Genomic DNA, 53,711 nt, shown 5'->3' on the forward strand with positions numbered 1-53,711 from the left:
ACTCTATCAGACCGTTTCCGGTTCCGATTTCCTCGGTGCTTTCCAGGTTTCCGCTTCCGCGTTTCCCTTTCCGGCGGTTCCGACTTTATCAGAAGTTCTGAGTCGGATTTTCCGGCCCCTCGGGAGTGGCCCCCGTACACGCGAAGTGTCCGGGTTCCCCCTCAGGCGGAGCCGTAAACGTACTGGAGCGGGCCGCCCCGATGCAAATCGAGGCGGCCCGCTCCAGGTTCACGCGTACGAGGGGTCGTACGACGGTCAGACCTCCACGACGACCGGGAGGATCATCGGCCTGCGTCGATAGTTGTCCGAGACCCACTTGCCCAGCGTGCGGCGGACCAGTTGCTGCAGCTGGTGGGGTTCCACCACGCCGTCCTGGGCCGAGCGCTCCAGGACTTCGGTGATCCTCGGGACCACGTCCACGAAGGCGGAGTCCTCGATGCCGGAGCCGCGGGCCTGGATGTGCGGGCCGCCCGTGATCTTGCCGGTGGACGAGTCCACGACGACGAAGACCGAGATGATGCCCTCGTCGCCCAGGATCCTGCGGTCCTTCAGCGCGGGTTCGCCGACATCGCCGACCGAGAGGCCGTCGACGTAGACGTAACCCGCCTGGACCTTGCCCGCGATCTTGGCCTTGCCCTCGATGAGGTCGACGACCACGCCGTCCTCGGCGATGACGATCCGGTCGTGCGGGACGCCGGTCAGGGCGCCCAGTTCGGCGTTGGCCCGTAGGTGGCGCCATTCGCCGTGGACCGGCATCAGGTTCTTCGGCTTGCAGATGTTGTAGAAGTACAGCAGCTCGCCGGCCGAGGCGTGTCCGGAGACGTGGACCTTGGCGTTGCCCTTGTGGATGACGTTGGCGCCCCAGCGGGTGAGGCCGTTGATCACTCGGTAGACGGCGTTCTCGTTGCCCGGGATGAGCGACGACGCCAGGATCACCGTGTCGCCGGCGACGATGCGGATCTGGTGGTCGCGGTTGGCCATGCGGGACAGGGCGGCCATCGGTTCGCCCTGCGAGCCCGTGCAGACCAGGACTACCTCGCTGTCCGGGAGGTCGTCGAGCGTCTTGACGTCGACCACCAGTCCCGGCGGGACCTTGAGATACCCGAGGTCCCGCGCGATGCCCATGTTCCGGACCATCGAGCGGCCGACGAAGGCGACCCGGCGACCGTATTCGTGTGCCGTGTCCAGGATCTGCTGGATGCGGTGCACGTGGCTGGCGAAGCTCGCCACGATGATGCGCTTGCGGGCGCCCGCGAAGACCTGCCGCAGGACGTTCGAGATGTCACGCTCGGGCGGGACGAATCCCGGGACCTCGGCGTTCGTGGAGTCGGCGAGGAGCAGGTCGATGCCCTCCTCGCTCAGCCGTGCGAACGCGTGTAGATCTGTCAGACGACCGTCCAGCGGCAGCTGGTCCATCTTGAAGTCGCCGGTGTGGACGACCATGCCCGCGGGCGTGCGGATGGCGACCGCGAGGGCGTCCGGGATCGAGTGGTTGACCGCGACGAACTCGCAGTCGAACGGGCCGATGCGCTCGCGGTGCCCCTCGGCGACCTCGAGCGTGTACGGCCGGATGCGGTGCTCCTGGAGCTTGGCCTCGATGAGGGCGAGGGTCAGCTTGGAGCCGATCAGCGGGATGTCCGCCTTCTCGCGAAGGAGGAACGGGACTCCGCCGATGTGGTCCTCGTGGCCGTGCGTGAGGACGATGCCGTCGATGTCGTCGAGGCGGTCCCTGATGGACGTGAAGTCCGGCAGGATCAGGTCGATTCCGGGTTGCTCCTCCTCGGGGAAGAGCACACCGCAGTCGACGATGAGGAGACGGCCGCCGTATTCGAAGACCGTCATGTTCCGGCCGATTTCCCCGAGGCCGCCGAGTGGGGTGACCCTCAGGCCGCCCTCGGGGAGCTTGGGCGGCGGAGCGAGTTCAGGATGCGGATGACTCAAAAGACTCTCCTACCCATGCGCGCCACGTACCTGTGGGCACGTGGCGCGCATGACGTTCGTGCAATTGCTGTTGTCTGTGTGGGGTGCGGGCGCCGAAGCCCCGCGTATTCAGTTGTGAAGTCCGTTGTCAGAGCTGTACCCCGCCGGCGGCAAGATCGATCTTGAGCTGGGCGATCTCCTCGGGCGAGCATTCGACCATGGGGGGGCGCAGCGGTCCGGCGGGCAGTCCCTGGAGGGTGAGCGCGGCCTTGGTGGTCATGACGCCCTGGGTGCGGAACATGCCGGTGTAGACGGGAAGCAGCTTCTGGTGGATCTCGGTGGCCTTCTGGACGTCACCGGCGATGTACGCCTCCACCAGGGTGCGCAGTTCGGGTGTGACCACATGGCCGACGACCGAGACGAAGCCGACCGCGCCCACGGAGAGCAGCGGCAGGTTCAGCATGTCGTCGCCCGAGTACCAGGCCAGGCCGGTCCGGGCGATGGACCAGCTGGCGCGGCCGAGGTCGCCCTTGGCGTCCTTGTTGGCGACGATCCTGGGGTGCTCGGCGAGTCTGACCAGGGTCTCGGTGCCGATCGGGACGCCGCTGCGGCCGGGGATGTCGTAGAGCATGACCGGCAGTTCGGTGGCGTCGGCGATCGTCTTGAAGTGACGGTACAGGCCCTCCTGCGGGGGCTTGTTGTAGTACGGCGTGACGACGAGCAGGCCGTGTGCGCCGGTGCGTTCGGCCGTGCGGGCGAGTTCGACGCTGTGGTGGGTGTCGTTGGTGCCGACGCCGGCTACGACGTGGGCGCGGTCGCCGACCGCTTCCAGGACGGCTCGTACGAGATCCGTTTTCTCCGCGTCGCTGGTGGTCGGGGACTCACCGGTGGTGCCGTTGATGATCAGGCCGTCGTTGCCTGCGTCCACCAGGTGGGTAGCGAGCCGCTGCGCGCCGTCGAGGTCGAGTGCGCCGTCCGCCGTGAAGGGCGTGACCATGGCGGTGAGGACCCGCCCGAAGGGGGTCTGCGGAGTGGAGGTCGGAGCCATGGGTAACACGCTACTCGCTGCTCAAGGCGGGGTCTGCCCTCGGGGCAGGCGACAAGTCATGACAAATGTGGAGCCCGGCACTGCCTGCTCGGGGGTTCAAGCAGTGCCGGGTCCGTTTGATCAGGCTAGATGAACTTCTCTAAATGCCGCAATACGGACACTTCGCGCAGCCCATCCGTACATGTGTGCCCGAACGGCAAACAGAGGTGCGCTACGGGGCGACACGACCGTTGGCGTTGAACGCCGCGTAGGTGAGCGGCATGAGCTTCGCCCAGTGCTCCTCCATCTTCTCGCCGACCATCTCGATCTCCCGCTGCGGGAAGGACGGCACCTTCGCCAGCTCGTGCTGGGTGCGCAGACCGAGGAAGTGCATCAGCGAGCGCGCGTTGCACGTGGCGTACATCGAGGAGAAGAGGCCTACGGGGAGGACCGCACGGGCGACCTCGCGGGCCACGCCGGCGGCGAGCATCTCCTGGTAGTGCTCGTACGCCTGGACGTAGGAGTCCTGCATCGAGCGCTCCACGATCGCCTGCTGCGTCTCGGTACCCGATACGAACTCGTACTTGCCCGGGCGTCCCTGCTGGACCAGCTTGCGGTCCTCTCCGGGGACGTAGAAGACCGGTTGAAGTTCCCTGTAGCGGCCTGATTCCTCGTTGTACGAATTGTGGACGACGACGCCGTTGGCCAGGAAGTTGTGCCAGGGGCCTTCCACCGTGAGGTCGTACGTCATCTCCTCGCCGTCGTCCTCGATGGAGATCACCGGATCGGGCAGGGCCACCGCGATCTCGCCGCCGCGGCGTGCGAGCTTCTGTTCCTCCGCGCTCTTGGCCGCATGGCAGGGCTCGCAGGCAGGCGCAAGGTTCCGCTCGTCGAGTGCTCGGGTCAGATCCTCGGCCACAGGAACGACGTGATCGAGCGCAAGCTGCTCACGCGCGAATGTCTCGCCGCAGACGTAGCACGTGTCGGTCTCCCCGATGAGGCGGTTGCGCTGCATCGAGGTCCAGACACCCACGCCACGCCTGAGGCTCGGCGGAACCAGCCTTTCCGAGGGGCGCGGTGCCGTCCCCGCGGTCATCACGGCATCCCCCACCGTCAGTTCACCGGCTTTCCGCCAGCCGTCCGGGGTGAGCACCGCATGATCGACCGTGGAGCGGAGCACCTTGCCACCAGCGGTGGTGATCTTGATCAGCGGCTTGACGCCCGACTGGATGACGTCGAGGATCTGGGCCCGCTGGGCCGTCAGAGTCTCCTCGTCGTAGCAACGGACGTGGTTGCGCCGGATCGATTCGAGTGTGCGCAGTCGGGTCGACGGGTGCTGCTCGCGGAATTCCGCGACGGCCGCGTCGGCCGCCTCCCGGTTGTCGTAGAGCCCCAGGTAGTGGTTGGTCTCCCCGCGCCGGACCTGTGCCGTCCACTTCTGCGCACGGGAGTGCCAGGTGACACCGCCCGCCGAGTGCGGCAAGCGGTCCTCGACTCCCAGGTGCCACAGCTTGTACAGGTCCTCGATCGAACGGCGCCGGAGATTCCCCGCTTCGCTTTCCAGCGTGATCTCGGTGTCGCCGGAGACACACCAGCCCACCCGGTGCCGCATGAACTCGCGGAAGACGAGGATCGGGGCGCTGATGAAGAAGGTCATCGAGTTGTGCTCGAAAGGGCTGCCGTGCCGGTCGCGCATCAGGTAGTTGATCAGGCCCTTGGAGCGCTCGGGATCCTTGCCCATCTCGTCCAGGGACTGCTCGCCGATCGTCGAGACGCGGGCGGCGAAGAGCACGTCGGCGTCGGACGCGGTGTGCTTGACCAGCTCGACGGTGACATCGCTGCGGAAACTGGGCTTGAGGTCGTCGGCGGGGGTGTCGGTCACGGCGCGGAGGGTCCTTCCATCACGTCTCTCGGGCGGCGCCCACTCTACGGCCCGGCACTGACAACGGGGCGTTCGGTGCCGTGCCGCGACATTCATTGGCGAACTTCTGCGAATTCGGTGAAACAGGGCACCAAGGGGGGCGTTCGCTCGTCTGTCTTGGTGAGAGCCACCCGTTCGATCCCGATTCGATCCCCGAAGGGAGATGCACCACCGATGTTCCGTCGGCGCGAACCCGTCCCGTTCGCCTTCATCGCCGAGTCCGACCGGTTCCGCAGCAATGTCACCCCGCCGCCCCGTGAGCACGCGTCCGCCGCTCAGATAGCCGGGCGCTGGCTGCTGGGCCTCACCATCGTCGCCGGAATCGTGGGCTCCCTGGTCCTAGGGATGCCGGCACTGTCCCAGAACAACCTCTCGACACAGAACCAGCAGTCGCAGGCCGCCGACAACCGCTGATCGGACACGCACTGGGTCTTGACTCGTCCGGACCCCCAATGGTGGTGAGCGGGAACACGGCCGGATAACCTCACCGGGCACAGCCCACGCATGGATTCAGTGAGGACACCAGCCGTGCCCCTGCCCTTCCTTACGGCCGACCGCGCATTCGAGGCCGCGGACGAGCTCGCGCTGCCGTTCGACGACCGCGACCACTGGCGGCGCCCCTACCGGCCCGGACCGTGGCGGGTGGCGGTGGCGGCGCTCGTGCTGCTGCTCGCGTCGTACGTGCTGTTCGCCGCGGTCATCATCGCGTTGACCGCCTCACCCTCCGAGGCCGGGGTGATCCTCGGTATCGCCGCGGTCGTCATCCTCTGTGCCCTGCGGCTGCTGCGCATGGGCGTGTGGGTGAGCGCGCGCGGGCTGCGCCGGGTGGGGTTCCTCTTCACTCGTACGGTGCCGTGGGACGAGGTCGTCGCGGTGCGGACGGTGCAGCAGCCGGTGCGCTGGCTCGGGCTGCCGCGCACGGTGCAGGGGCAGGCGCTGGTCCTCGTACGGAAGGGTCGTACGCCCCAGGACGTGCCCTCGTTGCTGACCACGCACGACATCGACTTCGTGGCGCGCGCCTCCGCCTTCGACCGGGCCGCGGACTCCATCGAGGTGTGGTCCGACGAGTACCGGCGGAGCTGACCTGCCCGACAGCAGCCGTACGCCGAAGGGGCCGGTCCGCAGTCAGTGCGGGGCGGCCCCTTCGGCGTACGGGTGTTCAGGCCTGGACGGGCCTGCCGTCGTGCAGGGCGATCGCGCGTTGCATCGCCTTGCGGGCGCGGGGGGTGTCGCGGGCGTCGTGGTAGGCGACCGCGAGGCGGAACCAGCTGCGCCAGTCGTCGGGGGCGTCCTCCGTCTCGGCCTTGCGCCTGGCGAAGACCTCGTCGGCGGAGTCGCGGTCGATACGGCCGCCCGGGGTGCGCCTCAACTCGTCGACGGGCAGGCCGCCTTCGGCGTCGAGTTCGGCGGCGAGGCGGTTGGCGCTGCGGACGAACTGGGTGTTCTTCCAGAGGAACCACACGCCGATCACCGGCAGGATCAGGACCGCGATCCCGAAGGTGACCGTGATGACCGTGCCCGACTGTATGAGCATGACGCCGCGGCTGCCGACCAGGACGAAGTAGAAGACCAGGACGGCGGCCGTGACGGCGTAGGTGAGTTTGGCGCGCATGTCGTGAGCCTCAGCCCAGGTCCAGGAAGTGTTCCAGGCCGAAGGTGAGGCCCGGGGTGGTCACCACGCGGCGGGCGCCGAGGAGGATGCCCGGCATGAAGCTGCTGTGGTGCAGGGAGTCGTGCCGGACGGTCAGGGTCTCGCCCTCGCCGCCCAGGAGGACCTCCTGGTGGGCCAGGAGACCGCGCAGGCGGACGGAGTGGACGGGGATCCCGTCGACGTCCGCACCCCGCGCGCCGTCCAGGGCCGTCTCCGTCGCGTCCGGTGCCGCGGCCGTGCCCGCCTTCGCGCGCGCCTCGGCGATGAGCTGGGCCGTGCGCGTGGCCGTACCGCTCGGGGCGTCGACCTTCTTCGGGTGGTGCAGTTCGATGACCTCGACCGACTCGAAGTAGGGCGCGGCGATCTGCGCGAACTTCATGGTCAGGACGGCCCCGATGGAGAAGTTGGGCGCGATGAGCACGCCCGTCTCCGGGGAGGCCTCCAGCCAGCCGTTCAGCTGCGCGAGGCGCTCGTCGGTCCAGCCGGTGGTGCCGACGACCGCGTGGATGCCGTGTCGTACGCAGAAGTCGAGGTTGTCCATCACCGAGGCGGGGGTGGTCAGTTCGACCGCCACCTGGGCGCCGGAAGCCGTGAGCGCCTCCAGGGTGTCGCCCCGGCCCAGGGCGGCCACCAGTTCCATGTCCTCGGCGGCCTCGACGGCTCGTACCGCCTCGGCGCCGATCCGGCCCTTGGCACCGAGGACCGCCACGCGCAGCTTGCTCATCGTTCTTGCTTCCTTACGACGGGTGTTAGGCGACGGCGTCGTGCAGTCGGGCCGCCTGCTTGTCCTTGAGCGGGCCGATGACCGCCAGAGAGGGCCGCTGCCCCAGGATCTCGCGGGCGACCTCGCGGACCTCGTCCGGGGTGACCGACGCGATCCTGGCGAGCAGGTCGTCGACGGACATCTGCTCGCCCCAGCACAGCTCGCTCTTGCCGATGCGGTTCATGAGCGCGCCCGTGTCCTCCAGGCCCAGGACGGTGGAGCCCTGGAGCTGGCCGACGGCGCGGCCGATCTCGTCGTCGGACAGGCCGTTCGCGGCGACCTGGTCGAGTTCGTCGCGGCAGATCTTCAGCACGTCGTGGACCTGCGAGGGCCGGCAGCCGGCGTAGACGCCGAAGAGTCCGCAGTCGGCGAAGCCGGAGGTGTACGAGTACACGCTGTAGGCCAGGCCGCGCTTCTCCCTGACCTCCTGGAAGAGGCGGGACGACATGCCACCGCCGAGGGCCGTGTTGAGGACCCCCAGGGCCCAGCGGCGCTCATCCGTGCGGGCCAGGCCGGGCATGCCCAGGACGACGTGCGCCTGCTCGGTCTTGCGGCCGACCAGTTCGACGCGGCCCGTGGTGCGCAGGGCGCGGCGGCCGTCACGCGGGGCGATGGGCGCGGCCTGGGCGTTCTTGAAGGCACCGGCCTTCTCGAAGGCGGCACGGACCTGTCGTACGACCTTGTCGTGGTCGATGTTGCCCGCCGCCGCGACCACGAGGTGGGTCGGGTCGTAGTGCTTCTTGTAGAAGCGGCGGATGCGGTCCGCGGTGAGGGCGTTGACGGTGTCGACCGTGCCGAGGACCGGGCGGCCGAGGGGGTTGTCGCCGAACATCGTGCGCGCGAACAGGTCGTGCACGCAGTCGCCCGGGTCGTCCTCCGTCATGGCGATCTCTTCGAGGATGGCGCCGCGCTCTACGTTGACGTCCTCCTCGCGGATGAGCGAGCCGGTCAGCATGTCGCAGACGACGTCGATGGCGAGCGGCAGGTCGGTGTCGAGCACGCGCGCGTAGTAGCACGTGTACTCCTTCGCCGTGAACGCGTTCATCTCGCCGCCGACCGCGTCGATCGCGGAGGAGATGTCCAGTGCGCTGCGCTTGTGCGTGCCCTTGAAGAGGAGGTGCTCCAGGTAGTGCGTGGCGCCGTTCAGGGACGGTGTCTCGTCGCGGGAGCCCACGTGTGCCCAGATGCCGAAGGTCGCGGAGCGGACCGAGGGCAGCGTCTCCGTGACGATGCGCAGGCCGCCCGGGAGGGTGGTCTTACGGACCGTGCCGATGCCGTTGGTGCCCTGGATGAGGGTTTGGGTACGGGCGACGGCCCGCGCCTCCGAGGAGGTGCGGGCCGTCGTCGTGGAGCTGGTCGACGTCACTTGTCGTCGTCGTCCTTCTTGTCGTCGCCGCTCTCTTCACCCTCGATGACGGGGATGAGGGAGAGCTTGCCGCGGGAGTCGATCTCGGCGATCTCGACCTGGACCTTCTGGCCCACGCCGACCACGTCCTCGACGTTCTCCACGCGCTTGCCGCCGGCGAGCTTGCGGATCTGCGAGATGTGCAGCAGACCGTCCTTGCCCGGCAGCAGCGACACGAACGCGCCGAAGGTGGTGGTCTTGACGACCGTACCCAGGTAGCGCTCGCCGACCTCCGGCATGGTCGGGTTGGCGATGCCGTTGATCGTGGCGCGGGCGGCCTCGGCCTGCGAGCCGACCTGGGCACCGATGTAGATGGTGCCGTCGTCCTCGATCGTGATCTCGGCGCCGGTGTCCTCCTGGATCTGGTTGATCATCTTGCCCTTCGGGCCGATGACCTCGCCGATCTTGTCCACGGGGATCTTGACGGTGATGATCCGCGGGGCGTTCGGGGACATCTCGTCCGGCGTGTCGATCGCTTCCATCATCACGTCGAGGATGTGGAGGCGGGCGTCACGGGCCTGCTTGAGGGCGGCGGCCAGGACGGAGGCGGGGATGCCGTCCAGCTTGGTGTCGAGCTGGAGGGCGGTGACGAACTCCTTGGTGCCGGCGACCTTGAAGTCCATGTCGCCGAAGGCGTCCTCCGCACCGAGGATGTCGGTGAGGGCGACGTAGTGCGTCTCGCCGTTGATCTCCTGGGAGATCAGGCCCATGGCGATACCGGCGACGGGGGCCTTGAGGGGCACACCGGCGTTCAGCAGCGACATCGTGGAGGCGCAGACCGAGCCCATGGACGTCGAGCCGTTCGACCCGAGGGCCTCGGAGACCTGACGGATCGCGTAGGGGAACTCCTCGCGCGTCGGGAGGACCGGGACCAGGGCGCGCTCGGCGAGCGCTCCGTGGCCGATCTCGCGGCGCTTGGGGGAGCCGACGCGGCCGGTCTCGCCGACGGAGTACGGCGGGAAGTTGTAGTTGTGCATGTAGCGCTTGCGGGTCACCGGGGAGAGGGTGTCCAGCTGCTGCTCCATACGGAGCATGTTGAGGGTGGTGACGCCCAGGATCTGGGTCTCGCCACGCTCGAACAGCGCGGAACCGTGCACGCGCGGGATGGCCTCGACCTCGGCGGCGAGGGTACGGATGTCCGTCACCCCACGGCCGTCGATGCGCTTCTTCTCCTTGATGACGCGCTCACGGACCAGGGACTTGGTCAGCGAGCGGTACGCGGCGGAGATCTCCTTCTCGCGGCCCTCGAACTCCGGGAGGAGCTTCTCGGCGGCGAGACCCTTGACGCGGTCCAGCTCGGCCTCGCGGTCCTGCTTGCCGGCGATGGTCAGCGCGGCGGCGAGCTCCGGGCGGACGGCGGCGGTGAGGGCCTCCAGGACGTCGTCCTGGTAGTCGAGGAAGATCGGGAACTCGCCGGTCGGCTTGGCGGCCTTCGCGGCGAGGTCGGACTGGGCCTTGCAGAGCACCTTGATGAAGGGCTTCGCGGCGTCCAGACCGGAGGCGACGACCTCCTCGGTCGGCGCCTCGGCGCCGCCCGCGACCAGCTGGATGGTCTTCTCGGTGGCCTCGGCCTCGACCATCATGATCGCGACGTCGCCGTCCTCCAGGACGCGACCGGCGACGACCATGTCGAAGACGGCGTCCTCGAGCTCGGTGTGCGTCGGAAACGCGACCCACTGGCCGTTGATCAGCGCGACGCGGACGCCGCCGACCGGGCCGGAGAAGGGCAGACCGGCCAGCTGCGTGGACGCGGAGGCGGCGTTGATCGCCACGACGTCGTACAGGTGGTCGGGGTTGAGGGCCATGATCGTGGCGACGACCTGGATCTCGTTGCGCAGGCCCTTCTTGAAGGACGGGCGCAGCGGGCGGTCGATCAGGCGGCAGGTGAGGATGGCGTCCTCGGAGGGACGGCCCTCACGGCGGAAGAAGCTGCCGGGGATCTTGCCGGCGGCGTACATCCGCTCCTCGACGTCCACCGTGAGGGGGAAGAAGTCGAGCTGGTCCTTGGGGTTCTTGGAGGCGGTGGTGGCCGACAGCACCATGGTGTCGTCGTCCAGGTACGCCACGGCGGAGCCGGCGGCCTGCTTGGCCAGGCGGCCCGTCTCGAAGCGGATGGTGCGGGTGCCGAAAGTACCGTTGTCAATGACGGCCTCGGCGTAGTGGGTCTCGTTCTCCACTAGCGTTTTCTCCGTTACTTGTCGTCTTTCGTCCCTCCCCGCCCGTGTGGCGGGGGGACGGTGGCGGAGAAGCGCTGTCTGGTGCGGGCCGGTCTTCGATCGAAGCACCCGGGGCTTCCTGCCCGGGGGCCACTACCGAGGACCGGCGGCTGCGAGGCGCGCTTCTCCTCGTTCGTTTCGTACGTTGTTCGTACGTTGTCGAGCTGTCGTGCGTTGTCGTGCTGTGTCGTGCGTATTGCGTTGTGCTACCACACTACAAAGCGGCAGTGACACTCCGCACGTTTCCGCACATACGGCAAAGGGAGCGGCTCCCGATCGTTTCGGGACCCGCTCCCCTCACGGCGTCTTACTTGGCGCCCGCCGCACCGCGGCGGATGCCCAGGCGGTCCACCAGCGCACGGAAGCGCTGGATGTCCTTCTTGGCCAGGTACTGGAGCAGCCGGCGGCGCTGACCGACCAGGATCAGCAGACCACGACGGGAGTGGTGGTCGTGCTTGTGGGTCTTGAGGTGCTCGGTCAGGTCCGAGATACGGCGCGAGAGCATGGCGACCTGGACCTCGGGGGAGCCGGTGTCGCCCTCCTTCTGACCGAACTCACTGATGAGCTGCTTCTTCGTAGCGGCGTCGAGCGACACGCGTACTCCTCGTAGTCTGAGATGTGCCACCGAGTGCCCCTGGTCCACTTCTCAGGGGAGCTTCCGTAACTCGGGAGGCGGGATCCGCTGGGCGCTGCCTCCAGAGCGTGAGCTCCGGGGGTGCGTACACAAACGGCCGCTACACAGCGTACCAGCCTGGGGGGACGCGTCTGTCCAGGTCCGCGAAGGTCCACGAAGGGTCCCGACCGGCACGGATACGGCCACTAGGGTGATCTACATCCACATGTGGATCGTGGATCACGTCGGTTCGTCGGGAAGGGGTCGCTTCGCCATGGCGGAGACGGAGCAGGAGATCAAGGCACGCAAGGAGCGGGAGCGGGACGAGCTGTACGCCCTCGACATCTCGGGTGTGGAGTGGCGCAGCGCGCCGGGCACGGAGGAGCACGAGGAACGCGTCGAGATCGCCGACCTGCCCGACGGGGCGGTGGCCATGCGCTCGTCGCTCGACCCGGACACCGTGTTGCGGTACACGGAGGCGGAGTGGACGGCCTTCGTGCTGGGCGCCCGGGACGGCGAGTTCGATCTGGAGCCGGCTCCGGAGGAGCAGCCGTAGGCGTAGGCGCGGAAAAGGGGCGGCACGCGTGTGTGCCGCCCCTTTCGCATGCCTGCGGCTCTCAGCTGGTCATCGCCCGTGCCTGCGCGTACACGTCGAAGACGGCCAGGGACAGCGGGATCAGGGTGAGAAGAACGAAGCTCTCGGCGATCTCCAGGAAACGGCCCCAGAAGGGGGTGACTCCGCGCTTCGGGGTGATCAGGCCGATCGCGGCGACCAGGGCGGTGGACGCGGCGACGGCCGCGGAGAGCCAGACGCTGCGGATGTCGAGGGAGTTCGGGTCGCCGTGGAACGCGTCGGTCATGTAGGTGTGCGGCGGGTTCAGCGCGAGGCCGAGGCCCAGGAAGACGAGGGCTGCCAGGCCCGCGGCGAGGGTGGCGCCGACCTGGGCGGTGTAGCGGAACAGATGGGCGCGCATCAGCATGGCGACGCCGGTGGCGAGGGCGAGGAGCTGTGCCCACACGTTGCTGGAGAAGCCGAGGACGATCGACGCGCCCACGGAGACGAGGGCGCAGCCGCCGACCAGGCCGACGAGGAGTTCGTGGCCGCGCCGGGCGCGGGCGGCGACGCGCTCGGCGTCGACGGGCTCCTGGGCCACGGGTTCCCCGTCGCCGTAGCCGCGGTTGGGGCGGGGCGGTTCGAAGCCGATGGGCAGGCGGGCGAAGCGCATGGACAGGCCCGGCAGGAAAGCGAGCGCGCACACCGAGAGCGGGGCGCAGACAGCGGCCGTCTCGATGGGCTTCAGGTGGGCGAGCATCTCGACGAACGTCGTCAACAGGCCGATCGCCGAGGCGAAGACGAACGCCACGAAGGGGCCGTCGCCGCCGGGCGACACCAGGGTGAGGACGACGGCGGCGACGAGGACGGCCGCGCAGGCGAGCAGGAACTGGAGTCGCCCGATGCCTTCTCCTTCGGAGAAGGGCAGGAGTCCGGAGCCCGCCACGGCGATGTTCGGCAGTGCGCCCAGTCCGAGGGCTACCGCCGAGCCCCGGTCGTCGTACACGCGCGCGCGGACGCAGGCGATGGTGACGAGGAGGATGCCGGCGAGGGCGGCGACGACGCCCTGGAGGCTGTGCATGTCGTGGTGGATCTGGGAGCTCCAGGCCACGAACGCGAGCAGCGCGGGCAGGACGCCGGCCGCGACGAGACCGGCGGCGCGCGTCAACTCGCCGTTCCACAGGGCGCGGTCACGGGTGACGGCGGCGGCGACCGCTTCGGAGACGTCGTCGTAGACGGCGGGCGGCAGGGAGTCGGCGAAGGGGCGCAGGGTGAGCAGTTCGCCGTCGAGGATGCGCTGCGCGGCGAAGGAGCGGGCGCCGTCGAGGACGGTGCCGTCGCGGCGCACGAGGTGGTAGCCCACGGGGGCGCCCTCGGCGAGGCTCTGCTGGGACAGCCGCAGGATCTCCGGGTACAGGTCGGCGACCGGCACGTCGTCGGGCAGGGCCACGTCGATCCGGCTGTCGGGCGCCACGATGGTGACGCGGCAGAAGCCGAAGCCCATGCCCGCCGCGGAAGGGGTTCCGCTGCCCGTTCCACCGGTCGCGCCGGCCGGCGCGGAGGCCGTGATGCTCACCTGCTGTTCCCCCTCGTCAGTGACGGACGGTCCGCGAAGCTGCCGCGCGCATCCGCCGTAAAGATGCTGTGTAGGTCGTGCCGTGCCACCCGTCCCGTCGGCCAACGGCGCCGTCGCGCCCGGGATTCGACGGGATTCGCCTGCTGCGAACACTGCGGTTTCGCCCGGTTCTCCCGGAACGATTCGCAACTGCTCACACGTCTCACGGGCACCCTACCGCCCGCCGTTGTCAGTGGTTGTCAGTAGGATCGCGCAGTGCGGATCGGCGTCCGCCCGACACGGGGCGGCGGACGAAACAACTCGGTCCGGCAAGGGAATTGGTGCGTAGTGAGCCAGATCGTCGTCAAGCGTCCGCCGAGGTCGCTGCCGAAGGAAGTGCCCACGGACGAGGTCCTGCTGCAGGCTCCGCCGGAGCTTCCGCGCGGCCAGCAGGAGGGCGCGCTGATGCAGCTCCTGCCCATGCTCGGCATGGGCGGGTCGGTGGTGTTCTTCTTCAACCCCAGCGCCCAGCCCTTCATGAAGATCATGGGCATGGTGATGATCGCGTCGACGCTCGCCATGGGCGTCTCGATGCTGGTCCGCTACCGCCGCGGCAACCAGGGGCAGATGGCGGACATGCGCCGCGACTATCTCCGCTATCTGTCACAGACCCGGCGTACGGCCCTGGAGACCGCGCGGTCCCAGCGCGACGCCCAGTACTACCTGCACCCTTCGCCGGAGCAACTGTGGGCGCTGGTCGCCGAGGGCAGCCGGGTGTGGGAACGCCGCACGAACGACGAGGACTTCGGGCAGGTGCGGGTGGGCCTCGGCCCCCAGGGTCTGGCCACTCCCCTGGTCCCGCCGGAGACCGCGCCGGTCGACCAGCTGGAGCCGCTGACCGCGGGCGCCATGCAGCGCTTCCTCGCCACGCACGGCACCCTTGAGGACCTGCCGATGGCGGTCTCGCTGCGCGCCTTCTACCACGTGACGATCAGTGGCGAACCGGCCACCGTGCGCGGCACCGCCCGCGCGGTCGCCGCCTCGCTCGCCTCGCTGCACTCCCCCGAGGACCTGGTCCTCGCCGTGGCCACCGGGCGCGAGTCGGTGCCCGAGTGGGAGTGGACCAAGTGGCTGCCGCACGCGCAGGCACAGGGCCTGGCGGACGGCGCCGGCAGCATGCGGCTGATCGCGACCGACCCGATGGAGCTGGAGGAGATGCTGGCCGACCGCCTCCAGGGCCGGCCGCGTTTCCACCCCGCGGGAGCGCCGGTGCCCGAACAGCCGCACCTGGTGGTCGTGTTGGACGGCGTGTCCTTGCCGCCGACCTCGTTCCTCGCGAGCCCCGAGGGCCTCCAGGGGGTGACGATCGTCGAGGTCGTGCCCGGCGACCTCAACAGCGGACGCGGCGACCTCTCGATCGTCGTACGCCCGAAGGAACTCCGCCTGGAGTCGGGCCACGGCATGGTCTACGAGGGCACGCCGGACGCGCTGTCGTACGAGGCCGCCGAGGCGCTGGCCCGTCAACTGGCGCCGCTGCGCATGGTGTCGGGCGGTGACGACGACGAACCGCTGCTCGCCAACCTGGAGTTCACGGATCTGCTGAACCTGGGGGACGCGGCCTCCGTCGACCCGAAGCGCACCTGGCGACCGCGCTCGACGGCGGAGCGGCTGCGGGTGCCGATCGGGCTCGGTGAGGACGGCCGGCCCGTGATGCTCGACCTCAAGGAGGCGGCGCAGGAGGGCATGGGCCCGCACGGGCTGTGTGTCGGCGCCACCGGTTCCGGCAAGTCGGAGCTGCTGCGCACGCTGGTCCTCGGCCTCGCGGTGACCCACTCCTCCGAGACGCTGAACTTCGTCCTCGCGGACTTCAAGGGCGGTGCGACCTTCGCCGGTATGGCGCAGATGCCGCACGTGGCGGCCGTGATCACCAACCTGGCCGACGACCTGACCCTCGTCGACCGTATGGGTGACTCGATCCGCGGCGAGTTGAACCGCCGCCAGGAGATGCTCCGCGACGCGGGCAACTACGCCAACATCCACGACTACGAGAAGGCACGCGCGGCGGGCGCGCCCCTGCAACCGGTTCCCTCTTTGGTGTTGGTGATCGACGAGTTCAGCGAACTCCTCACCGCCAAGCCGGACTTCATCGAGATGTTCGTGCAGATCGGCCGCATCGGCCGTTCGCTGGGCGTGCATCTGCTGCTGGCCTCGCAGCGCCTGGAGGAGGGCCGGCTGCGCGGCCTGGAGACCTATCTGTCGTACCGGATCGGTCTGCGCACGTTCTCGGCGGCCGAGTCGCGGGCCGCGCTCGGGGTCCCGGACGCGTACGAACTGCCGAACGTGCCGGGTTCCGGCTTCCTGAAGTACGGCACCGACGAGATGGTGCGCTTCAAGGCGGCGTACGTCTCCGGGGTGTACCGCACGAGTTCGCAGCAGGCCGCCGCGCTCGGCGGACCGCTCCCGGTCGATCGCAGGCCCGTGCTGTTCACGGCGGCGCAGGTGCCGGTGCGGTACGCGCCCGTGCCGCGCCAGCGTCAGGGCGACGCGGCCGAGGAGAAGGACGACGCGCTCGCCGACACCGTGCTCGACGTGATCGTGCGGCGCCTGGAGGCGCAGGGGCCGGCCGCCCACCAGGTGTGGCTGCCCCCGCTGGACAGCCCGCCGTCGCTCGACTCGCTGCTGCCCGGGCTCGCGGCGGTACCGGGGCGCGGGATGACGCAGCCCGGCTACGAGGGCGCGGGCCGGCTCGTCGTCCCGGTCGGCCTCGTCGACAAGCCGTACGAGCAGCGGCGCGACCCGCTGTGGACCGACTTCGGCGGCGCGGCCGGCCATATGCAGATCCTCGGCGGTCCGCAGTCCGGCAAGTCGACACTGCTGCGCTCGCTCATCGCGTCGTTCGCGCTCACCCACACCCCGCACGAAGTGCAGTTCTACGCACTGGACTTCGGCGGTGGCGGCCTGTCCGCCGTGGCCGGCCTGCCACACGTCGGCGGGGTGGCCTCCCGCCTCGACCCCGAGAAGGTCCGTCGTACGGCGGCCGAGGTCTACGGCGTGATGACCCGCCGCGAGGAGTACTTCCGTACGGCGGGCATCTCCTCGATCGCGGAGTTCCGCACCCGCCGCGCACGAGGCGACATCTCGGTGGCCGACCAGCCCTGGGGCGACGTCTTCCTCGTCATCGACGGCTGGGGCAACTTCCGTACGGACTATGAGGCGTTGGAACCCATCGTGCTGGACATCGCGGCACGCGGCCTCGGTTACGGCATCCACGTGATCCTCACCGCTTCGCGCTCCATGGAGGTCCGCGCGAACATGAAGGACCACCTGATGAACCGTCTTGAGCTGCGGCTCGGCGACCCGATGGACTCGGAGTTCGACCGCAAGGTCGCGGCCAACGTGCCCACGGGTGTGCCCGGTCGGGGTCAGACCCCGCAGAAGCAGCACTTCATGGCGGCGGTCCCGCGCGTCGACGGCCTGTCCTCCGACACGGACCTCGCGGACGCGACGACGGCTCTCACGGCCGAGGTCGCCCGCCACTGGCAGGAGCCGGGAGCACCCGAAGTACGCCTGCTCCCACGGGAGTTCGCGGCGGCGCAGCTTCCTCCGGGCGACCGTTTCCCGAACCGCGGTATCTCCTTCGCCCTCGACGAGGACAACCTGGAGCCGGTGTTCGTCGACTTCGACCAGGACCCGTTCTTCCTCGTCTTCGGCGAGAGCGAGTCCGGCAAGTCGAACCTGCTCAAGCTCCTCATCAAGCGCCTCAGCGAGCGCTACGACGGCAACGCCTGCAAGATGTTCGTGGTCGACAACCGGCGTTCCCTGCTGGGTGTTACCCCGCCCTCGCACCTGGCCGAGTACATCCCGATGTCGAACCAGATGCAGTACCACATGGACGCGCTGGCCGACCTGATGCAGCGCCGGACACCGACGTCGGACGTCACGCCGCAGCAACTCCGTGACCGGAGTTGGTGGCGTGGCCCGCAGGTGTTCGTGATCATCGATGACTACGACCTGGTGTCCACGTCGAGCGGCAACCCGCTGTCGGGTCTCACGGAGCTGCTTCCGTTCGCCCGGGATGTGGGTGTGCGGTTCATCATCGCCCGGTCGACGGCGGGGGCGGGGCGTGCGGGGTACGAGTCGTTCATGCAGCGTATGAAGGAACTCGGCGCCCAGGGTGTGGTGTTGGCGGGAGATCCGGCCGAGGGCGACCTGCTGGGCGGGATGCGCCCGCGGCCGATGCCTGCGGGGCGGGGTGTGTTCGTGTCGCGGAAGCGGGGGAAGCCGTTGGTTCAGGTGGGGTTGGTGGACTCGGAACTCTGAGAGGTCGGCTCGTCACTGGCTCAGGCTCACGTCGGGTGCTGCGTGTCAGAAGATCGACCGCAGGCGGTCGTGAGCCAGCCAGGCTGTTCACCGCGCATCGCAGCCAATAGACAGGCGTAAGAGCCGTGGCCAGATCTGTGGCTCTCTTGAAATCTGTGTTCAGTGGGTTGGTAGGTTCGCGGAGCGTCTCCCCTTACTAGCAGGGTTTACGCAGACAAACGGGAGGTATCCACGCATGGCGTGGGACGAGTGGGAGCAGCTCAAGACCCAGGCGGCGGAGCGGCACTCGGCGAAAATGGAGCTCAACCAGTTGCCGGCGGACCGGGGCGGCAGCGGGAGCGGGGACAGTCCGCAAGGTGATCTGCGGGTGAGTCAGAAGGACTTGACCGCGGTCGGTGACGCCGCATACCAGCTGCACCAGGACTTCGCCCACTTCAGCACCTACGCCCGTATCGCCTCCCTCACCGCGGCCGGCGGTCTCAAGAAGCAGGGCTTCGCGCTCGGCGCCGCGCTCGACCACGTCGCCGAACGCTGGGCGGACCAGACCCGGTCCCTGCTCGACGCCACTGCCCACATCTCGAATCACCTCGACTACACCAAGGGCGCACACGCCAGGGACGAGGTCTACATCGCCGACTCCATCAGCAGCATCTCCACCCTCGACGACGGCTTCGACCACCGGAACGGGCAGAGCTGATGGACCTCGACACACTCCGGTACGGCAACTTCCAGCAACTCGGTGAGGCCATCACCGACTGGCAGCAGATGACGAAGAAACTCGCCGATCTCAAGAAGGATGCCGAGAACAACCTCAAGGCCAAGGCTGACAAAGCGGATTGGGCCGGTCTCAACGCCACCGTCACCCGTCAGTTCGTGGACAAGACCGCCACCGAGTTCGGCGACGCGCACACGCAGGCAGACTCGATCTCGAAGATCCTGAGTGACACGCACGGTGAACTCGTCAACTACCGGACCCAGTTGAACAGTGCGATCGACCGCTGCGCCAAGAAGCACCTGACGGTGGTGGACACCGGCGACGGCACCTTCGTGGTCACCCAGAACACCCGCCCCGACTGGGCATCCGACCCCAGCGGCAAGACGGACACCACCAGCCAGCAGGACATCGACGCACTCCGCACCGAGATCGCGCACATTCTGAGCAAGGCCACCGAGAGCGACAACAGCGCCGCCAAGGTTCTCCAACTCCTCGTCGACCAGGCCGAGTACGGCTTCTCCGACGCCGCGTACGCGGACCGCGACTCCGCCGCCAAGGCCGTAGAAGCCGCCGACAAAATGGCCAAAATGGCCAAGGATCCGAAGAAGATGTCGCTCGACGACATCACCAAGTTCAATCTGCACCTGGAGAACTACCACAATGACGCTCTTTTCTCAGAGCAGTTCGCGAAGCGGCTAGGCGCGAAGGGAACTCTTCAGTTCTGGGCGGACATGGCGGAACTTCATGCCGGTGCCAGGGGTACAGAACTCGCACGCATGGAGACCCTTCAAAAGAACTTGGGACTCACCTTGGCCACGGCATCGTTCTCAGACTCCGACGACATGCAAAATTGGAAGAAGGAAGTCCTCAAAGAAAGGAACACCAACTTCGTAACCGACCCTTCAAACCCGATGAAGAGTCCGGTCGGAGCTCTCGGCTCCCAGGTTCTTAGCAGCCTGCTGCGACAAGGGCATTTCGACACCAAATTCCTTGACGACTACCGTAGCGAACTTTTCAAGGCCGATAAGGGAGCAGGGGAGTCTGGCACCAACAACCTATGGACCAAGGGTTACGACCAGATCGACCTGGAATTCGGGAAGGGAAACGGTCGCGATCCTCTGGAAGGGCTTTTCGATGCCCTATCACACAATCCGGAGGCAGCAACCCACGCCTTCGACTCCAAGTCGGAGCTCGACCACATGTTCGGCACCACGAAGTACACGGATCGAGGAACTTCACTGGGGCACGCCCTGGAGGCTGCGGTGACCGGAGTACCGGCTGGGGACCCAACGCAGCAGGCTGCACCGCACAGCACAGCACAGGTCAAGATCATGGCGAACATCATGCAAGCCGTGGCTGACCCGGACGGCGGTGCAGGCCTTGTGGGCAAGCAGATGGGTGCGAGCTTCGGACATATGGCGGCAGCCTATATGCCTGAAATCAGCCAAGCATTTGGAGGCCCGAACTCCGGAACGGTGTTCGTCACGAACAGTGACGCTCCCTCGGGCCTCAATCGCTGGGACACAACGCGGTTCCTTTCCGCAGTTTCCCAAGATGCCGCAGGCAGGGCTGCAATTCGCTACGGCGAGGGCATCTACACCGGCAGCCTCCTGGACGCACACCTCTCCGACCCATCTTTGTTCGACGGAAGCCGCGAACAAGTTCTTCATGACATCGGCCGAAACGCTGGGATCATTGAAGGCATCGTCGGACGTTCTGTCGCAGACGCAGATATCAGCAGTGATATCGGGTCCACGAAGGATGAAAACGACGCTATTGCACAGCAGGGCGAGTTCTTCAAATCAGCAATGTCCGCCGGTGTCGGAATCGGATCCGTCGCGCTCGTACCCGCGACCGGTGGCGGTGCGCTGGCCGGAGCCGCCGGTGGAGGCTTCTTCGGCGGTGTCGCCAGCATGGCCGTCGATCGAATGGTCAGCGGCAAGGAACTGGACATGGGCCAGGCGATGGACGAGGCCTTGTACCGGACGGGCCGGGATCTCAGCCAGACACAGGATTCCGTCAGCCAGCAGACGCAGTGGTCGGTCGATGATGCTCTGAAACGCCACCATGTCGATCTACCCAAACAGGGGACCGACGATCTTATCCGGAATTCCGTCAATGAGGGCTGGGAATCGAGCGATTCCATCCTGCATGATTTCAAGCAACGCCCTACCGGTTAAGGAAGAGGATATTGCCCCCCATGAAGAAGAGAGCAAGAGGAACCATCCTTGGCATCGCGGCCCTCGGCCTACTGGGCGGAGGCTGGTTCGGATACCAGCAGGTTTTCACGAAAGGCCTCGATCACCTCCCGAGTAAAGTATGCGATAACGCAGCAAAGCGGGATACAGTGATTCGCGTGCTTCCTGACACTCGGTCAGCAAAGGAGGGGGCGAAGCAAGAGAATCCTGGCAAGAATTTTTCTTTCTACTGCCATATTTACACCAGTGACGATTCAATCCTGTCCGGCGAAGTGCAGGTTCAGGATTCCTCGGCAAAAGCGTGGGCTGATTACTACCGGGGGTACGGCGGCGCAGATGAGGGGGAGGTGGAGCGTGTTTCCCTCAAAGACGTCCAGGCGCTGTCCAAGACGCATATGTCTAGCGTGTACACCCCTTGCGTCCCACGAGGCGTCAAGGCAGCCGAAGCTTCACAATCCTATGCCCTCGTCACCGAAGTGCGCGTGATCGGGAAGAGCCGGACCAACGGGCTGGCACTACGTCAGGCCCTGACTGACTTCGCCTATCAGATCACCCGGCGGGCCTACGAACTGGGCGAGTGTCAGCCGACTCGGACATTCGCCGGGGAGCTTCCGCACTACGGGGCCAACTGAGATACCACTGCGGAGATCATCCGGCGCGGTGATCGATGCATATGGCCCGATCAGACGCAGGGCCGTGGCGCCGTCGCGGGTTGCTTCGTCGGCGATACTTGTCCCCGCAATGGAATTCTCGGCCCTTACGGTCTCTTGTTGACCAACGGCGGGGTGGCCGCCTCCCGCGCGCCCACCCCGGTTTCCGCTGCGATCCTCGCCCTACTGGAAGTAGCTGGCGGCCTTCTTGTCGCCTTCCATATAGGTACCGCCCGACGTGTACACGACATGGCCGATGCCGGTCAGCGCCGTGTGGATGTCGTTAGCTTCCTTGTCCCACCTGTGGAGCTTCTCGTTGAAGGTGCCCTGCGCGTCACCCTCCCAGTACTGCTGGCTCTTCACGACCAGCGCGCGAAGCTCCTGAAGGTCCTGCTCCAGCTGCTTCGCCTCGTTGCCGATCTTGGTGGCCGCAAAGTCCAGCCCGTCATAAGTGACGGAAAGGCCGTCGGAGTTACGGCTCATGCGTGTGTACCTCGTCTCGTTGGTTTGGGGCTGGTGAGCGTCGTGGCGTACGTCGCGACGCGTGGCTCAGTAGGAACTCAGCGAGGACGAGGGCACGGTCGGCGCACCGTCCTGGAGGTCGATCTTGTTGACCGCCGCGCGAACCTCGTCTTCCTTGCTGTCCTTGATGTTGCGCGTCGCGGTCATCGCCTCGATGACGTCACCGAGAATGGTGCCGATCTTCTGCAGCGACTCGTTGATCTCGTACTGCTTCTTGTCGAACGCCGCACGCCCGATACCGTGCCACTGGCCTTCGAGCCCGTCGATCACACCCTGAAGCCCGTGTACGCGCTTGGCGATGCCGTCGTACTTGTCGAGCATCTGCTTCTGGATATCGACTACTGCGGCATCTTCGAGCTTCTGCTTGTTGGACATGGTCAGCTCACCCTTCTTGTGTTGACTGATTCGCGGTCTGCGTGGATATCCCGGTTACCTGGCTCGCCGTGCGCGCATTACGGCAACGCCCGCACCACCGATGACGAGAACTGCTGCGGCACCGCCGAGTGCGATCCAGAGCGTGTTGCTGTTGTTGGACGACTCCGCGCTTGATCCCGCTGCGGAAGTGCCGCCGGTAGAAGTCTTTTGCCGGGCCTGCGACGTGGCCGACGCGGACGGAGTCGAAGTGGCCGAGGAGGAAGTCGCCGACTTGGCCAGCAGGTTGCCGCCGTTCTCCTTCGCGAGCGGGTCGACGTTGGCGGCGCCCGCGTCGTACTTGGCGTTCTCCAGCACCTTGCGGGGACGAATAAACCCGTAACCGGCGTACTTGCTTGGGTCGTTCTCCGCCCATGTCCGGCTCGCCGTGTCGATCAGGGAGCGGGTGACCTGGTTGACCGTCCAGTTGGGGTGGGCGGACCAGATGAGGGCGGCGGAGGCTGCAGTGATCGCGGTCGCGGGACTCGTGCCGGCCTTGTCGCAGTAAGAGCGGAAAGTGGTATCGCACCATCCCGGAAATCCTTCACCGGGTGCCACGAGGTCAACGTAGTTTCCGTACGAAGAGAACTTCGTGACGGCGAACGACGAATTGACCGCCGCGATGCCGACTACATAGGGGTAACCAGCGGGATAGTCGATATTGCCAGTACCTTTCCCCGTACCCGCATTTCCCACTGCGGCGACCATCAACTTGCCTTTTGAAGCGGCATACTTGATCGCTTCCTCCTCCTGTGGGCTGACAAACCCTCCGAAGGACATGCTGATGATTTTTGCGTCGGTGTCGGCTGCGGCCCTGATCGCCTGCCACGACTTGGGGGTCTTCTTCATCTCCGCTGAACCGGTCTTCAGTCCGGCAAGGGCGACACGATAGGGGACGATCTTCGCCCCCGGCGCCAATCCCTGCAGGCCGCCGTCGGATCCGGTACCCGCGATCAACTCGGCCATGGTGGTCCCATGGCCGAGGTAGTCGACCGTCGAGTGGTACGCGACCGCCTTGGGAACCTCGTCGGCGAGGACCTGCCCCTTCAACGAGGGTGTATTCGGGTTTACTCCGCTGTCGATGACAGCAACCTTTACACCCTCCCCCGTGCTGACCTTCCACATCTCGTGAACCCGCATCTCGTCCAGGTACCACTGCTTCGACTGGGCGTCGGCAGCGCCGGCATTCGGCGCGAATCCCACGCTCACTACAGCCAGGGCGCCGAGGACCGCACCTACGGCACGTACTCGTCCGGCGCAGCGTGTCCTGATCAGCGCAGCCCTCCGGGCTGGACGGCTGTTCCCTGACTTCATGACGTTGACTGTCCTCGCTCGCGCTCAGTTGACGGCCGGCGGCACATCACGCCGCGGCTGGATGGGCAAGTGTGTCTCTTCGTCCTCAACAAGGTGGTCGGGGCATGAAGCTCCGTCCGCTCGTTCCTTGTCGCCGGGCTTCCCTTGGCTGCCCGGTCCGCGTACGAGTCCGGAGCCACCGCGCGTCATGCCATTGCGTTCGGCTCGGGCAACAGATTTACGCTCGGTGGGCACGGCCGTGACACTCTCGGACGCGCCCGTACCCCCACGCGCCCTTGATGAACTCGAGGCGGGCCTTGCAGCAGCATCGGGCGCCCCGAAAACTCCACGCTGCCCCGGCCGACCGGGCACGGACCTGGAGCCGGTCGTTTCCTCAGCTCCTATGACGTTGCCGCGGGGAATCCTGGACCCGCCCTTCGCCGAATTGCCTGTGCCGTTGGTGGGCCGTCCGCCCACCACACCATTCGAACGACCGGCGCCGGTGGCCGAACCACCATTGGCTCGCGGAGTCGCCGTACCACTCGCTCTCGGGGTACCGCCGGTGACACCGCGCCCCATCGGGGACGGTTTGGCTCCAGCGGCGGAACCCTTGGTCAGCGACCGGCCGGTCTCGACGGCGCGGCCCATCTGACTCGTGGGCCCGCGGCTTGCCGACCGCCCCGTGTTTGAGTTCCTCAGGTCTGATGAACCACTGCGCCCTTGCGCGGAGACCGGGTTCCTAAGGCCTCCGGAACCGCCCGTGCTCCTGCCCAGGGGTCCGTTGGGCATGGGGGTTCCGAAGCCGCTGTCGAAGGCGTTGCCCGTACCGCCCCCCGTGGCAGGGGCACCCATGCCCGGCGGATTGTGGACCGTCGTTGGCACAGTGGTGGCTGGCGGCAATGTGCCCACGCTGTCGATGTTCGTGCGCGTGGGAATGTCAGGAGGCGCGACGTGACTGGTCACGTTCTTGGCAGGCGGCCTGACATCGCTCACGACGTGCTTGTCTGAATCACCCGTGGTCGACAGGACCGTGTTGTGATGCCCTGCGACACTTACCGCATTTGTCCCTTGTGTGTGGTCCGGGCTGGACTTCGTCGAGGCGTCGGAGGGCAGCCTGACCTCGGGTTGCGGCACGCCCACATCCGGCATCGACGTGAACTCAGGCGCCGTGCTGTTCAGCGCCGCCAGCTCATCCTTGGACACCACGTAATACGACGACAGCCGATTCATCTGGTTGATCGCCTCTTGGCGATCCTTCTCCACACGTACGGCCGCCGTGTACTCGTCCTTGTTCGCGACCTTCTCGGCCGCCGTGAACGTCGCGGGATGTTTCCGCGCCACTTGCGTATCGCGAGCGGGCATCGCACTGCGCACGGACGCCAGCCCCATGGCGGCGGCGGTGATCTGGTCGCCCGCGCCCCCGGCGAAAGTGCTCAGGCTCTGCGTCTGGATGACGAGTTCACTGCCCCACTTACGGAACGCGTCGCCCGACTCCCCGGCCCATTGAACCTTGTCGATGTGACCGCTGAGCTCCTCGGCCGCCGCCTTGATCGCGTCACGCGCGTCCCACAGGGCCTTGCCGGAGGACTCCAGATCCTCCGGGTTCGTCCGCTCTACGAGGTCGATCATCTCGTTGAGCGGGCGGTTCTCGAAGTTCGTACGACGGTCCTTGGACGGCCCGTGGACGGAGTCGTGGACGGCCTGGCCCTCCGACGTGCTCTCGACCACCGCGCGCACAGGGCTGTAGACGAGGCCGGCTAGGAGCCCGCTCTCTCGCGGACGCTCCTCGACACCCCGAGCCAGGTCGGTGAACTGATTCTGGCCGGCGACCCTTCTCAGGTCCGCCTTGTGCTGATGGTCAGTCATCGTCACCCACTCATCCCGGAGTTGGCGGTGTTGGTGCGCTCGGGACCCGAGGCGGCGTTGATCCTCGCGATCTCGGTCTGAATCTCCCAGAACCGCCGACGCTGATCTTCTTCCACCCCGTCAAAGGTGCCTCTGGCGCCTTGCACGGCGATACAGATCGCCTCGATCTGCAGATGCAGCGTCTTGGACAGGGAGGTGAGCTTGTGGTGGACCGCGTGGTACTCGTCGTACAAGCCGTCCGCCTCATGGAAAGCGCCACGCCCACCCCTGTGGATCGACCCCGCGCTGACCGTCTGGGCACCCACCCGTTTCGGATTCCCTGCCGACGCCTCAAGATCGCGCAGAACCTTGTCCACCCTTTTCACGAAGTCGGTCAACGCTTCGCTACTCGCCTCCAGGTCCTTCGCCCTGGTGTCCGACACGCCCCCCACCATGTCTGCCGGAAGCACGACGCTCCTCCCCGTTTCCCCGTACGTCCATCGGCTGCGGTCAGGCGGAGCCGGTCTCGTCCACTCACCGTACGATCGCAAACCGAGCCGCACCTGACAACGCGTTTACCACTGTAGTCAACCTGTACATCGGGTCCAACCGGCCCCTGCGCCAACTCAGTTACGACACCGAGCCAGACGCCACGCTTCGCCCGGTTTACTGTCTTTGATCCCCCCGGCCACACAACCCCTGGTCGATACCCAGCCGCCGACCGACCAATCGTGGCTGTGGCCGGCTCTCGCGAAAGCTTCCCCTCCTCGCGATCTCCATCAAATTTCCACACGCGATCGACACGCTTCGCGAGCAACTCCCTTGAAGCGTCGACGCGTTGCATCCACCCTCCGATGCCTCAACGAACCCGCACCGACCCCCTCACCGTCGAGAAGACGAGAGCGGAGACCAGAGGGCTCGTCCGCCGCAGTCCGAGCCGCCCCGGATCGGACGAGCCTGCGACCCACGAACCGGAGCCTGAAACTTCGGCCGTCACGTTGACGCCAATCCGCTCCCTCGCACGCACTTCCATTGGGTGAAGCGCAATAAGCCGTAGAGCAAAGCGGAACGGAGTGATCTCTCGGGCGGCCCACAGAGCGACCTCGCCACAGGTCGAGCGGATCCAGTCATCCGCAGGGCGACAGCCAGCCCCTGCGCAACCAACCGCGCCATCTCCTTCAGAACTTCACGCATCGACAATCAAGTCATTGCGGACATGACCCGGACTTTGCCCGAACCTGGTTGCTAACTTGACCGCGCGGTGCCGTCGAGACGGCCACGTTCGCCGAGTGGAAACACCTCCGGCAAAGCACACGGGGCAAAACACGGGGAAGGGGTCCACCCATGGCGTGGGAAGAGTGGGAGCAGCTCAAGTCTCAAGCGGCCGAGCGGCAGCCGACCCACATGCGCCTCAATCAACTGGCACCGGACGGTGGGGGCGGAGGCTCCGGGGACCTCATCGTGCACCAGGACGACCTCGGTGCCGTAGGGCATGAGGCGCGCATCCTGTACGACGGCATCCGTGCCGGGGCCGACATCGGTGCCGCCGGGGCCGGCAAGGACGGCGCCGGCTCGACGACTCAGGCCGCAACGACCCTGAAGTCACGGGGTTTCGAGACGGGCAGCGCCCTGGAGACGACCGTCGAGGTGTGGACGTCCCAGGTCAAGTCCGTGCTGCAGGCCTGTGCTCACATCTCCGACCACCTGGACTACAGCAAGAAGCGTCATGCCGAGGACGACATCGAGATCGGCACCGTCCTTCGCGACAGCGACGGCTCGGCCGTATCGGTGTCGAAACTCAACGAGTACTTCAAGTAGGGGAACCAGCTGTGGCTCTCACCTTCACGGACCTCGTTGAGGTCGACCTCGACAAGCTCGGTACCGCGGTATCGGACTGGAAGAAGACCGTCGACAGCCTCAAGACGTCGGCGGAGAACGCCCACAAGGGAATGCAGGCGAAGTCGGACTCGGCGCAGTGGGCCGGCGTCAACGCGACGGTGACCCGTGATTTCATCGCGAAGACGGCGAAGGAGGTCTCGGATCTCCACGTCGAGGCCGACAGCATCTATCAGGTGCTCGCCGACGGGCATCCAGAGCTCGTCTCGCTCCAGAAGCAGGTCAAGGACGCCGCGGGGAAGGACGCGAGCGCTCTCGGTGTGCGCGTCAATGACATCGGGGACGGAAGGGTCGTCTGCATCTTCCCCCACGTCCGTGGCGACACGGATGAACGCACGCAGGAACAGCTCGACGCCAAACGGGAGTTGGAGAACCGGATCAACCGGCTCCTGTCCCATGCCGCGGAGATCGACGCCTCGGTCGCCCGGGCGCTCCACAAGAGCCACGGCGATGATGCCCACAACGCGGGCCACAGCACGTACGGATCCCTGAACGACGCCCAGGCCGAACGCGCGCTGGAACTCGCCCGCCTGGGCGACAAGATGAGCGACGCGGAACTCCAGGAGTTCAACCGGCTGATGCGCTTCAACGACCGGGAGAAGGACGGGGAGTTCGCGACCGAGTTCTACCAGGGGCTGGGTGGGCCGGAGAAGACACTTGAGTTCTACGCCGAGATGTCGATCGACGGGACGAGTTCCGACGCGGGCAAGGTCCGGCTGAACGCCATGAAGGAACTTCAGCAGAACATGGGGTTCGCGCTGGCCAACGCCACGGACCCGGACACGAAGCAGCATCTGCCCGGGAGTTGGGGATCCGACTTCCGCCGCCTGGGCACCCAGCAGATCGGCTGGGAGCAGGGCCAGTGGAACAAGCCGTACGGCTACCAGGTCCTCGGCGGTCTGCTGCGTTACGGCAACTACGACCCCCGGTTCCTCGACCCGATCGCCGAGCACGTCACCCAACTGCACAAGAAGGACCCGTACTTCTTCCTCAACAACAAGGCCCCCGGCCAGGAGGACGTCTACGGCTTCAATCCCTCGGGCAAGTTGGGGTCGGGCAACGACCCGCTCAACAGCGTGCTGGAGGCACTCGGGCACAGTCCGGAGGCCTCGGAGAAGTTCTTCACCGAGCCGCCGACCGCGTACAACGAGGACGGCACGGTGAAGGGCGGCAGCCCGGGGTTCGAGTCGTATCTCGACCTGTTCACCGACGAGGATTTCGACTGGACGGTCGATACCAACGATACGAACATCCTTGCCTACGAGGACAAGACGAAGAACGCGCTGACCTTCGGGCCCGAAGCGCTCGGGCACGCATTGGAGTCGGCGACGACCGGGCGACCGTACGACGATGATTCCGGTGACGCCGTCAAGCACACGGAAGCCCGGGCGCACCTGGTCAGTGAGATCGTCAACAAATTCGGTGAGAATCCGGAACTTCTTCGGCACAACGAGAACGGCGACCTGGACGACCAGGAATCGGGCCCCCTGTACGGAATGCGCGACAGCCTCGGAGACATCACCGCCGAGTACATGGGCGATTTCCAACGCGCCATGTACAAGGAAGATCCCAACAGTGATCTGTTCCCGACGTTCAGTGCCGCCGCCGGCCTGGACAGCGGTCACGCCGCTCGTTTCCTGAGCGCCGTGGGGGAGGACCCGGATGCCTATGCGGCGATCACGAGCGCACAGCAGGCGTACACCGCCGAGGTCGTGGACCACGTCGTCAACGGCGGCAGCGACTCGACGGCCTCGCTGGACGGACGCTTGGGCGATGTGGTCGCGCCCGGTTCGGCGATCGCGGGCATCATGAGCGACTCCAGGGCCAACGCGATCTACGAGTATCACGCGGCGTCGGACACGGAGTTCAACGAGGCAGCTGCCGACAAGCAGAAATGGGTGAACCGCATTCTGGGCATGGGAATCGAGAAGGTCGGTGAACGCATTCCCATTGCCGGCGCTCCTCTCGAATGGGCTTCCGAAGACATCCAGGAGTCCATCATGAAGAGCATCGAGAAGGACACGGCGAGCGAAGCGGAACAAGAGGCGGGGACGAAATACACCGCCGGTCGTGAAGCGGCCATCGATTCGGCCCAAGCCTCGCTCGACAACGCATTGGTGAACAATCAGCACATCAACTCCGCCACGGCCGACGATCTGAGGCGTGCCGTTCGCACGGCCGCAGGTGTCAGCCACTCGGACGGCGCTCAGTGGAACTCGGAGAGTGACGCGAAGTGAGGCACAAGACATACATCCTGCGGGGTGTCTCCACAGTCGTCGCCGCCGTCGCCGCGGCCGGCTGCTCGGCGGACAAGCCGAGCCGGGAGTTCACGGTGCCCAAAGCCCTGTGCGGGGTGTCCGTGCCGGTCGACGCGCTGTCCCAGCTGCTGCCCGCCTCCGGCAAGAAGCTCACCACTGAGGCGGAGGGGTCGACCGACGATGTGCTGCTCTGCACGGTCCACGTCGACGACGTCATGGTGCTGGCGTTGAGCAGGGAGCGCATCGTCGCCGGCGACTCGGCGCGGCACATCCTGTACACCCAACTCCGCATCACACAGCCGAAGTTCACGGAAGGCACCAGCATCGCGTATGCCGACCACGCTGCTGTGTCACTGCTCAAGTGCCGTGGAGCCGACGTGCAGAAGGAGGACATCAGCACTCTGATCAACGTCTTGAAGCCCGCACGGCCGAACGAGTCGGCAATGAAGAGCCTGATCACCGACTACACGGCGAAGGTCAAAAAACAGGGGCCCTGCAAGAAGCGGAGCTCCTTCTGAGCGGGTGTCGGGGCTGACAACCGGTGCCGCGCTTCTCCACCTCCGTCAACTCCCCGCCCCGCCAGCACCCGTCACCCGCCCCCTCCGCCGACGCGCATCCCGCACCGCCACAGCCGTTCCCCCCAGCCCCGCCACCACAACCAACCCGCCCACAACCACATACGTCCCCAGCCGCGTGTTCCGTTCGCCCGCCGTCTCCCCGAAGTGGAGCGGGGCGACCGACGGTGCCTCGCCCTTCGTGACGCCGCCCTCGGGCTTGGGGGTCTGCACGGGGTGTTGCGGGTCGACGTCCGTGAGGGCCTTGACCGGGTCGACGACGCCCCAGCCGACGAGGCGGTCGTGGCCGGCGATCGTGCGTTCCGCGGTCTGTTCGATCTGGGCGACGATCTGCTGGGCAGTCCACTTGGGGTACTTGGCCTTCAACAGGGCCGCCACGCCCGCGACATACGGCGCCGAGAAGCTCGTACCGTTGTCGGAGCAGTGGCCCTTGCCCGGGACCGTGGAGATCATGTCGACGCCGGGGGCGGCCACGCCGACGAACTCGCCGGACTGGGAGAAGGAGGCGCGTTCGTTGTTGCGGTCGGAGGCCGCTACGGCGAGGACGCCCTGGTACGAGGCCGGGTAGGTGATCTGGACGTTGCCGCCGAGGCCGTCGTTGCCGGCCGAGGCGACGACCACGACCTTCCTGGACAAGGCGTAGTTCACGGCCTGTTCGAGGGTGTCGGCGGGAGCCACGGCGTTCGCCGTGTCCTGGGAGATGTTTATGACGCCGGCGCCCTTGTCGACGGCGTGACGGATCGCCGTCGCCAGGGTCTCGGCCGTGCCGTCGCCCTCCGCGTCGTTCTGCTTGATCGGGATGATCGTCGCGTCGGGCGCCAGGCCCACGAAACCCGTGCCCTTGGCGGGGCGCGCCGCGATGATGCCCGCCACGCGCGTGCCGTGGCCGACCGTGTCGGTGGTGCCCCGGTTGTTGCCGCGGTCGATCTTCTCGCCCTTGGCGTTCTTGTCGGGCAGGAGGTTCTCCCCCGCCGACGCGTCGACCGCCTTCGTCAACTGCGGGTTCTTGACGTCCACCCCGGTGTCGATGACCGCCACCTTGACGCCCTTGCCGGTGGACTGGGCCCACAGTTCGTCCAGGTTGACGCGTTGCAGCGCCCAGGGGCGGCCCGCGTACAGCTTCGACGGGAACGTGCACTGGCCGTCGTCCGCCCACGCCGGGGTCACCAGGGACAACGACAGTGGTACGGCCAGCATCGCACTCGTCACCGTGAGCGTGACCGCCGCCGACCCCGCCGCCGCACGGGTACGGGTACGGGTACGGGCAGGCGTACGGGTCCTCAACATCCTTGTGATCAGCATGAGTTGGCGTCCTCCCCCGTCGCGCTACGAACCCTGCGGCTGCCGTGCCGCCGCCTCCGACAGGCGTGGGCCCGTCGGCAGGAACGTCGACCACTCGGCGGGGACGGGGGCGGGGGTGACCTTCTCGTAGCCGAGGCGGGTCTGGGCGATCTTGGCCTCGTTCAGTTCTTCCTTGCGCTGCTTGGCCGTCGTGCCGATGCCGCTGTCGTCGGTGGTGCTGTCGCTGTTGGACTGGAGGGCGTAGCGCAGGCCCGTGTCGGTGACCAGGAAGACCGGGCCCGCGTCGGCCTCGGTGCCCATGACCTGGCGGTAGAGCTGGCCCGAGCCGGCGGTGACGTAGGCGCTGGAGGAGCCGGTGGGGAGGGGGGCGGGGAAGTCCGTGCCCACCCAGGTGGAGAGTGTCGTCCTGTTGCCGCTGCCGACCGAACGCAGCACATTGCAGACCGTGTTGCGGCCGCTGGTGGCGCTGGTGCCGTCGTTGACCGTCTTCGGCATGTACATCGGCCAGTTCTTGTCGGCCTCGAAGGTCGTGCTGTCGGTGATCGCGCCCGGGCTGACCGCCTGCGCCTCGCCCGTCTGTCCGGCCGGGAGAAGGGCACGGCTGTTGAGCAGCAGCGTGGCGACGAACTCCGTGATGCGGGCCACCTTGCCGGGCAGCACCACGTAGTAGGTCAGTGACTGGCCCTCGTTGGCCTTGAGGACCTCGCCGACCTTGTCGTACTCCCGCACCGACGGATCGGTGAGCGCGTTCGCCTTCGTGCCCGGGGTGCCGTCGGTGATCTTCGGGATCTCGATCGCGTCGCCCTTGTGGAGGGTGTCGAGCCACTCCTGGGAGACGCGCTGCGGGGCCCGGCGCTGGGTGTCGAGGGCCTTGAGGAGTTCGGTGTCGGAGGAGTCGGCCAGCGGGTAGGCGGTGCCCTTGGCGTCGACGACGTATTGGGTCTTGCCGTCCGGGGCGACGACGTACATGAGGTCGCCGCCGGTGAGCTTGCCGCTCCCCTCGGTCCTGGACCAGTCCTTCTCGGCCAGGACGAACGCGGCCTTCTGGATGGACCGGCCGCCGGCGGAGGGGGTCTCGCAGACCGCCCAGCGCTTCGCCGCCTCGGCCTCGTCGCGGGAGGGCAGGCGGTCGGGGGCGTAGGGGATGCCGATGGTGGCGCCGTGCGGGAGCCTGCCGCCGTCCAGGACGTCCTCGTCGACGGTGATGACGCTGTCGTTGCCGGGGTTCAGGAGGAGTTTGGCGGAGGCCATGTTGAGGACCGGGTGGAGTTGGGCCTCCTTGCCGGTCTTCAGCACGACGTACCGCGTGGTCGACTCGCTGGCCACGATGACGTGCGACTCGACGTCGGCCCAGCCCTGGGGAGCCGTCGGCTTGAACATGCCGATACCGCCGAACACCGCGAGGATCACCACGCCCACGACGAGGCCGGGCACCAGCGCGCTCAGCGGTTTCGGCGCCCCTTCGTCCGAGCCCGTCGGTGACGGCTGCAGGAAGGACGCGAGCGTACGGCGCTTCGCGAAGGTGTAGGCGTTGAGTTCGTCGCGCCGTGATGCCATCTGTGTCCGCTCTCTCCCCGTGCGGAGCCGTGGAGGACCTGTGGAGATACGTCCCCAGCCCCCGATTGCCTCTGATACCTCAGGTGTCAGACCCGCCCCCTACTATGCCTGTTGCGTGGGTGTGCTTGTGTCACGGGTAGGGTGCTCTGGCCTTGAGGGGACCGGAGCGCAGGGAAGTTCGGGAGAGTTCGGGGGGTTTGGAGTGATGGCTTCCGCAACGCGGAACCGGTCGCGATCGCAACCGGGATCCGGATCAGGTTCCATCGCGGGTTCTGGATCAGGTTCTGGAACAGGTTCCGGATCAGGTTCCGGATCGGGATCGGGATCGGGTTCCTTCACGCCGCATCTGAAGTCGCGCTCGGGGCGCGGGGGTTCGTTCACGACGCAGCGGCTGGTGCTGCTGGAGATCGCCGCCGCGCTCGTGGTGTGCGGCTGGCTCGTCGGCCCGATGGCGCTCGTGCCGGCGGTCGTGCTCGCCGCGCTCCTCACGGTCCTCGCTGTCGTACGACGCCGGGGGCGCTCCCTGCCGGAGTGGCTGGGCACGCTGCTGGCGCTGCGGTCCCGGGTCCGGCGGGCCGCGAGCACCCCGGTGCCGCCGGGGACCGACGCCGGTCTCGCGCCCGCCGTGGAGTGCGACCCGAACCTGCGGACGTACAGCTACCACCGCGGCGACGACCGCGACCGGCGGCCGGTCGGGATGGTCGGCGACGGCGACTTCCTCACCGCGGTCCTCCAAGTGGAGTCGGACGCGGGCGCGTTGCGTGCCGAGCGCGGGCGCAGACCGCTGCCCGTGGGGCTCGTCCGGGACACCCTCGACGTCGACGGGATCCGTCTCGAATCGGCGCAGATCGTGGTGCACACGCAGCCCGCGCCCGCGCTGCATCTGCCGCAGCAGTCGGTCGTGGTGAGCAACTACGCGCCGCTGCAGGCCCAGACGGGCTCCCCCGCGGTGCGCATCACCTGGATCGCGCTGAAGCTCGACCCCGAGCTGTGCCCCGAGGCGGTGGCCGCGCGCGGCGGCGGTCTGGTCGGCGCGCAGAAGTGCCTGGCGCGGTCGGCGGAGCATCTGTCCAGCCGACTGTCCGGCGCCGGTCTGCGGGCCACCGTGCTCTCGGAGGAGGAGCTGACGGCCGCGATCGCCACCTCCGCGTGCGCCAACCCGATGGTGACCGCGCAGGCCGGGCGGAGCGAGGCGCCGCAGCGGCGGACCGAGGAGTCCAGCCGCAGTTGGCGCTGCGACAACCGCCGGCACACCACGTACTGGGTGCGCCGCTGGCCCCAACTCGGCGATTCCGGGACCTCGTTGGCACAGCTGGTGGCGCGGCTGACGGCGGTGCCCGCGCTGGCCACGACCTTCAGTCTGACGCTGGCCCGCGGTGAGCGGCAGGACGTGGCGCTCACCGGACACCTGCGGATCACCGGCCGCAGCAACCAGGAACTGACCGACGCCCGGCGCGAGTTGGAGCAGGCGGCACGGCGGGAGCGCACCGGCCTCGCCCGCCTGGACCGTGAACAACTCCCCGGCGTCCTCGCCACGTTGCCCCTCGGAGGTGCCCGCTGATGACCATGACGCCCACAGAGCCTCGGGCCAATTCGGCCACTCCGACCGCTCCGACCGCTCCGACCGCTCCGACCGCTCCGGCCACCGGCATCGCCTCCCGCCTCCGCGCCGGCTTCGGCCTGCTCGGCCCCCGCCACCCCCGGCACGCGCTGCCCGTGGACCAGGTGGAGGCGCTCTCGCTGCCCATCGGGGACGACGGCGTGGTCGTGGGCATGGACCCCGAGGGCCGGCCGGCCGTGCTCGGGGTCAACCGCCCGACGCCGTACGACATCCTGCTGATCAGCGGCCTGTGGACGGCCCAGGTGCTGGCGCTGCGCGCGGCGGCCACCGGAGCGCGCGTCGCCGTCGAGACGGGACGCCCGCAGGCCTGGATGCAGATGGTGCACGCGATGGGCGGCGGACAGAACGGCCTCGCGGTGTACGACGTCGGCCGCGTCCCCCCGCAGGGCGCCTCCGCCGGTACGCCGGTGCTGGTGGTGCGGGACTGCGGGATGCGTCCGCCGCGCGGGCGGGTGACGTCGGCGCCCTGGCAGTCCGTGCTCACGCTGCTGCCGTATCTCAGCCCGGTCGCACCGCGGTTGATGCGTCAGGCGCGGCTGGTCGGTGTGCAGCGGGTCTCCCCGGACGAGGCGGCGGAGATCGGGCGCGTGATCGGCCTGCCGCGCGCCGACCTCGACACCCTGCCCACACTGCCCGACGGCGTCACGCTGTGGTGCACGGAGCGGGACCGGCAGTACGTGATGACACAGCCGACGGACGCGGAGGTCGGCCTGCTGGGCGTGGCCCGCCGCATGGACTGACCAGCCGGAGACAAGCGCCCCAAATATCCCATTCGGCCGATCCCCAAGGGGATTTGGGCCGCTATCGCCGGTCTCGGTTGTGTGGTGGTGCACGAAGGAGCGGGCGGGCCTGCCGAGTCCACGGTTTTCGTGATTAGGCTGGGACTGGGCACGTCACGAGTATCCGCGAGCGGGTGGTGCGTCGCCCAGGGGGCCCAGGGGGACAACCCGGCGCGGCGGATGTCGCGAGCGGTCGCCCCAGCACGGCACGAGGGTGCTCGACCACACCAGGAGGAATTGTGAGCAGCGATCGGGACGGGATCCGCGGGGGCTGGGCCACACCCGGCGATGACCAGCCCGACGACGAGTCCGCCATCGAGATGACGGGCGAGTTCACGATCGACTACGCACCGCCCGCCTGGTACACACAGAACTCGTCGGGCGCGTCCGCACAGGCCTCACCGACGCCGACGCCGACGCCGGCTCCGACTCCGACTCCGACTCCGACTCCGACTCCGGCGGGCGGTACGGCCACACCGCCGCCTCCGCCGCCCCCGATCGGCCTCCCGTTCTCGGTGCCGCCACCGCCCGAGAACGTCGGTTTCCCGTCCGGCTGGGCTCCCGCGCTCCACGACGAGGAGGACGACTACGAGGACGAGAACGGCGACCTCGTGAGCGGCGCGACCATGCGGATCTCCTCCGCCGCGCTCAAGCGGGAGATCGCGGAGCGGGACGCGGTACCGGCCGCGGCACCGGAGCCTGCGGACACCCCGGCCGCTCCGGGGCCGGCTCCGGCCGAGGACCTCGTAGAAGCCGAGGGTCTCGTAGAAGGTGCCGAAGGTGCGCAATCGGGCCCCGGGGAAACGGAGTTGGAGGGCGAGGCGGTCGACGAGGCGGTTCCGGCCGACGGTGGAGCACCGGAGGACGGTGACACCGAGGGCACCGACGCGGCCGAGGTGAGCACTCAGGACGAGGACGACGCGGAGCCCGCCGGCGACGAGAGCGGTGCCGAAGCGTCAGCGCCAGCCACTGACGCGGGCCCCGCCACCGACTCGGCCGACGCCCCGATGGCCGACCAGACCGGTACCCCGGACGACGAGCCGAACAACGCCGACGCCACGGCGCCCACGTCCGCACCCATTCCCGCACCCATTCCCGCACCCATTCCCGCACCCACTCCCGCTCTCACACCGGAGGCCGACTCCCCCCAGGGAGCCGCTCCGGCCGCGGATGCCGTCGTCGACGTACCGGACCTTCCGCCGGCCTGGTCCCGCCCGCCGAGCCCGCAGACCGGGGTCCCGCCGCTACCGCCCTCCTACCAGCCCGCCGCCCCGGCCCCGGCCGACCAGTGGCCCGCGCAGCCCCAGCCCCAAGCTCAGCCGCAGCCTGTGGCGGCGGAGGCCGCGGCACCTCAGCCGCCCGTGCCGCAGCAGCCCGCCGCACCCCCGGCCCAGCCGCCCTTCCCGCCCCAGCAGCAACCCGCGTTCCAGCCGCAGCCCCCGCAACCCGCCCCGGCCGCCTGGAACGCACCGCCCGTACCGAACCCCCAGGACGGCTACGGCTTCCCACCGGCACAGCAGGCCCAGCCCAGCCCCGCCGCGCCGAACCAACAGGACGGCTACGGCTTCCCCCCGCCCCAGCAGGGCCGGCCGGGAACTCCGCAGACCCAGCCCACCCCCAACGCGGCGAACCAGCAAGGCGGTTACGGCTTCCCGCCCGCGCCCGCGCAACAAGACCAGTCGGGCGTTCCGCAGACCCAGCCCGCCCCCAACACACCGAACCAGCAAGGCGGTTACGGCTTCCCGCCCGCGCCCGCACCACAAGAACAGCCCGGCGTTCCGCAAGGCGGGCCCGCCTCCGGGCCTTCCCACCCGCAGGACGGTTACGGCTTCCCGCCGCCGCCCGCCCAACAGGCCCAGCCCACTCCCGCACCTCCCCACCAGCAGGACGGCTACGGCTTCCCCCTGGCGACCCCGCACCAGGGACAGCGCGGCGGCCCCGGCACCCCCCAAGCGCAGCCCACCCCCGCATCACCCGACCCGCAGAGCGGCTACGGCTTCCCGCCCGCGCCCGAGCCGTACGGCCACCCCGGCATCCCCCCGCAGCCCCAGGCCCAGCCCCAACTCCAGCCCGACGGCACACACCCCGCGCAGCCTCACCCCCGACAACCGCACCCCCAGCCCCCGATCGACCCCCGCACCGGTGCCGCCTGGCCCCAGCCCATGCAGCACGACCAGCGGCAGCCGACCAACCCCGGTGCCGCGCCCCTGGGTTACACCGCTGCCGTGGAGCTGTCGTCGGACCGGCTGCTCAACAACAAGAAGCAGAAGGCGAAGAGCGGCCGGCCCGGTGCCGCGTCCTCGCGGTTCAAGCTCGGCGGGAAGAAGGAAGAGGCCGAGCGGCAGCGGAAGTTGGAGCTGATCCGGACGCCGGTGCTGTCCTGCTACCGGATCGCGGTCATCAGCCTCAAGGGCGGTGTCGGCAAGACCACGACCACGACCGCGCTCGGTTCCACGCTCGCCACCGAGCGTCAGGACAAGATCCTCGCGATCGACGCCAACCCGGACGCCGGCACCCTCGGCCGCCGGGTGCGCCGCGAGACCGGCGCCACCATCCGCGACCTGGTCCAGGCGATCCCGTACCTCAACTCGTACATGGACATCCGCCGGTTCACGTCCCAGGCGGCCTCCGGCCTGGAGATCATCGCCAACGACGTCGACCCGGCCGTCTCCACCACCTTCAACGACGAGGACTACCGGCGCGCGCTCGACGTCCTCGGCAAGCAGTACCCGATCATCCTCACCGACTCCGGTACCGGCCTGCTCTACAGCGCCATGCGCGGAGTGCTCGACCTCGCCGACCAGCTCATCATCATCTCGACGCCGTCGGTGGACGGTGCGAGCAGTGCGAGTACGACACTGGACTGGCTGTCGGCACACGGGTACGCGGACCTCGTCTCGCGCTCGCTCACCGTCATCTCGGGGGTGCGCGAGACCGGCAAGATGATCAAGGTGGAGGACATCGTCAGCCACTTCGAGACGCGCTGCCGGGGTGTCGTGGTCGTGCCGTTCGACGAGCATCTCGCCGCCGGTGCGGAGGTCGACCTCGACATGATGCGGCCGAAGGTCCGGGAGTCGTACTTCCACCTGGCGGCGCTGGTCGCCGAGGACTTCGTCCGCCACCAGCAGATGCACGGCCTGTGGACGAGCGACGGCAACCCCCCGCCGGTGGCGGCCCCGCCGATGCCGGGCCGGCAGGGATACCCGGGAGCGCAGGGTTATCCCGGTCAGCAGGGTTATCCGGGTCAGCCGCAGCCGTACCCCGGCCGGCCCGCTCCCGGCCCGTACCCCCCGCAGCAGCCGCAGCACCAACCGCCGCCGCAGCCGGGCCAGCAGCTGTACGGCCAGCAGCCCTACCCCCAGCACCCGGGTCAGCAGGCCCAGCCCTACCCGCAGCACCCCGGTTACGCCCAGCCGGACGGTGGTCAGGCTCCGCCTCCCCCGCCGTCCGCACCCCCGCAGCAGTAACCCACGCCGAACACGAAGGGCGGCCGGTGCCCACAAGCACCGGCCGCCCTTCGGCGTCGTAGAAAGGAGAGCGGTTACTCGGCGTCGCCCGTGTCCGCCGAGATCAGCTCCCGGCAGCGCTTCACGTCCTGGGCGATCTGCTCCAGCAGGCCGTCCAGCGAGTCGAACCTCGCCTGGCCGCGCACGAACGCGAGGAAGTCGACGGCGACATGCAGGCCGTACAGATCGAGGCCGACGCGGTCGATGGCGTACGCCTCCACCGTGCGCTCGGTGCCGTCGAACTGCGGGTTCGTGCCGACGGAGATCGCGGCCGGCATGGCCTCTCCCTCGACGTGAAGGTAACCGGCGTAGACGCCGTCCGCCGGGATCGCCGTGTGGGGCAGGGTCTCGACGTTGGCCGTCGGGAAGCCCATCTCGCGCCCGCGCTGGGCGCCCCGCACCACGACACCCTCCACCCGGTGCGGGCGGCCGAGAATCTCGCGGGCGCCCTCGACGTCGCCCTCGGCGACCAGCCGCCTGGTCAGTGTGGAGGAGAAGGGCTCGCCGCCGCCCGCCGCACCGCTCACGTAAAGATCCACCACCTCTACCTCGAAGTCGTATGTCCTGCCCTGCTCGATCAGGAAGGCCACATTGCCCGCGGCCTTGTGGCCGAAGCGGAAGTTGGGGCCCTCGACGACCGCTTTCGCGTGCAGCTTGTCCACCAGGACCTTGACCACGAAGTCGGCCGGGGACAGCTTCGAGAACTCCTTGGTGAACGGCAGGATGAGCGCCGCGTCCACCCCCAGCTCGGCCATCAACTCGGCACGGCGGTGGTGCGGGGCCAGCAGCGGGGGGTGGCTGCCGGGGCGCACGACCTCGCTGGGGTGCGGGTCGAAGGTGACGACGACCGAGGGAACGCCCAGCTCACGCGCGCGTTCCACGGCGTGCCGGATGATCAGCTGGTGCCCGCGGTGGACCCCGTCATAAGAACCGATGGTGACGACACTGCGCCCCCAGTCCTCAGGGATGTCCTCCAAGCCACGCCAGCGCTGCACTGTGACCGCTCCTCATCGAACCCGTGTCCGTATGTAGACCTGTGTCATTGACCTCTTACGCAGGTCTAAGGGTGCCATGCCGGGGGCTCCCGGCCCGCATCGGCATGGAGGCTGTGACCGGGCGCACGTACCGGGCCCGCTATGCGGGAACCCCCACCCCGGCCAGGTTCTCGATCATGCGCCGCGTACTGGGTCCGACCACCGCCGCCCAGTCCTCCGGGGTGTCCGCCAGCCAGCGGGCCATCAGGGCGGCGAAGCCGGGGACGTGACGGCCCAGGTCGACGAGGCCGCGGTCGAAGCGGGTAGCGCCGGCGGGGGTGCGGACGAGCAGCCGGCCGGTGCGGTGGACGAGGTCGCGGATCTGGTCGTCGTCGCGCCGCGCCGCCGCGTGCAGCAGTGCGTCCAGTACGGCGGGGGCGTGCTCGTGCGCGAGCAGGAACTCCAGGAGTTCGCGGCGCAGCGGGCGGGAGGCGGGGGTGCCGGGGGCGGCGAGGACGGCCGCGAGGGCGGTCCTGACCGGTTCGGAACCGCCGTCGAGGAGGCCGGTGACCAGGGGGTGGAGGACGGCGCGGGCGGTGGGGCCGTGGTCGAGGCGCCGGTCGACGTAGACACCGAGGTGCGCGGCCGTCTCCGGCCACCGTACGACGGTCTCGCGCACCAGGGCTGCGGCCCGGCGGGCGAGAGCGGGGGTCGTGACGTCGGCGAGGGTGCGGACCGCCTCGCCGGCGTGCGGTCCGTGCAGGCGGGCGCGGAAGGCTTCGAGGACCGGCTCGGGGTGGGTGGTCAGCGCGGCGGCCAGCGCGCTCGGCGGGAACTGCGGGTCGCCGGACGCGAAGTGCCGCAGTGCCTGCGGGAGATGGCGGGCGCGGGTGTGCGGGTCGCGGACGAGGAGGGCGAGCGCGCCGCCGTGCAGGGAGCGGTCGGCGGGGCGGGCGAGGAGGAACTGGGCGGCGTAGCGCAGGAGTTCGCGGTCGGCCTCGGTCCGTACGTGCGGGGCGGCCCGCAGCCCGTACGCCACCGCCGCCACCCGCCGGGCCGGCCGCTCGTCGTGCGCCCACCGGTCCACGGCCCGGCACACCGCCGACGGCTCCTCCTCGGCGAGTACGGCGAGGAGTTCGTCGGCCCGCCCGTGCGCACGGCCGACGAGCACCTCCGTCAGATCGTCCAACGCCCGCCGCCGATGCGTGTGCAGCAACGCCTGCGCGGCCGTCGCCACGGTCGCGTCCGGCATCGCGGGCAACGGCCGCTCGTCGTCGAACCACCGGGTCAGCAGCGGCTGTACGGCGGTGGGGTCGGCGGCGAGCAACTCGGCCGCCGTGTCCAGGAATCGGGACCCGGTCCCGCCCTGCGGAGCACCGGTCCCGCCCTGCGGAGCACCGTCGGCCGGCACCAGCCGTCGCAGCAGCTCGAACCGCTCGGCCTCCTGGATGTGCAGCGCGGCCCAGAACTCCGGCGCGAACTCCCTTGGCACGGCACCCTGTTGCTCCCGCCGCGCCACCAACTGGTCGGCCAGCAACCGCAACGCCCCGCTGTACAGCGTCGCGTCCGGCACCAGCAGGAGCACCCCGGCCAGCAGCCGCGCGGCCCACCAGGAGTGCGGGTCGGCGTCCAGGGCCCCCGCCAACTCCTCCAGCCGCACGGCCAGTTCACGGGTGCCGTGCTGCCGGGCGAGGAGCAGCAGGGCCTGTACGACGGGGCCGATGCGGTGGTGGGGCACCGGGAGCGGATGTCCTTCCCGTGGGGTCCTGGGCCGGTGCACCAGCGCCCGCAGGGCCTCGTCCAGGTCGAGGTGCATGCCCTGGATCCAGTCGGCCAACTCCTCGTGGGCGAAGCGGTATCCGGTGCCTGCCGGCACGAGGAGTCCCTCGGTGAGGACGGCGGACGCCCATCCGGTACCGCCGCCGAGCCGCGCCGGTGCGGGGCCCCACGGGAACACCGCCTCGAACGACTCCCGGTCCAACTCCCCCTGCCCCGGCCCGAGACTGCGCCGCGCGGCTTCGTGCACCTGCCCGGACACCTTGGCGGCGAGCCGCCGTACGGGGGTGCCGCGCAGGCCGTTCTCGGCGGCGAGGCGCACCGCGATCCGGAGGCACATGAGGTCGAGATAGGCCGCGAACACGTCGGCACGGTCGAGTCGGACACCCGGGGCGGCGGGCAGCGGCAGCGCGGCGAGCACCTCGGAGAGGAGGCGCAGGGTGAGGGGGTGCCGGGCGTCGGGGTCGGCGAGGGCGCTCTCCGGGACGGCGTAGGCCGCGCGGGCTCGGCGGGCTTCGTCGTGCCGCAGGTCGCCGAGGTGGACGCAGGCTGGGAGCACCGTCCTGGGGGCTGCGCCCCCAGACCCCCGCTTCGGTCCTGAAGGGGCCTCGTCCTCGAACGCCGGACGGGCTGGATTCAAGTCGCCCCCGTACAAAGACCCGGCCGGAAACTCGGCCCCCGCCCCTTCCCAGTACTCCGCCCGACACCCCACCACCAACCGCGCCCCGTTCCCCCGCAACCACTTCCCCGTCCCCCGGGTCCACTCGCCCAACCGGTGCGCCAGCACAGGCGGCATCTCCTCGGGCCCGTCGAGAAGCAGCAGCAAGGGCCGGCCCGCGTCATACGCGACCCGCGCCAGCCGCTCGGGACTGACATCGCCGAGGTCACCGGGCAGCGAGACCGACGCGGCGACGATGCGTGCCGCCCGCCCCACCGCCCTCCGCACCGCGTCCGCCACCGACGCGTCCCCGTCCCGCAGATCGGCACCGCGCAACCACAGCGTGGGCGCCGGTTCCACACCCCCGTTGCGCCGCGCGGCGAGCGCCGCGAGTTCCGTCGTACGGCCGCTGCCCGGGGCCCCGACGAGCCCGAGCACGGCGGCCGAGCCCGCGGCGAACTCGGCGAATTCCCTTGCCACTGACGGCCGTTCGACGGGTTCCACCACACACGAGCCGTCGCCACCGCGCCGGGGACCCACGAACCCCGCGAGCGCTCCCGGCGGCCCGTCCGAGCCCACCGACGTGGCCGTCAGTTCCAGTACGCCCGCCAGATTGAGGTCGGCGCCGTACGCGGGCACGGTCTCCGCGTTGCGGGCGAGGAGGTCGCCCAACGGGTCCCCGGGATCGCGCACTTGGCGCAGGGGCACCGCGAACCCCGTGTCCCGTTGCCCGGACTGCAGTGCCGTGCCGAGGACACCGACCACCGCGCCGGTCACCGCGTCGAGGACCGGTCCGCCGGCCGCGCCCCCGCCCAGCCGCAGCGCGTCCCGTCCCGCCGTGCCGATCGCCAACTCCAGGGCGTCGTCGAGGAGATGGAAGCGGTCGGTGGCCGTGTAGGTCACGGAGGTCGCGCCCAGGACTCGGGCCTCGCGCCAGCAGCCGGCGGCGACGCGTACGTACGTGCCGGTCTGGACGCGGTCCCGGACCGTGACGGGGAGCGGGTCGACGCCGAGGCCCTCGGTGCGGACGAGGGCCAGGTCCAGGGCGGGCAGTGGAGTCACCGCGTCGGCGGTCACCAGGCAGGTGCGGTCGCCGACGGCGTGCACCACGACGCGGGGCAGTCCGTCGACCGCCTCGTGACTGGTGATCACCGTGCCGTGGTGGTCGGCGACGAACCCGGTGCCGCGCGGGCGGCCGGTGAGGTCACGGATGCGCACCAAGGCCTCGTCACGAGCAGAGGGCGCGGCGCAGGCGCCGTTACCCACAGTGGGCGCGGCACCGGCCGCATCGCCGACAGCGGGTGCGGCGCCCTGCGCCGATTGCTCTTCCCCCGTATCTTCCCGCGTACGACGGCCGCCGCCCGTCCGCGGGCCACGTCCCGCCATGGTCGAACCTCCCCGCCGTACCCGTGCCCTGTGTTCGACGGTAGGCGTGGCGTGATCAGCGGGACAGATCGCGTGGTGAACGCGCCCCCTTCCGCTCCCTCGGTTCACTCCGAGCGCCTGCCCAGGTGGGTGAATAGTCGCGGAGGGTTGGATACACCCTAGGGGTGGGGGAACCGAGGGGGGACCGTGGAGCGGCGGGAACGTGGACCCCGTGACCGCCGCTCCACGGGCGGGACTTGGCCCCCCGGGGCGTCTCTCGGAACCCGGTCAGGCGAAGACCGCGAGGCTCTTGGCCTTGCCCTTCTGTTCCTCCACGAGTGCCAGGAAGCGGCCCTCGGGGTCGAAGACGCCGACCGCGCCGACGCCCGTGTACTCCTCGGGGATCTCCAGGCGGACGCCGTTGAGCAGGAGCTTCGCCCGCCGGGTGTCCACGGACCAGCGGGGGAACGCGGCCTCCGCGGCTTCGGCGATCGGCATCACGGTCAGCTCCTGCTGGAGCTGGTCCAGGGTCCTGGCCGCGTCGAGCTTGTACGGGCCGACGCGGGTGCGGCGCAGGGCGGTCAGATGTCCGCCCACGCCGAGGTCCGCGCCCAGGTCGCGGGCCAGCGCCCGGATGTAGGTGCCGGACGAGCAGACCACCGAGACCACCAGGTCCAGGACGGGGGTGCCGTCCTCGGCTACGGCGTCCCGGACGTCGTAGACCGCGAAGGAGGAGATGGTGACGGGGCGGGCGGGGATCTCGAAGTCCTCGCCGTCGCGGGCCCGTTTGTACGAGCGCACGCCGTTGATCTTGATGGCGCTGACCTTGGAGGGGACCTGCATGATCGCGCCGCTGAGCTTGGCGATCCCGGCGTCGACGGCGTCCCGGGTGACCTTCGAGGCGTCGACCGACCCCGTGATCTCGCCCTCGGCGTCGTCGGTCAGGGTCGTCTGGCCCAGGCGGATCGTGCCCAGGTACTCCTTCTCCGTGAGGGCGAGATGGCCCAGGAGTTTTGTCGCTTTCTCGACACCGAGGACGAGTACGCCCGTCGCCATGGGGTCGAGGGTGCCGGCATGCCCGACGCGGCGGGTGCGGGCGATGCCGCGCATCTTGGCGACCACGTCGTGCGAGGTGAAGCCCGACGGCTTGTCGACGATGACAAGGCCGTCGGGCGTCTGGGTTTTCTCGGTCATTCGGAGGCGTCGTCCTCGTCGTCCTCGCCGGGCTTCTTGTACGGGTCCGCGTCACCCGCGTAGGCGGCGCCCGCCGAGACCTCGCGGACCTTCTCGTCGGACTGCCGTGCCTTGTCGAGGAGGTCCTCGATGGTCTTGGCGGTGTCCGGGAGGGCGTCCGCGACGAAGGTCAGGGTCGGCGTGAACTTCACGCTGGCCGCCGCGCCGACGGCGGAGCGCAGGACGCCCCTGGCGCTCTCCAGACCGGCTGCCGCCTCGGCCCGCGTCTCGTCGTCGCCGTAGACCGTGTAGAAGACGGTCGCCTCCCGCAGGTCGCCCGTGACGCGGGTGTCCGTGATGGTGACGTGGGTGCCGAGCCGGGGGTCCTTGATGCCGCGCTGCAGCTTCTGGGCCACCACCTCTCGGATGAGGTCCGCCAGCCTCTTGGCACGCGCGTTGTCGGCCACTGGTCCGTCTCCTTAGTAACTACGTCTTGCTGCAACTACGTCTTGCTGCTTGCTTCGGTCTTCGTCCGGCTTCAGTCTTCGTCGCTGTGGAGTCTGCGTCGAACGGAGAGCAGTTCCACCTCGGGCCGCGCGGCGACGAGTCGCTCGCAGCGGTCCAGTACGTCGGTGAGGTGTCCCGTGTCCCCGGAGACCACCGCGAGCCCGATCTCGGCCCTGCGATGGAGGTCCTGGCTGCCCGTCTCGGCCGCGCTCACCGCGTACTTGCGCTGGAGCTCGGCCACGATCGGACGGACGAGAGAGCGTTTCTCCTTCAGCGAGTGGACGTCGCCGAGGAGCAGGTCGAAGGACAGAGTCCCCACATACATGTGTGTCCGGATGTCCCGCCGGTTCGGGGTATGGGCGCCGGTCTCGGACGCCGATACAGGAACCGTACACGCAACAGCCGGGGCCGATCGACGGAATTCTGTCCCCGCCGACCGGCCCCGATCGCGTGCTGTGACGATCAGCCGCGAGGCTTCTCGCGCATCTCGTACGTCGCGATGACGTCGTCGACCTTGATGTCGTTGAAGTTGCCGAGGTTGATACCGCCCTCGAACCCTTCGCGGATCTCGGTGACGTCGTCCTTGAAGCGACGCAGACCGGAGATGTTGAGGCTCTCGGCGATGACCTTGCCGTCGCGGACGAGGCGCGCCTTGGTGTTGCGCTTGACCTCTCCGGAGCGGACCAGGACACCGGCGATGTTGCCCAGCTTGGACGACTTGAAGACCTCGCGGATCTCCGCCGTGCCGAGCTCGACCTCCTCGTACTCCGGCTTGAGCATGCCCTTCAGGGCCGCCTCGATCTCCTCGATGGCCTGGTAGATCACCGAGTAGTACCGGACGTCGACGCCCTCGCGCTCCGCCATCTGCGCCGCGCGGCCCGCAGCGCGGACGTTGAAGCCGATGACGATCGCGTCGGAGCCGGTCGCCAGGTCGATGTCCGACTCGGTGACCGCGCCCACGCCGCGGTGCAGGACGCGGATGTCGACCTCTTCGCCGACGTCGAGCTGGAGCAGCGAGGACTCGAGAGCCTCCACCGAACCGGACGCGTCGCCCTTGATGATGAGGTTGAGTTCCTGCACCAGACCGGCCTTGAGGGCCTCGTCCAGGTTCTCCAGGGAGAACCGGACTCCGCGCCGGGCGAAGTTGGCGTTGCGCTCGCGCGCCGCGCGCTTCTCGGCGATCTGACGTGCCGTGCGGTCCTCGTCGACGACGAGGAAGTTGTCGCCGGCGCCCGGGACGTTGGTGAGTCCGAGGACGAGGACCGGGGTCGAGGGACCCGCCTCTTCCACGTTGTCGCCCTTGTCGTCGAGCATCGCGCGGACACGGCCGTACGCGTCGCCGACCACCATGGTGTCGCCGACCCGCAGGGTGCCTCGCTGGACCAGGACGGTCGCGACGGCGCCGCGGCCACGGTCGAGGTGGGACTCGATCGCGATGCCCTGCGCGTCCTGCTCCGGGTTGGCCCGCAGGTCGAGCGAGGCGTCCGCGGTGAGGACCACGGCCTCCAGCAGGGCGTCGATGTTCAGACCCTGCTTGGCGGAGATGTCGACGAACATGGTGTCGCCGCCGTACTCCTCGGCCACCAGCCCGAACTCGGTGAGCTGACCGCGCACCTTGGTCGGGTCGGCGCCCTCGACGTCGATCTTGTTGACCGCGACCACGATCGGCACGTCGGCCGCCTTGGCGTGGTTCAGCGCCTCGATCGTCTGGGGCATCACACCGTCGTTGGCCGCCACCACGAGGATCGCGATGTCGGTCGACTTGGCACCGCGGGCTCGCATGGCGGTGAACGCCTCGTGACCCGGGGTGTCGATGAAGGTGATGCGACGCTCTTCGCCGTTGACCTCGGTCGCGACCTGGTACGCACCGATGTGCTGGGTGATACCGCCGGCCTCGCCCGCGACGACGTTCGTCTTGCGGATGGTGTCGAGGAGGCGGGTCTTACCGTGGTCGACGTGACCCATGACGGTCACGACCGGCGGACGCGCGACGAGGAACTCCTCGCCACCCTCGTCCTCGCCGAACTCGATGTCGAAGGACTCGAGCAGCTCGCGGTCCTCCTCCTCGGGGCTGACGATCTCCAGGACGAAGTTCATCTCGTCCGCGAGGAGCTTCAGCGTCTCGTCGGAGACGGACTGCGTGGCAGTGACCATCTCGCCGAGGTTCATCATCACGCCGACGAGCGACGCCGGGTTGGCGTTGATCTTCTCGGCGAAGTCGGTGAGGGACGCACCGCGCGACAGACGGACGGACTGTCCGTTGCCACGAGGGAGCATCACACCGCCGACCGACGGGGCCTGCATGGCCTCGTACTCCTGGCGCCTCTGCCGCTTCGACTTGCGACCGCGACGCGCGGGACCACCGGGACGGCCGAAGGCGCCCTGTGTGCCACCGCGGGCACCCGGACCACCGGGACGACCACCGAAACCGGGACGGCCACCGCCGCCACCGGCGGGAGCACCCGGACGGCCGGCGAAACCGCCGCCACCGCCACCGGGACCCGCGGGACGACCGGCGAAACCGCCACCGCCGCCACCGGGACGACCGGCGAAGCCGCCGCCGCCACCGGGACGACCGCCGCCGGCACCGGGACCGCCGGGACGACCGCCGCCGGCACCGGGACCACGGCCACCGGGGCCGCCACCGGGACGGGGGCTGCCCGCAGCGGGACGCTGCGGCATCATGCCGGGGTTCGGACGGTTGCCACCGGGGCCACCGCCGGGACGCGGAGCGCCGCCCTGCGGGCGGGGCATGCCGCCCGGGGTCGGACGCGCGCCACCCGGAGCGCCGGGACGGGGACCGCCCGCAGCACCCTGGGGACGGGGACCGCCCTGACCGGCACCCTGCGGACGCGGAGCGCCACCAGGAGCACCACCGGGACGGTCCTGGCCGCCGGGCCGCGGGGCACCGGGACGAGGCGCGCCGGGGCGCGCCATGCCGGTGGAACCACCGGAGGTGAACGGGTTGTTGCCCGGACGGGGACCGGCCGGACGAGCACCGGGACGCGCGCCCTGGCCGGCCGGACGCGGAGCGCCGGGACGGTCACCGCGGTCACTGCGCTCGGGACGGTCGCCACGACCCTGACCGCCCTGGCCGGGACCGGCCGGACGCGCGGCGCCCGGACGGGGAGCCTGGCTCGCCGGACGCGGGGCGCCCGGACGGGGTGCGGAGCCGCCGGTGGAGGCAGGGGCGGCCGGAGCCGCGGGAGCCGCCGGAGGCGCGGTGAACTCGGGCGTGGTCGGCGCCGGCGAGGCCGGGGCCGGACGCGGCGCGGGCCGCGGGCCCGGACGGGGGCCGGAGCCGCCGATGGAGGCCGGAGCCGCCGGTGCGGCGGGAGCCGCGGGGGCGCTCTCGGCGACGGCCGGCTTCGGGGCCGGCGGGCGCGGGGCGGCAGGACCCGGACGGGCACCCTGCGCCGGAGAGGGGGCTCCCGGACGGGCCGGGGCAGCCTTGCGCGCGGGGGCGGGCTTGCCGCCTCCGCTGCCCTGCTGGAGGGCGTCTGTCAGCTTGCGTACAACGGGCGCCTCGATCGTCGAGGACGCCGAACGGACGAATTCACCGAGTTCTTGGAGCTTGGCCATGACGACCTTGCTCTCCACCCCGAACTCCTTGGCGAGTTCGTATACCCGGACCTTAGCCACTTCGCTCCTTTTAGGTCCGGGTTGCGTCCGGACCGTCGCTACTTCATGGGCGTACTCATCGCGTGCTCATCGAGTGCTCATCGCAATCTCGACCTACTTCCAACTCGCGGAATACCGGGCCGCACGGAGGTTCCGTACGACTCGCTCTTACGGTGTCGCCTGCTCGACGTAGAGGCGCAACGCCTTTGTGTCGAGCGATCCCTGGGCACGCAGCGCCCGCGGGAACGCCCGGCGGCGTACCGCCAGGTCGAGACAGACCAGGGCGGGATGCAGATACGCACCCCGGCCGGGCAGCGTACCGCGATGATCGGGGACGCATTCACCCTCGACCGCCACGATGCGCAGCAGTTCCTTCTTGGCCGCTCGCTCCCGGCACCCCACACAGGTGCGCTCAGGGCATGCGCGGGCTCGCGTCCGGCCAGACACTGCTAAGTCTACCTCCCCGCACCGACCTCACCCCTTTGGGGCAAGAATCGAACGGTTGTTGTCGTGATCTCAGCCCCTCGCGGCCGAGATCTATTCCCCGGGCTGGTCGGACGGCTGTTCGGTGTCCGGACGGATGTCGATCCGCCAGCCCGTGAGGCGGGCCGCGAGTCGGGCATTCTGCCCTTCCTTGCCGATCGCCAGCGACAGCTGGTAGTCCGGCACCGTCACGCGCGCGGAGCGGGCCGCGAGGTCCACCACCTCGACCCGGGAGACCCGGGCCGGGGACAGCGCGTTGGCCACCATGTCGGCCGGGTCGTCCGACCAGTCGACGATGTCGATCTTCTCACCGTTCAGCTCGCCCATCACCGCGCGCACCCGGCCGCCCATGGGGCCGATGCAGGCGCCCTTGGCGTTCAGGCCGCTGCGGGTGGAGCGGACGGCGATCTTCGTGCGGTGGCCGGCCTCGCGCGCGATGGCGGCGATCTCCACCGACCCGTCGGCGATCTCCGGCACCTCCATGGCGAACAGCTTCTTCACCAGATTGGGATGCGTACGGGACAGCGTCACGGACGGCCCCCGCACACCCTTGGCCACCCGGACGACGTACGACCGAAGCCGCATGCCGTGCGGGTACGTCTCGCCGGGCACCTGCTCCTGCACCGGCAGGATGGCCTCCAGCTTGCCGATGTCGACGAGCACGTTCTTCGGGTCGCGGCCCTGCTGGACCACGCCGGTGACGATGTCGCCCTCACGGCCCGCGTACTCGCCGAGCGTCGCGTCGTCCTGGGCGTCGCGCAGCCGCTGCAGGATGACCTGCTTGGCGGTGGTGGCGGCGATACGGCCGAAGTCGGACGGGGTGTCGTCGAACTCGCGCGCCTCCTGCCCCTCCTCCAGGTCCTCGGGGTCCTCCTTCGCCCACACCGTCACGTGGCCGGTCTCCCGGTTGAGCTCCACGCGCGCGTGGTGGCGGCTTCCCTCGGTGCGGCGGTAGGCGATGAGGAGCGCCGACTCGATCGCCTCGACCAACAGGCTGAAGGAGATCTCCTTCTCCCGTACCAAGCCCCGCAGGGCACTCATGTCGATGTCCACGGCTACGCCTCCTCTTCGTTCTCGGTGTCTTCTGCGTGCTCTTCGTTCTTGCTCTTGCGGTTGAACTCGACCTGGACGCGGGCCTTGACTACATCCGCGAGGGCGAGCCGCCTGGCGGTGGGCCTGCGCCCCTTCACGCCGGGCACCTCGACGTCGATGCCGTCGTCGTCCACCTCGATGATCCGGGCGACCAGCTCACCGCTCCCGGCCAGCTGGAACCTCACCAGCCGGTCGGTGGCACGCACGTAGTGACGGTGCTCGGTGAGCTCGCGCTCGGCACCGGGGGTCCCGACTTCCAGGGTGTACTCCCCCGCGCCCATCGCGTCGGTCTCGTCGAGCTTCGCGGAGAGCGCGCGGCTCACATCCGCGATCTGGTCCAGATCGGCGCCCGTGTCGGAGTCGACGACCACGCGCAGCACCCGCTTGCGTCCGACCGAGTCCACTTCGACCTCTTCGAGATCGAGTCCCTGGGAGCTGACGAGCGGTTCCAGCAGTTCTCGCAGCCTCTCGCTCTGGGTCGTGCTCATCCGGGTGACTCCTCGGCCGCGTGTGCTGTTGTGGGTAGGGCGCGTGTCTGCTCAAAGGGTATCCGGTCGCGGGGTGTGTTGCCGCCCACGTATGCCTCCGGCGGTGGAGCGGGGCGCCTTTGAGCTCGGGTGGTTTCGGTTGTCGGGCGAGTGCCGGTTGTGGTGGGCCGGTCGCGCCCACGCGGCGGAGCCGCACATCGATTCAGCCCCGCGCCCCTTAGGTGGGTCTACGAGCCGGTGACATCAGTTCGGGGGGCGCGCGGGTACCGTGATCACGGGCGCGCAGCCCTTCCCGTGTTTTCGTTCGTACGAGCCCCCCGAGGACGATCTGCCGTGCCGTTCCCCCCACCTCCGCGCACCCTCCCGGGGCCGCGCAGAAGGAGCCTGCTCGCCTCGGCCGCCGGAGCCGCCCTCCTTGTGGGGTGCTCCAGCAATGCCGACGACTCCGAGAACACCGCGGGCAGCCCGTCGGCCGCCGAACCCGCACGCGCGCGTGCGGCCACCGACAGCGAGACCCTGCTCCGGCGCTACGACGCGGCACTCGCCGCCCACCCGACACTGGCGGACCGCCTGACCCCGCTGCGCGCGGAGGTCGTCCGGCACGCGGCGGCCTTCGGCGGCGGAAGCGGCGGCTCTACGGCCACGTCCTCCGCTACGGCCAGTGCCTCGCCGTCGGTATCGGCCTCGGTTTCGGCCTCGGTTTCGGCCTCGGTTTCGGCCTCGGTTTCGGCCTCGGTTTCGGCCTCGGTTTCGGCTTCCGCCGTACCCGCGACTCCGAGCGACGCCCTTGCCGAGCTGGCCGCCGCCGAGCGGACCCTCGCCGACCGGCGGGCCAAGGCGCTGCTCGAACTGCCCGGTGAGCTGGCCCGGCTGCTGGCCTCGGTGGCCGCCGCCGGTGCCGCGCACGCGTATCTGTTGACGGAGGGTGCCAAGTGAGCGAGGAGAAGGCCGCGGAACTGACGGCGCTGCAGGCGGCACTGGCCGCCGAGCACGCGGCGGTGTACGGCTACGGCGTGGTCGGCGGCCGTATCCGCGAAGGCCGGCGCACGGAGGCCAAGGCGGCCTACGACGCCCACCGCGCCCGGCGCGACGCACTCGTGCGCGAGGTGCGGGACCTGGGCGGCAAGCCGGTGGCCGCGTCGGCCGCGTACGCGCTGCCGTTCCCGGTACCGGACTCGGCAGCGGCGGTACGGCTCGCCGCGGAGCTGGAGGACCGGGTGGCCGGGGTCTATTCCGACCTCGTGCGGGCGTCGACGGACGGGCTGCGCGGTACGGCCACCGAGGCGCTGCGGGAAGCGGCGGTCCGGGCGGTGCGGTGGCGCGGCGGGAGCGTACCCTTCCCAGGTCTCGCCGAGCGGGCCGCGATCCCCACGGCCTCGGTGACACCCACAGCGTGATCCGCACGGGGACGCAGGACGGCAGGACCGCAGGAAGGGAACAACTCGCGCATGGCTTTCGAACCGCCGCAGCGTCTGGTGAGGGCGCTCGGTGAGACGGCACCGAGCGGTGACGACTGGTTGGAGAAGCTGCCCGAGGTGGCCCAACAGGCCGTTGATCTACGCGGGTTGACTGTGGAGCGGGTGCAGGTGCCGGGTGGGCGCAGCAGCCTGGTCGTGCTGGTGCGGAGGCCTGACGGGACACCGGCGGTACTGAAGCTGGCCCCGCGCCGGGCTCGGCCCGAGAGCGAGCGGGCCGCGCTGGCCCACTGGGGTGGGCGGGGTGCCGTGCAGCTGGTCGAGGAGTCGGCCGGTGAGGGTGTGCTGGTGCTGGAGCGGTTGCATCCGGATGTGTCGGTGCGGTCGTTGCCCGAGGCGAAGGCGTTGCTGGAGGCGGCGGGGACGTTGCGGCGGCTGTGGGTGGAGCCGCCGGCGGACCATGTCTTTGAGACCGTGAGCGAGCGGACCGGACGGCAGGCGGCGGCGATGCGGGGCGCGTCCGCGGAGGTGGCGCCACTGGTGAGCGCGGCTCTCGAAGCGCGTGAGGAGCTGTTGGCTGCGCCGCCGGAGCAGCGGTTGCTGCATGGGACGTTTCGGCAGAGCAAGGTGTTGGCCGGGGATCGGGTGCCGTGGTTGGCCGTGGGGCCGGATCCGGTGGTGGGTGAGTGCGCGTTCGATCTTGCTCGGTTGGTGCGGGATCGGGTGGAGGATCTGATCGCTACGCCTTCGGGGGCGTCCACAACTCGGCGGCGGGTCAAGCGGCTTGCCGAGTCCTTGGATGTGGATCAGGAGCGGTTGCGGGGGTGGACGTTGTTCCGGGCGGTCGAGTCGGGGGTGAGGGCGCTTCGGGTGGGGCGGCCTCGGGATGCTGAGTTGTTGCTGGAATTTGCCGGGTGGCTTTAGGTCGTCTTTTAGCTGCGGGTGCGTTGTGGCTGGTCGCGCAGTTCCCCGCGCCCCTAGATGGCCGGCGTTAGGGCGCGTATCGGGTCGTGATCAATCTGCCGATTCGCCTTTGTGGTGGGGCCTGAACCGGTAGATGTTCTTCCGTGACACGAGTGCAACTGAC

At 69.1% G+C, this 53,711-nt stretch carries 41 protein-coding genes; 16 read left to right on the forward strand and 25 right to left on the reverse strand.

The features are described from left to right. Positions 1-255: 255 nt before the first annotated feature. From ACIQBL_RS47630 to thyX, 3 genes are all read right to left on the reverse strand, one after another. Positions 256-1,941, reverse strand: coding sequence for a ribonuclease J (locus ACIQBL_RS47630; protein ID WP_401955211.1), 1,686 nt, complete (start codon positions 1,939-1,941; stop codon positions 256-258). Positions 1,942-2,068: 127 nt separating this feature from the next. Continuing rightward, the gene (gene dapA / locus ACIQBL_RS47635; protein WP_401955213.1) at positions 2,069-2,968 is read right to left on the reverse strand and encodes a 4-hydroxy-tetrahydrodipicolinate synthase; all 900 of its coding nucleotides are present in this window, start codon (positions 2,966-2,968) and stop codon (positions 2,069-2,071) included. 211 nt (positions 2,969-3,179) lie between these two features. Beyond that, entirely contained in the window at positions 3,180-4,829 is a 1,650-nt protein-coding gene (thyX, locus tag ACIQBL_RS47640) for an FAD-dependent thymidylate synthase (protein ID WP_401955215.1), read from the reverse strand. Between the two features lie 213 nt (positions 4,830-5,042). Between thyX and ACIQBL_RS47645 the strand changes: the two genes are divergently transcribed. Further along, on the forward strand, positions 5,043-5,282 hold the full coding sequence (locus ACIQBL_RS47645) for a hypothetical protein (RefSeq protein WP_401955217.1): 240 nt from the start codon (positions 5,043-5,045) through the stop codon (positions 5,280-5,282). Between the two features lie 114 nt (positions 5,283-5,396). Next, positions 5,397-5,951: a PH domain-containing protein gene (locus ACIQBL_RS47650; protein ID WP_401955219.1), complete on the forward strand. Its 555-nt coding sequence runs from the start codon at positions 5,397-5,399 to the stop codon at positions 5,949-5,951. Between the two features lie 76 nt (positions 5,952-6,027). Here ACIQBL_RS47650 and ACIQBL_RS47655 read toward each other — a convergent pair whose 3' ends face one another. The 5 genes from ACIQBL_RS47655 to rpsO all read right to left on the reverse strand — a co-directional run bounded on the left by ACIQBL_RS47655 (position 6,028) and on the right by rpsO (position 11,498). Beyond that, positions 6,028-6,480 carry a hypothetical protein gene (locus ACIQBL_RS47655; RefSeq protein ID WP_401955221.1) on the reverse strand — a complete coding sequence of 151 codons (453 nt, stop codon included), beginning with the start codon at positions 6,478-6,480 and terminating at the stop codon, positions 6,028-6,030. Positions 6,481-6,490: 10 nt separating this feature from the next. Further along, on the reverse strand, positions 6,491-7,243 hold the full coding sequence (gene dapB / locus ACIQBL_RS47660; protein WP_401955223.1) for a 4-hydroxy-tetrahydrodipicolinate reductase: 753 nt from the start codon (positions 7,241-7,243) through the stop codon (positions 6,491-6,493). A 25-nt stretch (positions 7,244-7,268) separates the two neighbouring features. Beyond that, on the reverse strand, positions 7,269-8,648 hold the full coding sequence (locus tag ACIQBL_RS47665) for a M16 family metallopeptidase (protein ID WP_401955225.1): 1,380 nt from the start codon (positions 8,646-8,648) through the stop codon (positions 7,269-7,271). Next, positions 8,645-10,864: a polyribonucleotide nucleotidyltransferase gene (locus tag ACIQBL_RS47670; protein WP_401955227.1), complete on the reverse strand. Its 2,220-nt coding sequence runs from the start codon at positions 10,862-10,864 to the stop codon at positions 8,645-8,647. The genes ACIQBL_RS47665 and ACIQBL_RS47670 overlap by 4 nt, the downstream gene beginning before the upstream one ends. 346 nt (positions 10,865-11,210) lie before the next feature. Next, complete coding sequence (gene rpsO / locus ACIQBL_RS47675; RefSeq protein WP_019064787.1) at positions 11,211-11,498, reverse strand: 30S ribosomal protein S15; 288 nt, start codon at positions 11,496-11,498, stop codon at positions 11,211-11,213. Between the two features lie 292 nt (positions 11,499-11,790). On the opposite strand from rpsO, the gene ACIQBL_RS47680 reads away from it, so the two are divergent. Further along, positions 11,791-12,072: a DUF397 domain-containing protein gene (locus ACIQBL_RS47680; protein ID WP_401955230.1), complete on the forward strand. Its 282-nt coding sequence runs from the start codon at positions 11,791-11,793 to the stop codon at positions 12,070-12,072. 61 nt (positions 12,073-12,133) lie between these two features. On the opposite strand, the gene eccD is transcribed toward ACIQBL_RS47680, so the two are convergent. Continuing rightward, on the reverse strand, positions 12,134-13,639 hold the full coding sequence (gene eccD / locus ACIQBL_RS47685) for a type VII secretion integral membrane protein EccD (RefSeq protein ID WP_401955282.1): 1,506 nt from the start codon (positions 13,637-13,639) through the stop codon (positions 12,134-12,136). Positions 13,640-13,972: 333 nt separating this feature from the next. On the opposite strand from eccD, the gene eccCa reads away from it, so the two are divergent. The 4 genes from eccCa (at position 13,973) to ACIQBL_RS47705 (ending at position 21,489) form a co-directional block, all read left to right on the forward strand. Beyond that, positions 13,973-17,944 carry a type VII secretion protein EccCa gene (gene eccCa, locus ACIQBL_RS47690; RefSeq protein WP_401955232.1) on the forward strand — a complete coding sequence of 1,324 codons (3,972 nt, stop codon included), beginning with the start codon at positions 13,973-13,975 and terminating at the stop codon, positions 17,942-17,944. Positions 17,945-18,179: 235 nt separating this feature from the next. Next, on the forward strand, positions 18,180-18,641 hold the full coding sequence (locus ACIQBL_RS47695) for a hypothetical protein (protein WP_401955234.1): 462 nt from the start codon (positions 18,180-18,182) through the stop codon (positions 18,639-18,641). Further along, complete coding sequence (locus tag ACIQBL_RS47700; RefSeq protein WP_401955236.1) at positions 18,641-20,839, forward strand: hypothetical protein; 2,199 nt, start codon at positions 18,641-18,643, stop codon at positions 20,837-20,839. Before ACIQBL_RS47695 ends, ACIQBL_RS47700 begins: the two co-directional genes overlap by 1 nt. Before the next feature lie 20 nt (positions 20,840-20,859). Then, positions 20,860-21,489 (forward strand): hypothetical protein, encoded by a 630-nt coding sequence (locus ACIQBL_RS47705; protein ID WP_401955238.1) that lies wholly within the window; start codon positions 20,860-20,862, stop codon positions 21,487-21,489. A 201-nt stretch (positions 21,490-21,690) separates the two neighbouring features. Here the strand turns inward: ACIQBL_RS47705 and ACIQBL_RS47710 are convergent, their stop codons facing one another. From ACIQBL_RS47710 to ACIQBL_RS47730, 5 genes are all read right to left on the reverse strand, one after another. Continuing rightward, the gene (locus ACIQBL_RS47710; protein ID WP_019075424.1) at positions 21,691-21,990 is read right to left on the reverse strand and encodes a WXG100 family type VII secretion target; all 300 of its coding nucleotides are present in this window, start codon (positions 21,988-21,990) and stop codon (positions 21,691-21,693) included. 66 nt (positions 21,991-22,056) lie between these two features. Further along, on the reverse strand, positions 22,057-22,404 hold the full coding sequence (locus ACIQBL_RS47715; RefSeq protein WP_043683474.1) for a WXG100 family type VII secretion target: 348 nt from the start codon (positions 22,402-22,404) through the stop codon (positions 22,057-22,059). A gap of 54 nt (positions 22,405-22,458) precedes the next feature. Next, positions 22,459-23,643: a S8 family serine peptidase gene (locus ACIQBL_RS47720; protein ID WP_401955284.1), complete on the reverse strand. Its 1,185-nt coding sequence runs from the start codon at positions 23,641-23,643 to the stop codon at positions 22,459-22,461. A 135-nt stretch (positions 23,644-23,778) separates the two neighbouring features. Then, positions 23,779-25,599 carry a hypothetical protein gene (locus ACIQBL_RS47725; protein WP_401955241.1) on the reverse strand — a complete coding sequence of 607 codons (1,821 nt, stop codon included), beginning with the start codon at positions 25,597-25,599 and terminating at the stop codon, positions 23,779-23,781. Between the two features lie 2 nt (positions 25,600-25,601). Further along, a complete protein-coding gene (locus ACIQBL_RS47730) occupies positions 25,602-26,021 on the reverse strand; it encodes a hypothetical protein (RefSeq protein WP_401955243.1) in 420 nt (139 codons plus the stop codon). 901 nt (positions 26,022-26,922) lie between these two features. Between ACIQBL_RS47730 and ACIQBL_RS47735 the strand changes: the two genes are divergently transcribed. From ACIQBL_RS47735 to ACIQBL_RS47745, 3 genes are read left to right on the forward strand one after another with little or no spacing between them, the layout of a single operon-like run. Beyond that, positions 26,923-27,396, forward strand: coding sequence for a hypothetical protein (locus tag ACIQBL_RS47735; protein WP_401955245.1), 474 nt, complete (start codon positions 26,923-26,925; stop codon positions 27,394-27,396). A gap of 11 nt (positions 27,397-27,407) precedes the next feature. Beyond that, on the forward strand, positions 27,408-29,711 hold the full coding sequence (locus ACIQBL_RS47740; protein WP_401955247.1) for a hypothetical protein: 2,304 nt from the start codon (positions 27,408-27,410) through the stop codon (positions 29,709-29,711). After that, on the forward strand, positions 29,708-30,250 hold the full coding sequence (locus tag ACIQBL_RS47745; protein WP_401955249.1) for a hypothetical protein: 543 nt from the start codon (positions 29,708-29,710) through the stop codon (positions 30,248-30,250). The genes ACIQBL_RS47740 and ACIQBL_RS47745 overlap by 4 nt, the downstream gene beginning before the upstream one ends. Positions 30,251-30,295: 45 nt before the next feature. On the opposite strand, the gene mycP is transcribed toward ACIQBL_RS47745, so the two are convergent. Together mycP and eccB are read right to left on the reverse strand one after the other, a co-directional pair. Continuing rightward, positions 30,296-31,609, reverse strand: a complete 1,314-nt coding sequence (gene mycP / locus ACIQBL_RS47750) for a type VII secretion-associated serine protease mycosin (protein WP_401955251.1) — start codon at positions 31,607-31,609, stop codon at positions 30,296-30,298. 24 nt (positions 31,610-31,633) lie between these two features. After that, complete coding sequence (gene eccB, locus ACIQBL_RS47755) at positions 31,634-33,166, reverse strand: type VII secretion protein EccB (protein WP_401955253.1); 1,533 nt, start codon at positions 33,164-33,166, stop codon at positions 31,634-31,636. Between the two features lie 205 nt (positions 33,167-33,371). On the opposite strand from eccB, the gene eccE reads away from it, so the two are divergent. The 3 genes from eccE (at position 33,372) to ACIQBL_RS47770 (ending at position 39,033) form a co-directional block, all read left to right on the forward strand. Further along, the gene (gene eccE / locus ACIQBL_RS47760) at positions 33,372-34,727 is read left to right on the forward strand and encodes a type VII secretion protein EccE (protein ID WP_401955255.1); all 1,356 of its coding nucleotides are present in this window, start codon (positions 33,372-33,374) and stop codon (positions 34,725-34,727) included. Continuing rightward, entirely contained in the window at positions 34,727-35,527 is an 801-nt protein-coding gene (locus ACIQBL_RS47765) for a hypothetical protein (protein WP_401955257.1), read from the forward strand. Before eccE ends, ACIQBL_RS47765 begins: the two co-directional genes overlap by 1 nt. A gap of 278 nt (positions 35,528-35,805) precedes the next feature. After that, on the forward strand, positions 35,806-39,033 hold the full coding sequence (locus tag ACIQBL_RS47770) for an SCO5717 family growth-regulating ATPase (RefSeq protein WP_401955259.1): 3,228 nt from the start codon (positions 35,806-35,808) through the stop codon (positions 39,031-39,033). Between the two features lie 74 nt (positions 39,034-39,107). Here ACIQBL_RS47770 and ACIQBL_RS47775 read toward each other — a convergent pair whose 3' ends face one another. The 9 genes from ACIQBL_RS47775 to rimP form a co-directional block, all read right to left on the reverse strand. Next, entirely contained in the window at positions 39,108-40,067 is a 960-nt protein-coding gene (locus tag ACIQBL_RS47775) for a bifunctional riboflavin kinase/FAD synthetase (protein ID WP_401955261.1), read from the reverse strand. 139 nt (positions 40,068-40,206) lie between these two features. Further along, on the reverse strand, positions 40,207-43,866 hold the full coding sequence (locus ACIQBL_RS47780; protein ID WP_401955263.1) for a trypsin-like peptidase domain-containing protein: 3,660 nt from the start codon (positions 43,864-43,866) through the stop codon (positions 40,207-40,209). A gap of 267 nt (positions 43,867-44,133) precedes the next feature. Then, positions 44,134-45,039, reverse strand: coding sequence for a tRNA pseudouridine(55) synthase TruB (truB, locus tag ACIQBL_RS47785; RefSeq protein ID WP_401955265.1), 906 nt, complete (start codon positions 45,037-45,039; stop codon positions 44,134-44,136). Beyond that, positions 45,036-45,485: a 30S ribosome-binding factor RbfA gene (gene rbfA, locus ACIQBL_RS47790; protein ID WP_401955267.1), complete on the reverse strand. Its 450-nt coding sequence runs from the start codon at positions 45,483-45,485 to the stop codon at positions 45,036-45,038. Before rbfA ends, truB begins: the two co-directional genes overlap by 4 nt. A gap of 71 nt (positions 45,486-45,556) precedes the next feature. Beyond that, positions 45,557-45,850, reverse strand: a complete 294-nt coding sequence (locus ACIQBL_RS47795) for a DUF503 domain-containing protein (protein WP_019064765.1) — start codon at positions 45,848-45,850, stop codon at positions 45,557-45,559. 137 nt (positions 45,851-45,987) lie between these two features. Next, positions 45,988-49,167 carry a translation initiation factor IF-2 gene (gene infB, locus ACIQBL_RS47800; protein ID WP_401955270.1) on the reverse strand — a complete coding sequence of 1,060 codons (3,180 nt, stop codon included), beginning with the start codon at positions 49,165-49,167 and terminating at the stop codon, positions 45,988-45,990. Positions 49,168-49,314: 147 nt separating this feature from the next. Continuing rightward, a complete protein-coding gene (locus tag ACIQBL_RS47805) occupies positions 49,315-49,593 on the reverse strand; it encodes a YlxR family protein (RefSeq protein WP_078651745.1) in 279 nt (92 codons plus the stop codon). A gap of 90 nt (positions 49,594-49,683) precedes the next feature. Continuing rightward, positions 49,684-50,682: a transcription termination factor NusA gene (gene nusA, locus ACIQBL_RS47810; RefSeq protein ID WP_401955272.1), complete on the reverse strand. Its 999-nt coding sequence runs from the start codon at positions 50,680-50,682 to the stop codon at positions 49,684-49,686. Positions 50,683-50,684: 2 nt separating this feature from the next. Then, complete coding sequence (gene rimP / locus ACIQBL_RS47815) at positions 50,685-51,209, reverse strand: ribosome maturation factor RimP (RefSeq protein ID WP_401955274.1); 525 nt, start codon at positions 51,207-51,209, stop codon at positions 50,685-50,687. 333 nt (positions 51,210-51,542) lie between these two features. Between rimP and ACIQBL_RS47820 the strand changes: the two genes are divergently transcribed. Genes ACIQBL_RS47820 through ACIQBL_RS47830 form a run of 3 tightly spaced genes read left to right on the forward strand, consistent with a single transcriptional unit; the run spans position 51,543 to position 53,548 of the window. Continuing rightward, a complete protein-coding gene (locus ACIQBL_RS47820) occupies positions 51,543-52,145 on the forward strand; it encodes a hypothetical protein (protein WP_401955276.1) in 603 nt (200 codons plus the stop codon). After that, positions 52,142-52,606 carry a ferritin-like domain-containing protein gene (locus ACIQBL_RS47825; protein WP_401955278.1) on the forward strand — a complete coding sequence of 155 codons (465 nt, stop codon included), beginning with the start codon at positions 52,142-52,144 and terminating at the stop codon, positions 52,604-52,606. Before ACIQBL_RS47820 ends, ACIQBL_RS47825 begins: the two co-directional genes overlap by 4 nt. 51 nt (positions 52,607-52,657) lie before the next feature. Further along, complete coding sequence (locus tag ACIQBL_RS47830; protein WP_401955280.1) at positions 52,658-53,548, forward strand: aminoglycoside phosphotransferase family protein; 891 nt, start codon at positions 52,658-52,660, stop codon at positions 53,546-53,548. The last annotated feature ends 163 nt before the right edge of the window (positions 53,549-53,711 follow it).

Source organism: Streptomyces sp. NPDC088350 (assembly GCF_044753545.1).
Lineage (GTDB): Bacteria > Actinomycetota > Actinomycetes > Streptomycetales > Streptomycetaceae > Streptomyces.

Excerpts from the sequence above, each read along its gene's own strand:
- ACIQBL_RS47645 (WP_401955217.1), top strand. The coding sequence starts at position 5,043 with ATGTTCCGTCGGCGCGAACCCGTCCCGTTCGCCTTCATCGCCGAGTCC.
- ACIQBL_RS47735 (WP_401955245.1), top strand. The coding sequence starts at position 26,923 with ATGGCGTGGGAAGAGTGGGAGCAGCTCAAGTCTCAAGCGGCCGAGCGG.
- ACIQBL_RS47705 (WP_401955238.1), top strand. The coding sequence starts at position 20,860 with ATGAAGAAGAGAGCAAGAGGAACCATCCTTGGCATCGCGGCCCTCGGC.
- ACIQBL_RS47710 (WP_019075424.1), bottom strand. The coding sequence starts at position 21,990 with ATGAGCCGTAACTCCGACGGCCTTTCCGTCACTTATGACGGGCTGGAC.
- truB (WP_401955265.1), bottom strand. The coding sequence starts at position 45,039 with ATGACCGAGAAAACCCAGACGCCCGACGGCCTTGTCATCGTCGACAAG.
- ACIQBL_RS47715 (WP_043683474.1), bottom strand. The coding sequence starts at position 22,404 with ATGTCCAACAAGCAGAAGCTCGAAGATGCCGCAGTAGTCGATATCCAG.
- dapA (WP_401955213.1), bottom strand. The coding sequence starts at position 2,968 with ATGGCTCCGACCTCCACTCCGCAGACCCCCTTCGGGCGGGTCCTCACC.
- mycP (WP_401955251.1), bottom strand. The coding sequence starts at position 31,609 with ATGCTGATCACAAGGATGTTGAGGACCCGTACGCCTGCCCGTACCCGT.
- ACIQBL_RS47725 (WP_401955241.1), bottom strand. The coding sequence starts at position 25,599 with ATGACTGACCATCAGCACAAGGCGGACCTGAGAAGGGTCGCCGGCCAG.
- ACIQBL_RS47780 (WP_401955263.1), bottom strand. The coding sequence starts at position 43,866 with ATGGCGGGACGTGGCCCGCGGACGGGCGGCGGCCGTCGTACGCGGGAA.
- ACIQBL_RS47655 (WP_401955221.1), bottom strand. The coding sequence starts at position 6,480 with ATGCGCGCCAAACTCACCTACGCCGTCACGGCCGCCGTCCTGGTCTTC.
- ACIQBL_RS47680 (WP_401955230.1), top strand. The coding sequence starts at position 11,791 with ATGGCGGAGACGGAGCAGGAGATCAAGGCACGCAAGGAGCGGGAGCGG.
- eccE (WP_401955255.1), top strand. The coding sequence starts at position 33,372 with ATGGCTTCCGCAACGCGGAACCGGTCGCGATCGCAACCGGGATCCGGA.
- dapB (WP_401955223.1), bottom strand. The coding sequence starts at position 7,243 with ATGAGCAAGCTGCGCGTGGCGGTCCTCGGTGCCAAGGGCCGGATCGGC.
- ACIQBL_RS47795 (WP_019064765.1), bottom strand. The coding sequence starts at position 45,850 with ATGTATGTGGGGACTCTGTCCTTCGACCTGCTCCTCGGCGACGTCCAC.
- ACIQBL_RS47695 (WP_401955234.1), top strand. The coding sequence starts at position 18,180 with ATGGCGTGGGACGAGTGGGAGCAGCTCAAGACCCAGGCGGCGGAGCGG.
- rimP (WP_401955274.1), bottom strand. The coding sequence starts at position 51,209 with ATGAGCACGACCCAGAGCGAGAGGCTGCGAGAACTGCTGGAACCGCTC.
- ACIQBL_RS47830 (WP_401955280.1), top strand. The coding sequence starts at position 52,658 with ATGGCTTTCGAACCGCCGCAGCGTCTGGTGAGGGCGCTCGGTGAGACG.
- ACIQBL_RS47765 (WP_401955257.1), top strand. The coding sequence starts at position 34,727 with ATGACCATGACGCCCACAGAGCCTCGGGCCAATTCGGCCACTCCGACC.
- ACIQBL_RS47700 (WP_401955236.1), top strand. The coding sequence starts at position 18,641 with ATGGACCTCGACACACTCCGGTACGGCAACTTCCAGCAACTCGGTGAG.
- eccB (WP_401955253.1), bottom strand. The coding sequence starts at position 33,166 with ATGGCATCACGGCGCGACGAACTCAACGCCTACACCTTCGCGAAGCGC.